This window comes from Arthrobacter sp. zg-Y1143 (assembly GCF_030125565.1).
In the GTDB taxonomy this organism is placed as follows: Bacteria; Actinomycetota; Actinomycetes; order Actinomycetales; family Micrococcaceae; genus Arthrobacter_B.
The window spans coordinates 53,429-108,935 of the sequence record NZ_JASKLW010000001.1 but is presented as its reverse complement, the minus strand read 5'-3'; the positions used below and the strand labels follow the sequence as shown (position 1 = coordinate 108,935).

58 protein-coding genes and 1 tRNA gene (2 of these 59 cut by a window edge) are annotated in these 55,507 nt (G+C 66.7%); 41 read left to right on the top strand and 18 right to left on the bottom strand.

Annotation, left to right across the window (positions count from 1 at the left end):
• The 19 genes from ftsH to dhaM all read left to right on the top strand — a co-directional run.
• Positions 1–1,215 carry the 3' portion of an ATP-dependent zinc metalloprotease FtsH gene (gene ftsH / locus QNN98_RS00615; protein ID WP_227912539.1) on the top strand. 876 nt of this gene lie to the left of the window's left edge, so only the last 1,215 of its 2,091 coding nucleotides appear in the window; its start codon lies off the left edge, out of view; it ends in the stop codon at positions 1,213–1,215.
• 97 nt (positions 1,216–1,312) lie between these two features.
• A complete protein-coding gene (gene folE / locus QNN98_RS00610; RefSeq protein ID WP_227912538.1) occupies positions 1,313–1,921 on the top strand; it encodes a GTP cyclohydrolase I FolE in 609 nt (202 codons plus the stop codon).
• 7 nt (positions 1,922–1,928) lie between these two features.
• Positions 1,929–2,834 carry a dihydropteroate synthase gene (folP, locus tag QNN98_RS00605; RefSeq protein WP_283995952.1) on the top strand — a complete coding sequence of 302 codons (906 nt, stop codon included), beginning with the start codon at positions 1,929–1,931 and terminating at the stop codon, positions 2,832–2,834.
• Between the two features lie 3 nt (positions 2,835–2,837).
• Positions 2,838–3,257, top strand: coding sequence for a dihydroneopterin aldolase (gene folB / locus QNN98_RS00600; RefSeq protein ID WP_227912536.1), 420 nt, complete (start codon positions 2,838–2,840; stop codon positions 3,255–3,257).
• Positions 3,254–3,745 (top strand): 2-amino-4-hydroxy-6-hydroxymethyldihydropteridine diphosphokinase, encoded by a 492-nt coding sequence (gene folK, locus QNN98_RS00595; RefSeq protein WP_227912535.1) that lies wholly within the window; start codon positions 3,254–3,256, stop codon positions 3,743–3,745. The genes folB and folK overlap by 4 nt, the downstream gene beginning before the upstream one ends.
• A 4-nt stretch (positions 3,746–3,749) precedes the next feature.
• Positions 3,750–4,262 carry a DUF3180 domain-containing protein gene (locus QNN98_RS00590; protein WP_283995951.1) on the top strand — a complete coding sequence of 171 codons (513 nt, stop codon included), beginning with the start codon at positions 3,750–3,752 and terminating at the stop codon, positions 4,260–4,262.
• Complete coding sequence (locus QNN98_RS00585; protein WP_227912533.1) at positions 4,255–4,767, top strand: PH domain-containing protein; 513 nt, start codon at positions 4,255–4,257, stop codon at positions 4,765–4,767. The genes QNN98_RS00590 and QNN98_RS00585 overlap by 8 nt, the downstream gene beginning before the upstream one ends.
• Entirely contained in the window at positions 4,764–6,287 is a 1,524-nt protein-coding gene (locus tag QNN98_RS00580; RefSeq protein WP_283995950.1) for a PH domain-containing protein, read from the top strand. The genes QNN98_RS00585 and QNN98_RS00580 overlap by 4 nt, the downstream gene beginning before the upstream one ends.
• Positions 6,274–7,203, top strand: coding sequence for a Rossmann-like and DUF2520 domain-containing protein (locus tag QNN98_RS00575; RefSeq protein WP_227912531.1), 930 nt, complete (start codon positions 6,274–6,276; stop codon positions 7,201–7,203). Before QNN98_RS00580 ends, QNN98_RS00575 begins: the two co-directional genes overlap by 14 nt.
• A 60-nt stretch (positions 7,204–7,263) precedes the next feature.
• The gene (panC, locus tag QNN98_RS00570) at positions 7,264–8,157 is read left to right on the top strand and encodes a pantoate--beta-alanine ligase (protein ID WP_283995949.1); all 894 of its coding nucleotides are present in this window, start codon (positions 7,264–7,266) and stop codon (positions 8,155–8,157) included.
• Positions 8,158–8,331: 174 nt separating this feature from the next.
• A complete protein-coding gene (gene lysS, locus QNN98_RS00565) occupies positions 8,332–9,786 on the top strand; it encodes a lysine--tRNA ligase (protein WP_283996240.1) in 1,455 nt (484 codons plus the stop codon).
• Between the two features lie 2 nt (positions 9,787–9,788).
• A complete protein-coding gene (locus QNN98_RS00560) occupies positions 9,789–9,968 on the top strand; it encodes a hypothetical protein (RefSeq protein WP_227912529.1) in 180 nt (59 codons plus the stop codon).
• 94 nt (positions 9,969–10,062) lie between these two features.
• Complete coding sequence (locus QNN98_RS00555; RefSeq protein ID WP_227912528.1) at positions 10,063–10,389, top strand: histone-like nucleoid-structuring protein Lsr2; 327 nt, start codon at positions 10,063–10,065, stop codon at positions 10,387–10,389.
• 109 nt (positions 10,390–10,498) lie between these two features.
• Positions 10,499–13,006: an ATP-dependent Clp protease ATP-binding subunit gene (locus QNN98_RS00550; protein ID WP_227912527.1), complete on the top strand. Its 2,508-nt coding sequence runs from the start codon at positions 10,499–10,501 to the stop codon at positions 13,004–13,006.
• Between the two features lie 172 nt (positions 13,007–13,178).
• Complete coding sequence (locus QNN98_RS00545; protein WP_227912526.1) at positions 13,179–13,694, top strand: amino-acid N-acetyltransferase; 516 nt, start codon at positions 13,179–13,181, stop codon at positions 13,692–13,694.
• Positions 13,695–13,855: 161 nt separating this feature from the next.
• Complete coding sequence (locus tag QNN98_RS00540; RefSeq protein WP_227912525.1) at positions 13,856–14,032, top strand: CsbD family protein; 177 nt, start codon at positions 13,856–13,858, stop codon at positions 14,030–14,032.
• A 212-nt stretch (positions 14,033–14,244) separates the two neighbouring features.
• On the top strand, positions 14,245–15,246 hold the full coding sequence (gene dhaK, locus QNN98_RS00535; RefSeq protein ID WP_227925980.1) for a dihydroxyacetone kinase subunit DhaK: 1,002 nt from the start codon (positions 14,245–14,247) through the stop codon (positions 15,244–15,246).
• A 3-nt stretch (positions 15,247–15,249) separates the two neighbouring features.
• The gene (dhaL, locus tag QNN98_RS00530; protein WP_227912523.1) at positions 15,250–15,891 is read left to right on the top strand and encodes a dihydroxyacetone kinase subunit DhaL; all 642 of its coding nucleotides are present in this window, start codon (positions 15,250–15,252) and stop codon (positions 15,889–15,891) included.
• Positions 15,888–16,613, top strand: a complete 726-nt coding sequence (gene dhaM, locus QNN98_RS00525) for a dihydroxyacetone kinase phosphoryl donor subunit DhaM (protein WP_227925981.1) — start codon at positions 15,888–15,890, stop codon at positions 16,611–16,613. Before dhaL ends, dhaM begins: the two co-directional genes overlap by 4 nt.
• Positions 16,614–16,639: 26 nt before the next feature.
• Here the strand turns inward: dhaM and QNN98_RS00520 are convergent, their stop codons facing one another.
• Positions 16,640–17,584, bottom strand: coding sequence for an iron-sulfur binding domain-containing protein (locus tag QNN98_RS00520; RefSeq protein WP_283995948.1), 945 nt, complete (start codon positions 17,582–17,584; stop codon positions 16,640–16,642).
• An 87-nt stretch (positions 17,585–17,671) separates the two neighbouring features.
• Between QNN98_RS00520 and QNN98_RS00515 the strand changes: the two genes are divergently transcribed.
• Entirely contained in the window at positions 17,672–18,358 is a 687-nt protein-coding gene (locus tag QNN98_RS00515; RefSeq protein WP_283995947.1) for a hypothetical protein, read from the top strand.
• A gap of 12 nt (positions 18,359–18,370) precedes the next feature.
• Here the strand turns inward: QNN98_RS00515 and disA are convergent, their stop codons facing one another.
• The 3 genes from disA to QNN98_RS00500 all read right to left on the bottom strand — a co-directional run bounded on the left by disA (position 18,371) and on the right by QNN98_RS00500 (position 22,172).
• A complete protein-coding gene (gene disA, locus QNN98_RS00510) occupies positions 18,371–19,447 on the bottom strand; it encodes a DNA integrity scanning diadenylate cyclase DisA (RefSeq protein ID WP_227912519.1) in 1,077 nt (358 codons plus the stop codon).
• A 152-nt stretch (positions 19,448–19,599) separates the two neighbouring features.
• Positions 19,600–20,967 carry a DNA repair protein RadA gene (radA, locus tag QNN98_RS00505; protein ID WP_227912518.1) on the bottom strand — a complete coding sequence of 456 codons (1,368 nt, stop codon included), beginning with the start codon at positions 20,965–20,967 and terminating at the stop codon, positions 19,600–19,602.
• A gap of 74 nt (positions 20,968–21,041) precedes the next feature.
• Complete coding sequence (locus QNN98_RS00500) at positions 21,042–22,172, bottom strand: FUSC family protein (RefSeq protein ID WP_227912517.1); 1,131 nt, start codon at positions 22,170–22,172, stop codon at positions 21,042–21,044.
• A 210-nt stretch (positions 22,173–22,382) separates the two neighbouring features.
• Here QNN98_RS00500 and pstS point away from each other — a divergent pair, with 210 nt between their 5' ends.
• The 4 genes from pstS (at position 22,383) to pstB (ending at position 26,471) form a co-directional block, all read left to right on the top strand.
• Positions 22,383–23,507, top strand: coding sequence for a phosphate ABC transporter substrate-binding protein PstS (gene pstS, locus QNN98_RS00495; protein ID WP_283995946.1), 1,125 nt, complete (start codon positions 22,383–22,385; stop codon positions 23,505–23,507).
• A gap of 120 nt (positions 23,508–23,627) precedes the next feature.
• Entirely contained in the window at positions 23,628–24,557 is a 930-nt protein-coding gene (gene pstC / locus QNN98_RS00490; protein WP_227912515.1) for a phosphate ABC transporter permease subunit PstC, read from the top strand.
• Entirely contained in the window at positions 24,557–25,666 is a 1,110-nt protein-coding gene (gene pstA / locus QNN98_RS00485; protein ID WP_227912514.1) for a phosphate ABC transporter permease PstA, read from the top strand. Before pstC ends, pstA begins: the two co-directional genes overlap by 1 nt.
• Before the next feature lie 25 nt (positions 25,667–25,691).
• Entirely contained in the window at positions 25,692–26,471 is a 780-nt protein-coding gene (gene pstB, locus QNN98_RS00480) for a phosphate ABC transporter ATP-binding protein PstB (RefSeq protein WP_227912513.1), read from the top strand.
• Between the two features lie 38 nt (positions 26,472–26,509).
• Here pstB and QNN98_RS00475 read toward each other — a convergent pair whose 3' ends face one another.
• The 3 genes from QNN98_RS00475 to QNN98_RS00465 form a co-directional block, all read right to left on the bottom strand.
• Positions 26,510–27,520: an inorganic phosphate transporter gene (locus QNN98_RS00475; RefSeq protein WP_283995945.1), complete on the bottom strand. Its 1,011-nt coding sequence runs from the start codon at positions 27,518–27,520 to the stop codon at positions 26,510–26,512.
• A complete protein-coding gene (locus tag QNN98_RS00470; RefSeq protein ID WP_227912511.1) occupies positions 27,521–28,138 on the bottom strand; it encodes a DUF47 domain-containing protein in 618 nt (205 codons plus the stop codon).
• A 295-nt stretch (positions 28,139–28,433) separates the two neighbouring features.
• Positions 28,434–29,075 (bottom strand): hypothetical protein, encoded by a 642-nt coding sequence (locus tag QNN98_RS00465; RefSeq protein ID WP_283995944.1) that lies wholly within the window; start codon positions 29,073–29,075, stop codon positions 28,434–28,436.
• 193 nt (positions 29,076–29,268) lie between these two features.
• Between QNN98_RS00465 and QNN98_RS00460 the strand changes: the two genes are divergently transcribed.
• Positions 29,269–29,341 (top strand) — tRNA-Lys (locus QNN98_RS00460).
• Positions 29,342–29,444: 103 nt separating this feature from the next.
• Here QNN98_RS00460 and QNN98_RS00455 read toward each other — a convergent pair.
• Positions 29,445–29,747, bottom strand: a complete 303-nt coding sequence (locus tag QNN98_RS00455) for a CDGSH iron-sulfur domain-containing protein (RefSeq protein ID WP_502864525.1) — start codon at positions 29,745–29,747, stop codon at positions 29,445–29,447.
• On the bottom strand, positions 29,744–30,841 hold the full coding sequence (locus tag QNN98_RS00450) for an iron-containing redox enzyme family protein (protein WP_229958664.1): 1,098 nt from the start codon (positions 30,839–30,841) through the stop codon (positions 29,744–29,746). Before QNN98_RS00450 ends, QNN98_RS00455 begins: the two co-directional genes overlap by 4 nt.
• Before the next feature lie 194 nt (positions 30,842–31,035).
• Between QNN98_RS00450 and QNN98_RS00445 the strand changes: the two genes are divergently transcribed.
• The 4 genes from QNN98_RS00445 (at position 31,036) to QNN98_RS00430 (ending at position 33,562) form a co-directional block, all read left to right on the top strand.
• A complete protein-coding gene (locus tag QNN98_RS00445; protein ID WP_227912508.1) occupies positions 31,036–31,608 on the top strand; it encodes a hypothetical protein in 573 nt (190 codons plus the stop codon).
• 58 nt (positions 31,609–31,666) lie between these two features.
• On the top strand, positions 31,667–31,966 hold the full coding sequence (locus QNN98_RS00440) for a GNAT family N-acetyltransferase (RefSeq protein ID WP_227925990.1): 300 nt from the start codon (positions 31,667–31,669) through the stop codon (positions 31,964–31,966).
• Positions 31,967–32,096: 130 nt separating this feature from the next.
• Positions 32,097–32,828: a hypothetical protein gene (locus QNN98_RS00435; protein WP_283995943.1), complete on the top strand. Its 732-nt coding sequence runs from the start codon at positions 32,097–32,099 to the stop codon at positions 32,826–32,828.
• Positions 32,825–33,562, top strand: a complete 738-nt coding sequence (locus QNN98_RS00430; protein ID WP_283995942.1) for a hypothetical protein — start codon at positions 32,825–32,827, stop codon at positions 33,560–33,562. Before QNN98_RS00435 ends, QNN98_RS00430 begins: the two co-directional genes overlap by 4 nt.
• A gap of 162 nt (positions 33,563–33,724) precedes the next feature.
• Here the strand turns inward: QNN98_RS00430 and QNN98_RS00425 are convergent, their stop codons facing one another.
• From QNN98_RS00425 to QNN98_RS00410, 4 genes are read right to left on the bottom strand one after another with little or no spacing between them, the layout of a single operon-like run.
• Positions 33,725–34,003 (bottom strand): HPr family phosphocarrier protein, encoded by a 279-nt coding sequence (locus tag QNN98_RS00425; protein ID WP_227912504.1) that lies wholly within the window; start codon positions 34,001–34,003, stop codon positions 33,725–33,727.
• A gap of 40 nt (positions 34,004–34,043) precedes the next feature.
• On the bottom strand, positions 34,044–35,768 hold the full coding sequence (gene ptsP, locus QNN98_RS00420; protein ID WP_283996239.1) for a phosphoenolpyruvate--protein phosphotransferase: 1,725 nt from the start codon (positions 35,766–35,768) through the stop codon (positions 34,044–34,046).
• 30 nt (positions 35,769–35,798) lie between these two features.
• On the bottom strand, positions 35,799–37,985 hold the full coding sequence (locus QNN98_RS00415) for a PTS fructose transporter subunit IIABC (protein ID WP_283995941.1): 2,187 nt from the start codon (positions 37,983–37,985) through the stop codon (positions 35,799–35,801).
• Entirely contained in the window at positions 37,985–39,016 is a 1,032-nt protein-coding gene (locus QNN98_RS00410; RefSeq protein WP_283995940.1) for a 1-phosphofructokinase family hexose kinase, read from the bottom strand. Before QNN98_RS00410 ends, QNN98_RS00415 begins: the two co-directional genes overlap by 1 nt.
• Positions 39,017–39,268: 252 nt before the next feature.
• Between QNN98_RS00410 and QNN98_RS00405 the strand changes: the two genes are divergently transcribed.
• The 3 genes from QNN98_RS00405 (at position 39,269) to QNN98_RS00395 (ending at position 41,295) form a co-directional block, all read left to right on the top strand.
• Complete coding sequence (locus QNN98_RS00405; protein ID WP_283995939.1) at positions 39,269–39,916, top strand: alpha/beta hydrolase; 648 nt, start codon at positions 39,269–39,271, stop codon at positions 39,914–39,916.
• Between the two features lie 173 nt (positions 39,917–40,089).
• A complete protein-coding gene (locus QNN98_RS00400) occupies positions 40,090–40,359 on the top strand; it encodes a GlsB/YeaQ/YmgE family stress response membrane protein (protein WP_227912499.1) in 270 nt (89 codons plus the stop codon).
• 174 nt (positions 40,360–40,533) lie between these two features.
• Positions 40,534–41,295, top strand: coding sequence for a hypothetical protein (locus tag QNN98_RS00395; protein WP_227912498.1), 762 nt, complete (start codon positions 40,534–40,536; stop codon positions 41,293–41,295).
• On the opposite strand, the gene QNN98_RS00390 is transcribed toward QNN98_RS00395, so the two are convergent.
• The gene (locus tag QNN98_RS00390; protein ID WP_442860154.1) at positions 41,292–42,551 is read right to left on the bottom strand and encodes a DUF445 domain-containing protein; all 1,260 of its coding nucleotides are present in this window, start codon (positions 42,549–42,551) and stop codon (positions 41,292–41,294) included. The genes QNN98_RS00395 and QNN98_RS00390 overlap by 4 nt on opposite strands.
• Positions 42,552–42,722: 171 nt before the next feature.
• Here QNN98_RS00390 and QNN98_RS00385 point away from each other — a divergent pair, with 171 nt between their 5' ends.
• Genes QNN98_RS00385 through QNN98_RS00375 form a run of 3 tightly spaced genes read left to right on the top strand, consistent with a single transcriptional unit; the run spans position 42,723 to position 45,520 of the window.
• On the top strand, positions 42,723–44,612 hold the full coding sequence (locus QNN98_RS00385) for a glycoside hydrolase family 15 protein (protein ID WP_283995938.1): 1,890 nt from the start codon (positions 42,723–42,725) through the stop codon (positions 44,610–44,612).
• Positions 44,609–45,004, top strand: coding sequence for a DoxX family protein (locus QNN98_RS00380; protein WP_227912496.1), 396 nt, complete (start codon positions 44,609–44,611; stop codon positions 45,002–45,004). Before QNN98_RS00385 ends, QNN98_RS00380 begins: the two co-directional genes overlap by 4 nt.
• A gap of 3 nt (positions 45,005–45,007) precedes the next feature.
• Positions 45,008–45,520, top strand: a complete 513-nt coding sequence (locus QNN98_RS00375) for a metallophosphoesterase family protein (protein WP_283995937.1) — start codon at positions 45,008–45,010, stop codon at positions 45,518–45,520.
• 84 nt (positions 45,521–45,604) lie between these two features.
• On the opposite strand, the gene QNN98_RS00370 is transcribed toward QNN98_RS00375, so the two are convergent.
• From QNN98_RS00370 to pta, 4 genes are all read right to left on the bottom strand, one after another.
• Positions 45,605–46,792 (bottom strand): zinc-dependent alcohol dehydrogenase, encoded by a 1,188-nt coding sequence (locus QNN98_RS00370; RefSeq protein ID WP_227912494.1) that lies wholly within the window; start codon positions 46,790–46,792, stop codon positions 45,605–45,607.
• A 137-nt stretch (positions 46,793–46,929) separates the two neighbouring features.
• Positions 46,930–47,349: a hypothetical protein gene (locus tag QNN98_RS00365; RefSeq protein ID WP_227912493.1), complete on the bottom strand. Its 420-nt coding sequence runs from the start codon at positions 47,347–47,349 to the stop codon at positions 46,930–46,932.
• Positions 47,350–47,498: 149 nt separating this feature from the next.
• Entirely contained in the window at positions 47,499–48,644 is a 1,146-nt protein-coding gene (locus QNN98_RS00360) for an acetate/propionate family kinase (protein WP_283995936.1), read from the bottom strand.
• On the bottom strand, positions 48,645–50,717 hold the full coding sequence (pta, locus tag QNN98_RS00355) for a phosphate acetyltransferase (protein ID WP_283995935.1): 2,073 nt from the start codon (positions 50,715–50,717) through the stop codon (positions 48,645–48,647). It lies immediately after the preceding gene.
• Positions 50,718–50,948: 231 nt separating this feature from the next.
• Here pta and QNN98_RS00350 point away from each other — a divergent pair, with 231 nt between their 5' ends.
• From QNN98_RS00350 to QNN98_RS00325, 6 genes are all read left to right on the top strand, one after another.
• Positions 50,949–52,466 (top strand): amino acid permease, encoded by a 1,518-nt coding sequence (locus QNN98_RS00350; RefSeq protein ID WP_227912490.1) that lies wholly within the window; start codon positions 50,949–50,951, stop codon positions 52,464–52,466.
• A gap of 46 nt (positions 52,467–52,512) precedes the next feature.
• Positions 52,513–52,860: a thiamine-binding protein gene (locus QNN98_RS00345; RefSeq protein ID WP_227912489.1), complete on the top strand. Its 348-nt coding sequence runs from the start codon at positions 52,513–52,515 to the stop codon at positions 52,858–52,860.
• 31 nt (positions 52,861–52,891) lie between these two features.
• A complete protein-coding gene (locus QNN98_RS00340; protein WP_283995934.1) occupies positions 52,892–53,536 on the top strand; it encodes an O-methyltransferase in 645 nt (214 codons plus the stop codon).
• Between the two features lie 29 nt (positions 53,537–53,565).
• Positions 53,566–54,078, top strand: a complete 513-nt coding sequence (locus tag QNN98_RS00335; protein WP_227912487.1) for a GNAT family N-acetyltransferase — start codon at positions 53,566–53,568, stop codon at positions 54,076–54,078.
• Positions 54,078–55,001 (top strand): spermidine synthase, encoded by a 924-nt coding sequence (locus tag QNN98_RS00330; RefSeq protein WP_229958689.1) that lies wholly within the window; start codon positions 54,078–54,080, stop codon positions 54,999–55,001. The genes QNN98_RS00335 and QNN98_RS00330 overlap by 1 nt, the downstream gene beginning before the upstream one ends.
• 81 nt (positions 55,002–55,082) lie before the next feature.
• On the top strand, positions 55,083–55,507 hold the start of the coding sequence (locus QNN98_RS00325; protein WP_283995933.1) for a catalase. The gene runs 1,789 nt beyond the window's last position; 425 of the gene's 2,214 nt are visible here — the first part of the coding sequence; the start codon lies at positions 55,083–55,085; its stop codon lies beyond the right edge, outside the window.

Below are 55,507 nucleotides of genomic sequence, written 5' to 3'. Positions count from 1 at the left end.
GAAATGGACGGTTTTGACGGCAACACCAACGTCATCCTGATTGCCGCCACCAACCGGCCCGACGTCCTGGACCCGGCCCTGCTGCGCCCGGGCCGTTTCGACCGGCAGATCGGCGTCGAGGCGCCGGACATGCAGGGGCGCCTGCGCATCCTGCAGGTCCATGCCAAGGGCAAGCCCATGGCCGACGGCGTGGATCTGGAGACCGTGGCCCGCAAGACCCCGGGCTTCACCGGCGCGGACCTGGCCAACGTACTCAACGAAGCCGCGCTGCTGACCGCCCGCTCCAACGCGGACCTCATTGACGACCGCGCCCTGGACGAAGCGATCGACCGCGTGGTTGCCGGGCCGCAGAAGCGCAGCCGCGTGATGAAGGAACTGGAACGCAAGATCACCGCGTACCACGAGGGTGGACACGCCCTGGTGGCGGCGGCGCTGCGGAACACGGACCCGGTCACCAAGGTGACCATCCTGCCGCGCGGCCGGGCCCTGGGTTACACCATGGTGCTGCCGCAGGACGACAAGTACTCGGTCACGCGCAACGAACTGCTGGACCAGCTGGCCTACGCCATGGGTGGCCGGGTAGCCGAGGAGATCGTTTTCCACGATCCTTCCACCGGTGCCTCCAACGACATCGAAAAGGCCACCTCCACGGCCCGCAAGATGGTCACCCAGTACGGCATGAGCGAGCGGATCGGCTCCGTCAAGCTGGGCTCTGGCGGCGGCGAACCGTTCCTGGGCCGCGACATGAGCCAGGAACGGAACTACTCAGACCAGGTGGCCTACGTGGTGGATGAAGAAGTCCGGCGCCTGCTGGACAACGCCCATGACGAGGCGTACCAGATCCTCACGGAGAACCGCGACGTGCTGGACCGGCTGGCCCTGGAACTGCTGGAACGCGAGACGCTGAACCAGCAGGAAATCGCCGAGGTCTTCTCCGACGTGCGCAAGCGCGACGTCCGCGAGGTCTGGCTGTCCAAGCCCACCCGCCCGGTGCACAGCATGCCGCCCGTGGTGTCCCCGAAGGAACGGCGCGAAGCCAAGGAGCTCGGCGCTCCGGACCCTGCATCGGTTGCTCCGCAGGACCAGATTGCCGACGCCGACCTGCCGCAGGACTTCGATGTCTCCGGCAACGGCCTGCCGCAGCCCGAAAGCAGCGGCCAGGGCAGCCATTCCGGCCGCGGCGGAAGCTCCGGCAGCTCGGCACCGGAAGCGTAGGCACCGGGAAATACCACAGTGCGGGCGGTCCTTCGGGGCCGCCCGCTTTCGTCTGCCGTCCGCCGGGACGCATGCCCGGGCGCGATAGGATCGACCAGTGACGGATTTCGACGACGAACTACTGCCCGCGGCAGAAGACTCCCCGGTGGACCAGCCCCGAATCGAACGGGCGGTCCGGGAGATACTCATCGCCATCGGGGAGGACCCGGACCGGGACGGACTGAAGGACACCCCCAGCCGGGTGGCGAAGTCCTACACGGAAATCTTCGCCGGGCTGCACGAGAGTCCCTCGGACCTGCTGGCCACCACCTTTGACCTGGACCATGAGGAAATGGTCCTGGTGAAGGACATTGCCTTCTACTCCACGTGCGAGCACCATCTGGTGCCTTTCCACGGCACGGCGCATATTGGCTACATCCCCTCCCACGAGGGCAAGGTGACGGGCCTGTCCAAGCTGGCCCGCCTGGTGGAGGTCTACGCCCGCCGTCCGCAGGTGCAGGAGCGGCTGACTACCCAGATCGTGGACGCGCTGATGACTAATCTTTCCCCCCGCGGTGCCATAGTGGTTATTGAATGCGAGCACCTGTGCATGTCGATGCGCGGGGTCCGCAAGCCGGGCGCCAAAACCGTGACTTCGGCGGTGCGCGGCCAGCTGCGCGAGACCGCGACCCGCGCCGAAGCAATGAGCCTGATACTCGGACGATAGGACCACCATGGATTCACTCGCTGCCGCGCCCGGCACCGGACCGGCCACGTCGCCGCTGCCCGTACTGCGCCCCGCCCGTTCGCCGCGGAAGCTGGCGGACCTGCCGACGGACCGCACCCTGGTGATGGGCATCCTGAACGTCACGCCCGATTCCTTCAGCGACGGCGGACAGTTCGCCGATACTGACGCGGCCATCCGCGCCGGACTCAAAATGCACTACGAGGGTGCGGACATCATCGACGTCGGCGGCGAATCCACCAGGCCGGACGCCGTCCGGGTTCCGCCCGAAGAAGAGCAGGCACGCGTGCTGCCCGTGGTTCAGGCCCTGGTCCGGGCCGGCGCCCTGGTCAGCGTTGACACCATGAACGCCTCCACTGCCCAGCAGGCCATCGATGCCGGCGCGGCGATAGTCAATGACGTGTCCGGCACTGAAATCGATTCTGACATGCCCGCACTGGTGGCCCGCACAGGCGTGTCCTATGTGCTGATGCACAGCCGCGGCAGTGTACGCAGCGATGATCCCAATGCCAGCTACGACGACGTCGTCGAGGAAGTGGTCGCTGAACTGGCGAAGGTGCGTGACCGGTTCTATGCCGCAGGGGTAGCCCCCGAGCAGATCATTGTTGACCCCGGGCTGGGCTTCTCCAAGAATGCTGAGCATGACTGGCAGCTGCTGCGCGGCCTCGACCGGCTGGGGTCCCTCGGCCACCGTGTCCTGGTGGGTGCCTCCCGCAAGCGTTTCCTGGGTTCGCTGCTCACATCTTTCGGCAAGGCTGCCCCGCCGCTGGAACGCGACAACGCAACGGCCGCTGTATCCGCCCTGGCCGCCCGCTCCGGCGCCTGGGCGGTGCGCGTGCACAACGTGCCCGCCAATCTGGACGCGGTCAAAGTCACCGCTGCCTGGAAAGGCTAAGGGATGACCGGCACGGCTCCGGGGCGGCCCGCACTGCGGCAAACACCGGAAACCACGGGTTTGGACCGGATCTCACTGCGCGGGATCACGGCCACCGGCTACCACGGCGTCTTCCCTGAGGAACGGCGTGACGGCCAGCCGTTTGTGGTGGACCTGGTGCTGTTCACCGACCTTGCCCCGGCAGCCCAAAGCGATGACCTGACCAAGACCGCGCATTACGGCGAGGTGGCCGAACTGGTGGTCCAGGTCATTACGGGCGAACCCCTGAACCTCATCGAGGCCCTGGCCGGCCGCATCGCCGGTGCCGTTCTCACGTCCTTCAGTGTCCTCGCAGCCGTGGAAGTCACCGTACACAAACCGAAGGCGCCCATCGCCGTGGAGTTCGGCGACGTCGCTGTCACCATCTACCGGGAGCGCCCATGAGCACCGTGCACGCCATCCTGGCCATGGGCAGCAATTTGGGCGAAAGCCGGGACACCCTTTCCAGCGCCGTCGCCGAGCTGGCCGACCATCCGCAGGTAGTACTGACCGCCGTTTCACCGGTGGTCCGCACCCGCCCGGTGGGCGGGCCCGAACAGCCGGACTACCTGAACCTGGTGGTGGCGGTGGAAACCGGCCTGGAACCGCACGCCCTGCTGGCACACTGCCAAGCGGTTGAGGCACGCCATCACCGCGAACGGATAGTCCGGTGGGGCCCGCGCACGCTCGACGTCGACATCATTGCCTACGGCGACCTGCGCCTTGAGGATGAAGATCTCACCATTCCGCACCCGCGCGCGGCCTCACGCGCTTTTGTCCTGCAGCCCTGGGCCTGGATGGAGCCGGACGCCGTGCTGAACGGGGTGCCGGTGGCCGAACTGGCCGCCAAAGCCGAGGATCTCCCCGGACTGGAAATCTTCGAAGGAGAATGAGCCCGTGATCACCATCCGCTACCGGTGGCTGGCCGTGATTGCCCTTGCCGCCGGGATTGTGGGCTGGGCCGTGAACACCTTCCTCGCGGACAACGGTTACCCCTCGCCCGTCCTCAACCCGGTGGCGCTGGTGGCCATCATCCTGGTGACGGCTGCCACGCTTGTCCTGGGACTGCGGGTGCGGCGGTGGCGCAACGGCCGGCGGGACCGTGAACTGGACCCCCTGGCCGCTGCCCGGACAGTGGTCCTGGCGCAGGCCGTGGCCTACGCCGGTGCCCTGCTGCTGGGCTGGCACGCGGGCGTTTTCCTGGACCTGCTGCCGCTGTGGCAGCTGCGGCCGGGCCATGCCGCCACCTTGGCTTCCCTGGCCGTCACCGCGGGCGGGATCCTGATGGTGGCGACCGGGCTGACCGTGGAGCGGTTCTGCAAATTGCCGCCCGATGACCGGAACGGCACCGGACCGGCGTCCGGGAGCGGGGAAGACGGCGGCTCAGAAGGCGGAGGACAACTTGCCTAGCGAAGCCATTGACCCGCCGGCACTTCAATGGCAGCGGGTCTCGCCCCGGTACCTGCGGCTGCGGCTGCTGGGCTGGGGCCTGGAAACCGTTATCACCCTCTTGGTGACCGGCGTGCCGCTGGTGCTGTTGCTGACCGGGATCTGGCCTGGATACCCGGCCTGGCTGGCCTGGGCCCTGCCGGTCTTTTTCGCCGTGACCCTGCTGTGGCGCGGACTGCTGCTGCCGCGCCAGGTCCGGGCCATCGGCTATGCCGAACGCAACGAGGACCTGCTGCTGCGCCGCGGCATCTTTTTCCAGCGCACCCTGGTGGTCCCGTACGGCCGCATGCAGTACGTGGATGTGGCGGTGGGTCCGCTGGAGCGGGCGTTCGGCCTGTGTACCCTCAAACTGCACACCGCCTCACCGGGCACCAACGCCTCCATCGCCGGACTGCCCGCCGCCGAGGGCGCCCGCCTGCGTGAGCACCTGTCCGCGCGCGGCGAAGCGCAGCTGGCCGGACTGTGACCGGGGGAGAAGCAGCTCCCGTCCCGGACGGGCCGCCGGACGTCCCTGAACCGGCGGGTGCCGCCGCGGAACCGGCCTGGAACCGGGTGCATCCGGTATCCCCGCTGGTCCACGGCTGGATAGCACTGGCCGCCGTGGCCTACTTCGTGGGCCGCGACCAGGCCGAAGGCTGGTTCTCGGGCGGCGGCATGCGGCTCCCTCATGGCGAAGCACTGTTCTGGACCCTGCTGATCCTGGGCGCGGTGCTGGTCCTGATTGCCGGTGCTTTTTTCCTGTCCTGGTGGTTCACGCGCTACCAGCTCGCTTCCGAACACATCCGGGTACATTCGGGCGTGCTTTTCCGCCAGCAGCGCCAGGCCCGGCTGGACCGCGTCCAGGCCATAGACATTGTCCAGCCGCTGTTGGCGCGCATCTTCGGCCTGGCCGAACTGCGTTTCGAGGTGGCCGACGCCGGCGAATCCGCAGTGCGCCTGGCTTACCTCCGGCTTCCGGATGCGCAGGCACTGCGGGAACGGATCCTCCGGGGGGCGTCCGGCGCCGGTGAAGATCCGGAGGAGGCCGCCGCCGGCGGCAGTGCGCCCACAGTGCCCGGTGAGCAGGAGGTGCTGTCCCTTTCCGCCGGGCGGGTCATCGGCTCGGCCGTGCTCTCCAGCACCACGGTGCTGCTGCTGCTGGCCGTGGCCGCCGTGGTTATCCTGACCAAAGTCACCGGCGAGCTCGGCTCAGTGGCCGCGATGGTCCCGATCATCTTCGGTTTTGGCAGTGCCTACTGGGGCATGTTCAGTTCTTCCTTCAACTTCCGGGCCTCCGTGTCCCGTGACGGGCTCCGGATCCGCTCGGGCCTGCTGGACACGCGGGCCCAAACGGTTCCCCCGGGCCGCATCCAGGCTGTGGCCGTGCGGCAGTCACCGCTGTGGCGGCTCGCCGGCTGGTACTCGGTGTCAGTGAACGTGGCCGGTTACGGTGCAGGTTCCTCCACCGGGGACAGCGCCGCCCGTACCCGGCTCCTGCCGGTGGGCACCGCCGAGGAGGTGTTCCGCATGCTCGCCCTGGTGCTTCCCGATCCCGGGACCAAGGACCCCGTGGAAGTTTTCACGGCCGGAATGAACGGCAGCGGGGAACGTGCCGGATATACCGTCTCTCCGCGGCGGGCACGCTGGCTGTCCCCTTTGTCCCGCCGCCGGAACGGTTTCCTGGTGACCGGTTCCGCGCTGCTGGCGCGCCGCGGCTATTTCTGGCGCTCCCTGGACGTGGTGCCGCACAGCCGCACCCAGTCCCTGGCGCTGGAACAGGGTCCGGTGCAGCGCCGGCTGCGGCTGGCCAGCCTGGTGCTGCATTCCACGCCCGGCCCGGTGTCCCCCAAAGTGGTGGAGCTCGACGCCGGCACCGCCCTGGCGCTGCTGGACGAACAGGCGGCCCGGGCCCGTGCGGCCCGGCACCGCGACCTGCCCGAACAGTGGCTGCGGCACAACCCCAACTACCCGCTATCCCTCTCCAAGGAGGAGCATGAACACCCCTGAGTCCCACAGCGCAGAAGAACGACGGCGCCGCGGCCGGCTGGGTATCGGGGTGATCGGCGCGGGCCGCGTCGGTGCCGTGCTCGGTGCCGCCCTGCGCGCTGCCGAACACGCCGTCGTCGGCGTCTCCGCCGTGTCCGAAGCCAGCCGGGAGCGGGCCGAGAACCTGCTGCCCGGGGTGCCGATCCTGGACATTCCCGACATTGTGGAACGGTCCGAGCTCGTGCTCCTGGCCGTCCCGGACGACGCCCTGGGCCCGCTTGTTTCCGGGCTGGCCAAAACCGGTGCATGGCAGCCCGGCCAGCTGGTGGCCCACACGTCCGGCCGGTTCGGCACCGAGATCCTGGCGCCTGCCCGGGCGGCCGGGGCCATCCCGCTGGCCCTGCACCCCGCCATGACCTTCACCGGCATGAGCCTGGACCTGACCCGGCTGGCGGACTGCTCCTTCGGCATCAGCGCCCCGGCGGCCGTCCTGCCCATTGCCCAGGCGCTGGTGGTGGAAATGGGTGCCGAGCCGGTGGTCATCGACGACGAAGACCGGGTGCTCTACCACGCGGCCCTGGCCCATGCTTCAAACCACCTGGTCACGCTCGCCGCCCAGTCCACCCAGCTGCTGGCGTCCCTCGGCGTCGAACACCCGGACCGCCTGCTGGGACCGCTGATGCGCGCGTCGCTGGAAAATGCCCTCGCCTCCGGTGAAGGTGCACTGACCGGGCCGGTGGCCCGCGGCGATGTCGGCACCGTTGAGGCGCACACCCGTGCCCTTGCCGATGCCGGCACCGAAGACTTCCGCGCCGCATACGGCGCGCTTTCAGCGGCCACCGCCTCCCGGGCTGCGGACCGAGGCCTGCTCAGTACCGAACAGCGTGATGCGATCCTCAAGGCATTGCAGCCGGAACTGCCGGGCCCGGAAGAATAAGTCCGGAAGAATAAGTTCCAGAAGACCAAACCCACAAGAACCAAACCCAGAAGGACAGCGTTGAACACCCCCCGCCTCGTCACCACTGCTGCAGAACTGCGCTCCGCCACTGCGGAGCTGCTCACCCGGGCGGCGGCCGCGAATCCCGCCCGTCTGCCCAGCCTCGCCCTGGTGCCCACCATGGGTGCCCTGCACGAAGGCCACGCCTCTCTGATGTCCGCCGCCCGGGCGGACAACGACGTCGTCACCGCCTCGGTCTTCGTCAACCCGCTCCAGTTCGACGACCCCGCCGACCTTGAGCGCTACCCCCGCACCCTCGACGCGGACCTGGAACTGCTGGGCCGGGCCGGGGTGGACCTGGTGTTCGCCCCTTCCGTGGAGGAGGTGTATCCCGACGGGGTGCCGCAGGTGCGGCTCAGCGCCGGCACCATGGGCACCCGCTGGGAGGGAGCATCCCGGCCCGGACACTTCGACGGAGTGCTCACCGTGGTGGCCAAGCTCTTCCACTACGCCGCCCCGCCGGTGCCCGCCCGCTTCCGGGCCTACTTTGGGCAGAAGGACGCCCAGCAGGTTGCCCTGATCCGCCGGATGGTCGCCGACCTGGACTTCCCGGTCGAAATCACCGCGGTGCCCATTGTCCGGGCCGCGGACGGCCTGGCCGAGTCCAGCCGCAACCGGTTCCTGGACGCCGGCCAGCGGCAGGCAGCCCTGGTGCTGTCCAAGGCCCTGACCATGCTGAAGGACCGGGCTGCCGCCGGCGAAGCGCTGGACCTGGCAGCCGCCGCCGACCTGGTCCGCTCCCAGCCCGGCGTGGACCTGGACTATTTCGAAGTAGTGGATCCGCGCACGCTGGAACCGCTCGCCGCGGACGATCCCCTGGCCGGGCCGGCCCTGGCCCTGCTGGCCGCACGGGTGGGCCCGGTCCGGCTGATCGACAATGCCGTCCTGGCCTGAGCAGGGCCCGCGGGCCGTGGTCCTGGAGGAATACCCGGGCATTTCTCCCGTGCTCCGCACGCATCCCGACGGGGTGCCCGGAGTGCGGGAGAGGCAGCGGCGCTTTGCTCTGTAAACTTAATAACCGTGACCACATCTAACTCCGTTCCCGAAGCCGCTGATACCTCCGAGCAGATGCGCATCCGCGCCGAAAAGCGTTCGCGGCTCATTGACCGCGGAGACGAGGCATACCCGGTAGGGGTGGAACGCACGTCCTCACTCAAAGAGGTCCGGGAAAAGTTCGGACACCTGCAGGCCGATGAAGCCAGCGGGGAGACGGTGGGAGTCACCGGCCGCGTTGTGTTTATCCGCAACACCGGCAAGCTCTGCTTTGCAACGCTCCAGGAGGGCAACGGCACCCGGCTGCAGGCCATGCTCAGCCTCGCGGTGGTGGGCGAGGAGTCCCTGGCGGACTGGAAGTCCCTGGTGGATCTGGGCGACATTGTTTTCATCCGCGGCGAAGTTATTTCCTCCCGCCGAGGTGAACTCTCCGTGATGGCCCAGTCCTGGTCCATGGCCTCCAAGGCCTTGCGGCCGCTGCCCGTGCTGCATGCCGGATTGAATGAGGAAACCCGCGTCCGGCAGCGCTACGTGGACCTGATGGTCCGCGATGAGGCGCGGGACATGGTCTACAACCGCGCCGCCATCATCCGCGGGGTCCGCGACACCCTGCACGGCCACGGCTACGTGGAAGTGGAAACCCCCATGCTGCAGCTGGTGCACGGCGGTGCCGCTGCCAGGCCGTTCGAGACGCACCTGAATGCCTTTGACCAGAAAATGACCCTGCGCATCGCCACCGAGCTGTACCTCAAGCGTGCAGTGGTGGGCGGTATCGAGCGCGTCTTCGAAATCGGGCGCATATTCCGCAACGAGGGCGTTGACTCCACCCATTCCCCGGAATTCACAACGCTTGAATGCTACGAGGCCTATGCCGACCAGTACGTGATGGCCGACCGGATGAAGGAAATCATCCTGCACTGCGCCGACCTGATGGGCAGCAGGCAGATCGAGACCGCTGCGGGAACCATCGACCTCGACGGCGAATGGCGCTGGCTGAGCGTCTACCCCGGCCTGTCCGAAGCCGTAGGCACCGAAATCACCCCTGACACCGACGCTGCGCAGCTGCGGGAGATTGCCGATAAGCACGGCGTGAAGGTGGATCCCAAGTGGGATGCGGAAAAGCTTGTCATTGAGCTGTTCGGCGAAATTGTTGAACCGACGCTGCTCCAGCCCACCTTCGTTTATGACTACCCGCCCTCAGCCCAGCCGCTGGCCCGTCCCAACCGGGACGATCCCCGACTGATTGAAGCTTGGGACCTGATCATCGGGGGCATGGAACGGGGTACGGCGTTCTCGGAGCTGATTGACCCGGTAATCCAGCGGGAGCGCCTCACCGAGCAGTCACGTCTTGCCGCCAACGGCGATGACGAGGCCATGGCATTGGACGAGGACTTCCTGCGGGCACTGGAATACGGCGCTCCTCCCATGGGTGGCATTGGCCTGGGAATTGACCGCCTTGTGATGCTTTTCACGAATACCGGAATCAGGGAAACAATTCTGTTTCCCCTCCTTAAGCCGGAAATGGGTTAGACATGGAATATGTAGAAGTACTCTTGCCGTCAGTTTGTGTTGCAGCTCTCTTTTATTTCGTGATGAAGGCTCTCCTGAACTCGGACCGCGCCGAACGGAAGGCGCTGGCGGAGGCGGAACGTGAAGTTGACCAGAGTGTAGACCAGCAACCTTTGAAGAAAACAGGTGAAGAAGAGAATTAATACCCGAGTGCTTTGACGGGGCTTTGCTAATTGCGCCATACTCTAAGTGGTCTCATATTAAGTCTTCCCGTTTTTAGCTGCTTAGGAGCCTGTCATGGCACAAAAGGTAAAAATCATTCTCGTGGACGACCTCGACGGTGGAAGTGCGGATGAGACCGTTCGGTTCGCCCTCGACGGGTCACAGTACGAGATTGATCTGTCGAAGGACAATGCGAAAAGTCTCCGCGATGCGCTGAAGACCTATGTAGATGCAGGCCGCAAGGTGGGTGGCCGCACCGGCCGTCCGCGCAGCGCCGGCTCCGCCCGCAGCAACGAAGCGGCGCAGATCCGCGAATGGGCCCGCAAGAACGGATACAACGTTTCCGAGCGCGGCCGCGTCAACAGCGAGATCATCGACGCCTACCGCGCCGCCCAGGGCTAGGCCTGCACAGGCGGGTTTCCGCGCAGGTCTCACGCCGACGGCGAACAAGCCCCTATTGCACCCCTCAGGCACGTAGCATCGAATTACGCGTTAGCTAGGAGTGTGCCTCATGTTTGAAAGATTTACCGACCGTGCCCGTCGCGTTGTCGTGCTTGCCCAAGAAGAGGCCCGCATGCTCAACCACAACTACATCGGCACCGAGCATATTTTGCTTGGCCTCATTCATGAGGGCGAAGGTGTTGCAGCTAAGGCCCTTGAATCCCTGGGCATCTCGCTTGGTGCTGTCCGTGAGCAGGTGCAGGAGATCATCGGTCAGGGCCAGCAGGCCCCGACCGGCCACATCCCCTTCACCCCGCGGGCCAAGAAGGTGCTGGAGCTCTCGCTCCGTGAAGCCCTGCAGCTCGGCCACAACTACATCGGTACCGAACACATCCTGCTCGGCCTGATCCGCGAAGGTGAAGGTGTTGCCGCGCAGGTCCTGGTCAAGCTCGGTGCCGACCTGAACCGTGTGCGCCAGCAGGTTATCCAGCTGCTGTCCGGCTACCAGGGCAAGGAGCCCGTCTCCACCGGCGGCCAGCAGCAGGAAGGCCAGCCCGCCGGATCCGTGGTGCTGGACCAGTTCGGCCGCAACCTCACACAGGCGGCGCGCGAAGCCAAGCTCGACCCGGTTATCGGGCGCGAGCACGAAATGGAACGCGTGATGCAGGTGCTCTCGCGCCGGACCAAGAACAACCCTGTCCTGATCGGTGAGCCCGGCGTCGGCAAGACCGCCGTCGTTGAAGGGCTCGCCCAGGCGATCGTGCGCGGCGACGTGCCCGAGACCCTGAAGGACAAGCAGCTTTACACCCTGGACCTGGGTTCCCTCGTTGCCGGCTCGCGTTACCGCGGCGACTTCGAGGAACGCCTGAAGAAGGTCCTCAAGGAAATCCGCACCCGCGGCGACATCATCCTGTTCATCGACGAAATCCACACCCTTGTAGGTGCCGGTGCCGCCGAGGGCGCAATCGATGCCGCTTCCATCCTGAAGCCAATGCTGGCCCGCGGCGAGCTGCAGACCATCGGTGCGACCACGCTGGACGAATACCGCAAGCACATCGAAAAGGATGCAGCCCTCGAGCGCCGCTTCCAGCCGATCCAGGTTGCCGAGCCCTCGGTGGCACACGCCATCGAGATCCTCAAGGGCCTGCGTGACCGCTACGAAGCGCACCACCGGGTATCCATCACCGACGCTGCGCTGGCCTCGGCCGCAACCCTGGCGGAACGGTACATCAGTGACCGCTTCCTCCCGGACAAGGCGATCGACCTGATCGATGAAGCCGGTGCCCGCCTGCGCATCCGCCGGATGACTGCGCCGCCGGAGCTGAAGGAAATCGATGAGCGGATCTCCGCCCTGAAGATGGAGAAGGAGTCGGCAATCGACTCCCAGGACTTCGAAGGTGCCGCCTCGCTGCGCGACAAGGAGCAGAAGCTCCAGGACCAGCGCGCCGAGAAGGAACGCCAGTGGAAGTCCGGCGGCCTGGATGACATTGCCGAGGTGGATGAAGAACTCATTGCCGAGGTGCTTGCCAACTCCACCGGCATCCCCGTCGTCAAGCTGAACGAGGAAGAGTCCACCCGCCTGCTGCGGATGGAAGACGAACTGCACAAGCGCGTCATCGGCCAGGACCAGGCCATCAAGTCCATCTCGCAGGCCATGCGCCGCACGCGGGCCGGGCTGAAGGACCCCAAGCGTCCGGGCGGCTCGTTCATCTTCGCCGGCCCCACCGGCGTCGGCAAGACCGAGCTGGCCAAGGCACTCGCGGAGTTCCTGTTCGGAGACGAAGACGCCCTGATCACCCTGGATATGTCCGAGTACGCGGAGAAGCACACTGTTTCCCGCCTGTTCGGTGCCCCTCCGGGATATGTGGGCTACGAAGAGGGTGGCCAGCTGACCGAAAAGGTCCGCCGCAAGCCCTTCTCCGTGGTGCTGTTCGACGAAGTTGAAAAGGCCCACTCGGACCTGTTCAACTCGCTGCTGCAGATCCTCGAAGACGGCCGCCTGACGGATGCACAGGGCCGGATGGTGGACTTCAAGAACACCATCATCATCATGACGACCAACCTTGGCACCAAGGACATTTCCAAGGGCGTCATGACCGGCTTCCAGTCCGGCACGGACACCAAGACCGGTTACGACCGGATGCGGGCCCGGGTCACGGAAGAGCTGCGCCAGCACTTCCGCCCCGAGTTCCTCAACCGTGTGGATGACACCGTGGTGTTCCCGCAGCTGACCCAGGACGAGATTGTCCAGATTGTGGACCTCTTCCTGGACCGCCTGGGCAAGCGCCTGGCCGAGAAGGGCATGAGCATCGAGCTCACCCCGGCGGCCAAGGTGCTGTTGGCCACCCGCGGCTACGATCCCGCCATGGGTGCCCGTCCGTTGCGCCGGACCATCCAGCGCGAAATCGAGGACCAGCTGTCCGAGAAGATCCTCTTCGGGGAGATCAAGCCCGGCGAGCTGATTTCGGTGGACGTCGAGGGTGAAGGTGACGAAGCACAGTTCACCTTTGTTGGCCACGGCGTGCCGAAGGCCATCGAGGAAGCTAATCCTGCCATCGAGGCCGGCGTCGGGGAGTAACCCCTAAGCCCGCCCTGCAGGCGCAAGGTTCCACCAAAGGGAGCCCCGGAGCAATCCGGGGCTCCCTTTGTGTTCCCGGCAGGCTCCCGACCCGGAACCCGGTCCACCGCCGCGAGTCCGCCTGTTACGGCCGCGCGGCGGCAGGCTCGGTTGGAAGTCCTAGACTGGTCCGATGATGTCCGCTTCGCAGATCACCGTCCGCCGTGCCCGAACCGCAGATGTCCATGACATCCGACGGCTCGTGGCGCCGCTGGCCCGCGAGCGGGTCCTGATTGCGAAGGAAGCGGTTGCCTACTACGAAGGGCTGCAGGAATTCCGGATCGCGGAGGACGGCGACGGCAACGTCATCGGCTGCGGAGCGTTGCACGTGATGTGGGAAGACCTTGCCGAGGTGCGCACACTGGCGACCGATCCCGCGGCCCGCGGACAAGGGGTGGGGCATGCCCTGCTGGAGACCTTGCTGGGGGATGCCCTGGATATTGGAGTGGCGCGCGTCTTCTGCCTGACCTTCGAGGTGGAGTTCTTCGAGCGGCACGGTTTCAAGGTCATGGAGAACCAGAATGCGGTGGATCCAGTGGTGTACTCCGAGCTGCTGCGCTCCCATGACGAGGGTGTTGCGGAGTTCCTGGATTTGGCCCGGGTGAAGCCCAACACCCTTGGAAATACGCGGATGATCCGCTGGCTCTAGTGTCCGCTGCCGTAAGTCCCGGCCGGCCTCCGGTGGCGATTGGGCGGCTTACGCGATAGTGTAAGGGTACTTAGCATCATCCGATGCCGACGGAAAGCCAGCCGCACTATGGACCTTCGCGGCAGGTAATTCCGGAAGCCGATCAGAAAGCGAGTTCAGTAATGGGCGCAGATGACAAGATGCAGAATAAGGCTGAGAACCTTGGCGGCAAGGTGAAGGAAGGCGTTGGCAAGGCCACCGGCAACGAGCGCATGGAGGCCGAGGGCCACGGCGACCAGGCCAAGTCCAAGCTCAAGGATGCCGGCGAAAACGTGAAGGACGCCTTCAAGGGCAAGTAGCGTAGCCGGCCCGCTGAAGCGGGCGCCAAGGCATGGAAAGCGGGAGGGGTAACCCCTCCCGCTTTTTGTTGTCCGGATGTTTTTGCTGTCCGGACGCCCGGGCGGGCTGTCCGCGCTGCCCCTGTTGCACCGCGCCCGGCGCGGGTAGGGTCGAGACCGGACGTGGGGGTCGTTCTGTGCCGGAGGAAGTTCTACGAAGGAGTTCCAGCGCCATGAAGAAACTGATCAACAACCCCCGATCCGTGGTTGCGGAATCGCTGGAGGGGTTCGGGCAGGCCCACCGGGACCTGGTGGAAGTCCACCTGGATCCCGACTATGTGGTGCGGCGGGACGCGCCGGTGCAGGGCAAGGTGGCCCTGGTCTCGGGCGGCGGCAGCGGCCACGAACCGCTGCACAGCGGATACGTTGGGGCGGGCATGCTCACAGCGGCGGTTCCCGGCGCTGTGTTTACCTCACCCACACCGGATCAGATCCTTCCCGCCATCGTGAAGAGTGACTCGGGTTCGGGTGTGCTGCTCGTGGTCAAGAATTACACCGGGGACATCCTGAACTTCGAAACCGCCGCCGAACTGGCCGGCGTGGAAGGCATAGACGTACGTACCGTGGTGGTGAACGACGACGTCGCAGTGGAGGACTCCACCTACACCGCCGGACGGCGCGGGGTGGCCGGCACCGTGCTGCTGGAGCGGATAGCCGGCGGGTCGGCGGACCGCGGGGATGATTTGGCGAAGGTGGCGGAGGTTGCCGAACGGGTCAACGCGAATGTCCGGTCCATGGGTGTGGCCCTTGCCCCGTGCACGGTGCCCCATGCCGGTGAGCCGAGTTTCACCCTCGCCGAGGACGAGATCGAGATGGGGGTGGGCATTCACGGGGAACCGGGCCGGCACCGGGTGCCCATGACCAATGCGGATTCGATTACCGACCAGCTGATGGAACCCGTGCTGAGCGACCTGGGCATCACCGGTTCGGACAAGGTGCTGCTCTTTGTGAACGGGATGGGCGGAACACCCCTGAGCGAGCTCTACATCGTGTACCGCCGCGCCGCCCAGATCCTGGCAGAACGCGGGGTGGACATTCAACGGTCCCTGGTGGGCAACTACATCACCGCCCTGGAAATGGAGGGGGCCTCAGTCACTGTCCTGCGTTTGGATGATGAGCTGACGGAGCTGTGGGACTCGCCGGTCAACACGCCGGCCATGCGGTGGGGAGTGTAGGGGATGGAACTGGACGCAGCATGGGCAGACCGCTGGATGCGTTTGAGCGCGCAGGCCATGACCGAAAACCGTCAGCGCCTGACCACCCTGGACCGGGAAATCGGAGACGCGGACCACGGGGAGAACATGGAACGCGGCTTCACCGCCATTGTGGAGAAGATGGATACCGACGGCACGCCGGACACTCCGGGGGAGGTGTTCAAGACCGCTGCCATGACGCTGATGTCGAAGGTGGGCGGGGCGGCGGGGCCGCTGTACGGAACTGCCTTCCTGCGAGCCTCCACGGCCGCGGGAAGCTCTGCCGCCCTGGGGCCGCAGGAGCTGGTGGCCGTCCTGACTGCCGCCCGCGATGGCATTGTGGCACGCGGGAAGGCGGAAACCGGCGATAAAACGATGATCGATGCCTGGACGCCCGCGGTGGATGCCGCGGCCACGGCGCAAGCGGCCGATGCCACGCCCGTTGGGATCCTGATTGCCGCCGCCAATGCCGCGGAGGCCGGCCTGGCCGGAACCGAGCCGCTGGTTGCCCGCAAGGGCAGGGCCAGCTATCTGGGTGAGCGGAGCGCCGGGCACCTGGATCCGGGGGCGGCATCCACGGCCCTGATCCTGCAGGCGGCCGTGCAAGCGGCGGAGGCCGCGGCATGAGCGTGGGGCTGGTGGTTGTTTCGCACAGCCGGAAATTGGCCGAAGGAGTGTGCGAATTGGCAGCGCAAATGGCGGCGGACGTGCATCTTGCGGCCGCCGGCGGTACCGACGACGACGGCATCGGCACCAGCCTGGAGAAAATCCAGGCCGGCATCGCCTCGGCCGACACCGGCGACGGGGTGCTCCTGCTGACGGACCTCGGTTCGGCAGTGATGACCGCGGAGATGGCATTGGAGTTCCTCGACCCGGATCAGCAGCAGCGGGTGCGGATGGCCGACGCCGCGTTGGTGGAAGGTACCGTGGCCGCCGCCGTCGCCGCGCAGACCGGAAAGCGATTGCCCGAGGTGCTGGCTGCCGCCGAAGCAGCTGTGCAGCCTGCGGCGCCCGGCACTGACGCCGGGCAGGCAGCCGGGACTGACTCCGGGACCGAGGCGGCCGGGACTGACGCCGGAACCGCTGCGGCGGATGAAGCCAGCGGTTCGTGGACGCTGGTGAACCCGATGGGCCTGCATGCGCGCCCGGCCGCTGCGGTGGCGCAGCTGCTGGCGGATCTCGATGCGGAAATTACCATCAACGGCGTGGATGGAAAATCCGTCATGATGCTGATGACCCTCGGGCTGAAACCGGGTGAAACGCTCAGTGCCACCGCAACGGGACCGGACGCTGACCGGGCCATTGAGCTGCTCGGTGCAGAGGTCCGCAACGGTTTCGGAGAAATGTAGCGCGGGGCCGGCCGCCGCAGCCGGCATTACAGCGGAAGCGACACTCCGTGGTCATCTTCGGCGGCGAGCCGGTCCTTGATCAACCCTGCCAATGCACGTTCCAGCTGCTCCTGGGGTGCCTGCAGCCGGTGCAGGGCCTGAAGCGGAGACAGTTCCGCTGCCGCCCGCGGCTCCGTTGCCAGGTCAACGGGAGCGTGCAGCAGTAGTTCCCGGCGTACCGGTTCCGTCGCGTGCCGCAGCACGGCCAGCATGGCGCCGCGTACCTGCCGGTCCGTTCCCGCCCAGGCCTGGCCTTTGGCCGTATAGTGCGGCTCGGGACGGCCGGCGGCCACCCATGCGCAGCGGTCCAGGACCGGACATTCGGCGCACCGCGGGCTGCGGGCGGTGCAGATCAGCGCGCCCAGTTCCATCACCGCCGCGTTCCAGGCTACTGATTCGACGCGGTCGGCGGGCAGGAGGGAACGGGCCAGCCGCATTTCCGCAGCAGTGAGGGAAGGCGAGGGCAGGGCGTCGCCGGTCACGGCACGGGCATGCACCCGTCGGATATTGGTGTCCACCACGCACTCGCGCCTGCCGAAGGCGAAAGCCGCCACCGCCGCCGCGGTGTAGTCCCCGACGCCGGGGAGGGCCAGCAGTGCGGCGTGCGTGGAGGGAACCTCGCCGGCGGAATCCGCGGTAATGGCGGTGGCCGCGGCATGCAGGCGCAGCGCGCGGCGCGGATAGCCGAGCCGGCCCCAGGCCCGCACGGCCTCACCGCTGGGCTCGGCGGCCAGAGCTGCGGGGGTGGGCCAGCGCCGCATCCATTCCTCCCAGACGGGCAGGACACGGACCACAGGTGTCTGCTGGAGCATGATTTCGCTGACCAATACGCCCCAAGGGCTGCATTCGGGATCCCGCCACGGCAGCGTGCGGGCATTGGCCGCGAACCACTCAGTAATACTGCGGTGCAGCGTTTCTGCCTGCGGATCCATCCGGCGCTCCCTTGTTATGACCAGCAATACTCTACTGATCGGCGTGGTGTGCCCAGTAATCGCACCCCTAATACCTAGCCTTGAAGCATGGACGGGAAAGGAACTGAGCAGCTGCAGCGCCCGGGTGCGCCCAGGCGGCCAAGCCCGGCGGTCTACCGCCGGCGCAGGCTGGTGGCCGGCGTTCTTGCCGTGCTGGTCCTGGTCGGACTGATCCTCGCCGTGACCTCGGTGGTCAGGGCCCTGTCCCCGGATGAACAGTCCGTCCCTGCAACCGTTCCCGGACCAACCCAGAGTCCGGCAGGCAGCGTACCCGCCGGAACACCCGTTGCCGCGGAGCCCGCCCCGGCAACGCCCTCTGCCACCCCGACGGCCGCGAAGCCGGCGGGGTCCGCCTGCCCGGCCGACAAGGTGAAGGTGAGCGCCTCCACCGACGCGGTGGTCTATCCGGCCGGCTCCAGCCCGTTGCTGACCATGACCGTGACCAACACCAGTGACACGGCGTGCGAGATCAACGTCGGCACCACGCAGATGGAGTTCATCGTTGCCAGCGGATCCGACCGGATCTTCTCGTCAATGGACTGCCAGGACGGGGCCCAGGACTACGCCAAGAAGGTGGAGCCGGGCGCTTCGGAGACGGCCAACTTCCCGTGGGAGCGCAACCGGTCCGCACCGGGCTGTGCCGCCGTGGCCTCCAACCCCAACCCGGGGTACTACATCTTCACCGCCCGGCTGGGGCAGACCAGCAGCGAAAACGCCGTTTTCCAGCTGGAGTAGCCCGGCGGCCGGCTACATGAACCGGTCCAGCAGGCTGGTCTCGGCGATCCGGGACAGTCCCTCGCGTACGGTGCGCGCCCGCTGCTCACCGATGCCGTCGACGGTCATCAGGTCATCAATGTTGGCCGCCATCAGGTTCTGGAGACCGCCGAAGTGGTCCACAAGGCGGTTGGACACTGCCGGCGGCACGGATTTGATGTTGCTCAGCAGGCGGTAACCGCGCGGCTGAACCACTGCTTCCAGGGAGTCCTGGCCGGGATGGAAACCAACCACCGAGGCGATCTTGCCCAGATCAACCATTTCCGAGGAACTCATGTTCTGCAGAGTGGCGATCTGCTCCTCGATGTTCCGCTGGCCGTTGTTGAGGTCGGCATAGTCCCGCAGGATCATTTCGCTGCCGGGGCCGAGCCCGGTGGTCAGTTCCTCGAGCTGGAGGGAGAGCAACCGGCCATCCAGGCCGAGTTCCAGGACGTACTGGGAAATTTCCTCGGAGATCCGGCGGACCATTTCCTGGCGCTGGAGCGTAACCGCGACGTCGCGGACGGTGACCATGGCTTCGATTTCCAGTGCGGAGAGGGAATTGGTGACCTGGTCCAGCCTTGCCCGGTAGCGTTCCAGGGTGGCCAGCGCCTGGTTGGCACGAGCCAGGACCGGTTCCGAACCCTCCAGGACGTGCCGGAGCCCGCCCACATATAGCTGGATGATCTGCATTGACTGGCTGACCGAAATCACGGGGAATCCGGTCTGGATGGCCACCCGTTCGGCGGTCCGGTGCCTGGTGCCGGACTCATGCGTTTCGATGGTGTGGTCCGGGACCAGCTGCACTGCCGCCCGGAGGATGTTCTTGGCATCGCGGTCGCATACAATCGCGCCGTCCATCTTGGCGAGCTCACGAAGCCGGGTGGGGGAGAAGTCAATGCCGATGTCGAAGCCGCCGGAGCAGATGGAATCCACGGTCCGGTCAAAGCCGAGCACAATCAGGGCGCCGGTGCGACCGCGCAGGATGCGTTCCAGCCCGTCGCGCAGTTCGGTTCCGGGTGCAACCCGCGCCAGTGTTGCTTTCAGCGCGTCTTCCGGGCTGCGGGCCATGGTCACTTCCTTCCGGCCCGGGGGCCCTGGACGATCCTGGGCAAGGCTTGCCCGTCCCTATACTAGTGCGAGTTGGCAAGGGTCAGCCGCACCGGCACCGCCACCGGCAGGTCCGGTCACGTCCGGTCGCTTCAGTCAGGTCCGGCCAGGGGCTAGAACAGCAACTCCAGTGCCTCGGCGAGGGTGGAGACCTCGCGGACCTTGAACCCGGCGGGCACGTTTCCCGGTCCGTTGGGGGAAGCGGGAACCACGGCGTGCGTAAACCCAAGGCGCTCGGCCTCGTTGATGCGGCGTCCGATGCCCGGGACGGGGCGGACCTCTCCGGCCAGGCCGACCTCGCCGAAGGCTATGAGCTGCGCCGGCAGCGGTTTGTTCATTTTTGCCGAGGCAACGGCCAGGGCCACCGCGAGGTCCGTGGCGGGCTCGCCCAGTTTCACGCCGCCCACGGTGGACACGTAACTGTCATCCTTGGCCAAGCTCATGGAAGCCCGCTGCTGCAGGACGGCCAGGAGCATGGCCACCCGGGAGGCGTCCACGCCGCTGGTGGCACGCCGGGCCTGGGCGTTCCCGGTTTCAGCCACGAGGGACTGCACCTCGGCGACCAGAGGCCGCTTGCCCTCGAGGGTAACGGTGATGCAGGTGCCGGACACGGGGTCCTTGGTGCGCGATACGAACAGGCCGCTGGGATCGGCCAGCCCCTCGATGCCGTCTTCGGTCAGGTCGAAGCAGCCGACCTCGTCGGTGGGTCCGTACCGGTTCTTGACCGCCCGCAGCAGGCGGAGCCGGGAGTGCCGGTCACCGTCGAACTGGCATACAACGTCCACGAGGTGTTCCAGCAGCCGCGGGCCGGCAATGGAACCATCCTTGGTGACGTGCCCAACCAGCAGGGTTGTCATGTTGCGGGTCTTGGCGGCATTGATAAGTGACGCGGCAACTTCACGGACCTGGCTGACGCCGCCGGCGCTGCCGTCCACCGCGGTGCTGCTCAGGGTCTGGACCGAGTCCACGATCAGCAGCCCCGGAGCCACCTGCTCCACCTGCCCCAGCGCCTGGCCCAGGTCTGTTTCGGCACTGAGGTAGAGGTTGTCCGATACCGCACCGATGCGCTCGGCGCGCAGCTTCACCTGCGCCGTGGATTCCTCGCCCGTCACGTACAGGACGTCGCGGCCGGCGCCTGCCACGCGCGAGGCCACATCCAGGAGCAGTGTGGACTTGCCCACCCCCGGCTCGCCGGCCAGGAGGATGACGGCGCCGGGCACCAGACCGCCGCCCAGCACCCGGTCCAGTTCGCCCACACCGGTGGCCTGGTAGGCAGCGGTGGTGGCATCCACCTCGCCGATCCGCTGCGCCGGACGGGCCACCACGGTGGCGGCTGTGGTGCGGGCCAGGACCTCGCCGGATTCCTCCACCGTTCCCCACGCCTGGCACTCGCCGCAGCGTCCCACCCATTTGGCCGTGGTCCAGCCGCATTCCGAGCAGCGGAAATTGGCGGTCTTCGGCCGTGCAGTCTTTGTTGCCATAACCTCAGGCTATCCCGGGGCACTGACAGTCCTGCCTGCGGGCAGAAGCGGGCATGGCCGGCCACCAGCGCGGGTCAGACCTCGGAAAGGTAGCCGACGGCTTCTTCGTGGGTGAGGCCGGTGGACTCGAGCAGGTCCACCACCAACGGCCGGAACAGCATGATCAGCGCATCGCCCTGCAGGTCAGTAATACCCAGGGCCGCGGGATGCAGCCGCGATCCGACGACGGCCAGTTCGTTGCGTGCCTGCCGCAGGTGCCGCAGCCGTGCGTCTCCGCTTTCCCCGCCGCCCAGTGCCCGGGCAAGGATGTCGACGGCGTCGGCCGTGTCGGTCAGTATCTCCGCCACGTTCTCGATCGCGTCGTCGTTGAGCGAGGCATGGTTGATGGCCGACGTCGTGCGGCGGGCGAAGACCCGGCTGTTGCGAACCGCCAGGTCCAGGTAGCCGATGGATCCGCGCAGATCTCCCAGTTCCGCCAAGTACCGCCGGTAAGCCGGCGAAATCCGTGCCACTTCGCGGGCGTCCCGGACGCTGCGGGCCAAGGTGTCCAGCTGCGGCTGGGTGTTGCGGGCCCGGACCAGCGCATGCCAGGCAATGGTGGAATCGCTCTTGGCGATCGCTTCGGAACACTGGCGCAGCACGGCGGAGAGCTCGTTCAGCAGTTCGCGGATATTGGATTTGGGTTCGCGGCGCGGATCCCGCGGCGCCAGCATGGTTACCAGCAGGGCAAACACCCCGCCCACAATGGCATCAACACTGCGGGTGAAAACGCCGCCGTCCGGTGCAGGCAGCAGAACCACCAGCAGGGACTGCAGGCCAAGCTGCGTGGTGAAGATGACGCCCCGGTCCAGGAAACGCGCCAGCATCACGGATACAAACAGGACCACTGCGGCCTGAATCAGCCCGTTGCCCAGCAGCGTCAGCAGGATTTCCCCCACCGTGATGCCCAAGGTGCAGCCCACCCCGACTTCCAGGACGCGGCGGGTGCGCGGTTCCCGGGAAAAGCCGAGCGAGATCAGGGCGGCTGTGGCCGCGAAGAGCGGGCCCTGGTGGCCCAGGACGTATTCCGCGAAGGCATACGCACCCACGGCGCAGACCGTCATCTGCAGGGCCGGAACCACGGAGTTTCGGCTGCGCTGCAGACCTACCCGGGCCCGGTTCCGCAGGAAACCCCGGCTTTTGGCGAAGGAGCTGCGTTGGGGCATGGATCCAGTCTAGGGGGAGGGACAGGCAAGCTGTATCCGGCGTCACCTCCGACAGGCAATGGGATGTTCCCTGGATGCCCTGACGGCGTTAACTTTCCGTTCACCTTGCTTCGCCACGCTGGGACAGGAACGTGTTCGTGGTTCCAGCAAGTCCATGCGAACAGCTTCCGGCACATCGGTGCCGGACAACCCCTTGAAAGGGACACGATGGTGAAGGTTTCACATCCACGCCGCTATGCCTCCGTACTGAGTATTTCCCTTGCGGCCGTGCTGGGCCTGGCCGCCTGCGGCACGGATACCGCGGCGCCGGCCGCCACACCCTCCGGTGGCACCGAAAGCACCGTTGCCGGCACGCTCTCGGGTGCCGGCGCCACCTCCCAGGATTCAGCCATGCAGGCATGGATTGCCGGTTTCAGTGCCGCCAACCCGCAGGCATCAGTGCAGTACTCCCCGGACGGCTCCGGTGCCGGCCGGGAAGCGCTGCTGGCCGGCGGTGTGCAGTTCGCCGGCACCGACGCGTATCTCGACGATGAAGAAGCCGCCGCCGCTGCGGAGGTCTGCGGCCCGGAGGGCGCCATCCACGTGCCCGTCTACATTTCTCCCATCGCGGTGGCCTTCCGGCTGGACGGCGTCAAGGAGTTGAACCTGGACGCGGCCACCATCGCGGGAATCTTCCGCGGCGAAATCACGGTTTGGAACGATCCGGCCATCACGGCCCAGAACCCGGGCGTCGACCTGCCCGCCACCCCCATCACGGCCGTGCACCGGGGCGATGAATCCGGCACCACCAAGAACTTCACCGACTACCTGGCCAAGGCGGCACCGGATGCCTGGCCGGACAAGGCCTCGGGCGAATGGCCCGCAGAGGTGCCGGCAGGTGAAAATGCGTCGGGGACCGGCGGCGTCATTTCCACCGTCACCGCAACCGAAGGCGCCGTGACCTACGCCGATGCCTCCGCCGTCGGGGACCTGGGACTGGTGCACGTCCAAGTGGGCGGGGACTACGTTCCCGTCAGCGCCGAGGCGGCTGCGCTCGCCGTCGAATCCTCCACCGACGTCACCGGGCCGGGGCGGCCGGAAGCGGACATGGCCATGGACCTGGAGCGGGACACCGCGCAGTCCGGTGCCTACCCGGTGGTGCTGGTGAGCTACCACGTCTTCTGCACGGCCTACCCGGACCAGGGCACGGTGGACCTGGTGAAGGCCTTCGGAAACTATGTCATCAGTACCGAAGGCCAGGACGCGGCGGCTGACGCTGCCGGCAGCGCACCCCTGTCCGAGGACCTGCGCGGCCGGGCTCGAGCAGCGCTGGAGACCATCAAGGTCGGTCCCTAGCAACGCAGGCACGCCTGCCTTCCTCCTATGCGGGCGGGGAGGGCAGGCACCCTCCGCTTCCGCGGTGCAGTACTTAAACTGATAGAAGAAGCCCCGCCATCACGTCGAAGGGTTTGAGCAGTGTCGAGCAAGTCAATAACAGGTGAAAGCGGCACCGGCCGTGCAGGAGACAAGGTTTTCTCCGGCGTAACCGTTGCCGCCGGCTGCCTGATCCTTTTTGTGCTCTTCTGCGTGGCCGTGTTCCTGCTGTGGCAGGCCCTGCCGACTTTCGCCGCCGACCCCGCCGAGATCTCCGGCGGCGGGTTCGGCAAATACATCCTGCCGCTGGTCATCGGAACAGTGATTGCCGCCGCCATCGCCCTGCTGATCGCCACCCCCGTGGGGATCGGCGTCGCCCTGTTCATCTCCCACTACGCTCCGCGCCGGCTCGCGCAGGGGCTTGGCTACCTGGTGGACCTGCTCGCCGCGATCCCGTCCGTGGTTTACGGTGCCTGGGGCATGACGGTGCTGGCTCCGGCGCTGGTAGGGCCGTACAACTGGCTGGCGGAGAACGCCGGCTGGATCCCGATATTTGCCGGGCCCGCCAGCCAGACGGGCAAGACCATGCTCACCGCCGGCATAGTGCTATCCGTGATGGTGCTGCCGATCATCACCTCGCTGACCCGCGAGATCTTCCTGCAGACCCCCAAGCTCCACGAAGAGGCAGCGCTGGCCATGGGCGCCACCCGCTGGGAAATGATCCGCATGGCGGTCTTCCCGTTCGCGCGTCCCGGCGTGATCAGTGCGGTGATGCTCGGCCTGGGGCGGGCGCTGGGCGAGACCATGGCAGTGGCCCTGGTGCTCTCCTCCGGCAGCCTGATCGCCAGCCTGATACGGCCCGGCAACCAGACCATCGCCGCCGAAATTGCCCTGAACTTCCCCGAAGCCTACGGGCTCCGGCTTTCGGAGCTGATTGCCGCAGGACTCGTGCTGTTCCTGATCACGCTGGCAGTGAATATGGTTGCCCGCTGGATCATCAGCCGCCACAAAGAATTTTCGGGAGCCAACTGATGATTGATACACCGCCCGTCCTCAACCGTCCCGGATCCATGCTGACCAAAAACCGGCTGCCCCGGTACACGCCCTGGCTGGTCCTCGCTGCGGCGCTGGTGCTGGGAGCGGCACTGTCGGCCCTGATTGGGTTCTCCGTTGCCTCCTTCGCGGTCTTTTCCGCCGTGCTGTTTGCCCTGGGCGGCACCGCCGTCACGTGGCTGGTGGAGGGCCGCCGGCACGCCGTGGACAGGCTCGCGACGAACCTGGTCTGCGGCGCGTTCCTGCTGGCCCTGGTGCCGCTGGTCTCGGTGATCTTCACCGTCCTGGTCCGCGGACTGCCCGGCCTCAGCCCGGATTTCCTGCTGACCTCCATGGGCGGGATGACCGGCGCCGTGGACAATGCCTCGGCGGAGAACGGCACAGCGGTGCTCGGCGGCGTCTACCACGGCATTGTGGGCACCTTGCTGATCACTTTCTGGGCCACTGTGATCTCGGTGCCGGTAGGCCTGCTGGCCGCCGTTTACTTGGTGGAATACAGCCGCGGCGGCGCCCTTTCACGGGCCATCACCTTCTTTGTGGACGTGATGACGGGCATTCCCTCAATTGTGGCCGGCCTGTTTGCCGCGGCCTTCTTCGGCCTGGTGTTCGGGCCGGGTACCCGGACCGGCTTTGTAGCCGCCGTCGCCCTGTCCGTGCTGATGATCCCGGTGGTGGTGCGGTCCACCGAGGAAATGCTGAAGATTGTGCCCAATGAACTGCGGGAAGCCTCCTACGCCTTGGGGGTACGCAAGTGGCGGACCATCCTGAAGGTGGTTGTCCCCACCGCCATCTCCGGCATTGCCTCCGGCGTTACCCTGGCCATTGCCCGCGTCATCGGCGAAACAGCGCCGCTGCTGGTGACGGCAGGATTTGTGAACACGATCAACTTCAACGCGTTTGCGGGCTGGATGAGCACACTGCCCACCTACATCTACCGGCAGCTGATGAGCCCCACCTCGCCGACAAATACGGATCCCAGTACCCAGCGGGCCTGGGCGGCGGCCCTGATCCTGATCGTTATGGTCATGCTGCTGAACCTTGCTGCACGCCTTATCGCACGCATCTTCGCCCCCCGCACCTCCCGCTAGACGCGAAACAACCCTGAAGGAACCCATGTCCAAGCGCATCGACGTCAAAGACCTGAATGTCTATTACGGCAATTTCCTTGCCGTCCAGGACGTCAACATCAACATTGAACCCCGCTCGGTTACTGCCTTCATCGGCCCCTCAGGCTGCGGCAAGTCAACCTTCCTGCGCACCCTGAACCGGATGCACGAAGTCCTGCCCGGCGCCCGCGTGGAGGGCGAAGTGCTGCTGGACGGGGAGAACCTTTACGCCCCGGGCGTTGATCCGGTGACGGTGCGCAGCCATGTGGGCATGGTCTTCCAGCGGCCCAACCCGTTCCCCACCATGTCCATCCGGGACAACGTGCTGGCCGGCGTGAAGCTGAACAACAAACGGATTTCCAAGTCCGACGCCGATGACCTGGTGGAACGCTCCCTCACCGGAGCCAACCTGTGGAAGGAAGTACGGGACCGCTTGGACAAGCCCGGCTCCGGACTGTCCGGCGGCCAGCAGCAGCGCCTGTGTATTGCCCGGGCCATTGCCGTATCCCCGGAGGTGATCCTCATGGACGAGCCCTGCTCGGCCCTGGACCCCATCTCCACGCTGGCGATTGAGGACCTGATTGAGGAACTCAAGAGCGACTACACCGTGGTGATCGTGACCCACAACATGCAGCAGGCGGCACGGGTGTCGGATAAAACGGCTTTCTTCAACATTGCCGGCACCGGCCAGCCGGGACGGCTCATCGAGTATGCGGACACGCCCGTCATCTTCAGCAACCCGGCCGAGAAAGCCACGGAAGACTACGTCTCCGGGCGCTTCGGGTAAGCGGACGGGCCCAGAGCAGCGTGCCTAGAGCAGCGGGCCTAGAGCAGCGGGCTCAGTGCCAGCAGCAGGATGCCGCCCAGCAGGGCCGTCACCGGGGCGGTGGTCAGCCAGGTCACCAGGATTTCGCGCAGCGGAATGAACCGCACCGTGGAAAAACGCTGGTTGGCGCCGGCCCCGACGATGGCCGACGTCATGGTCTGCGTACTGGACAGCGGGATGTGCAGCCACAGTGCGCCGAGGAAGAGCATGGCCGAACTGACGGCCTGGGCGCTCATGCCCCGCAGCGGGTCCATCCGTACCAGCCGGTAGCCAAGCGTGTGGGTGATCCGCCAGCCGCCGAACAGGGTGCCGGCAGCCAGGGCCAGCGCCGCGAACAGCTGCACCCACAACGGTATGCCGGTGTCCGTTGTTTGGCCGGCAGCAAGCAGTGCCAGCACCAGCACGGCCATGGTCCGCTGCCCGTCCTGGATGCCGTGCCCCAAGGAGAAAGCGGACGTGAAGACCGACTGGGCAATCCGGTTTCCGGCGTCCCCGCGGCGCGGAGAGCTGTACCGCATCAGCCAGGTCGCCGGAAACACCAGCAGGTAGGCCAGCACAAAGGCGATGACGGGGGAGAGCAGCAGGGGCAGGGCAATCTGCTCCCAGATCAGGCGGTAGGACTCGGCAATGTTCTGCCCGCCCACCAGGGTTGAGGCGGCACCGGAACCCACCAGCCCGCCAACCAGGGCGTGGGTGGACGACGACGGCATCCGCCGCCACCAGGTCCAGACGCCCCACGCGCAGGCCGCTCCGAGGCTGGCAATCAGGATGCCCAGCCCCTCGGGGCCGGGCGGCAGGTCCACAAAGCGGACCGTCAGGGCTACGGCCAGTGCCGTGCTGACCAGTGCGCCGAGCATATTGAAGGCAGCAGCCAGCAGGACCGCCACGGTGGGAGTGAGCGCCCTGGTCCGGACCGACGTCGCCACGGAGTTGGAGGCATCGTGGAAGCCGTTGAGGAAGGCGTAGGCGCCGGCCAGCAGGACAACGCCCGCCAGGAGGACGGCGGCCACCTAGGATTCCCGCACGAGGACGCCGCCCACAAATGTGGCGGCGCGCCGCAGCTGCGCCGTCGTGCCGGAAAGCTGGTCAGCCAGGTCCCGGTGCCTGGCATAGGCCATCGGCTTGTGCTCGCGCATCAGCTCCGCCACCCAGATCCGGCGGGTGCGCTCGGCACGCCGGGCCAGGCGGAGCATTTCGATCCAGTACTCCTCAAGATCGTCCAGGGATGCCAGCCGGCGCATGGCCGAGGCCGTCAGCTCAGCCTGCCGGCCGATGACTTCAAGTTGTTCGGATGCCCGGCGGGACACGCCCGCCAGCTTGTACAGCGAGATGGTTTCAGCGGAAGCATCCAGGCAGTCCATGGCGGACATCAGGATCAGGGACAGCTCGTACAGGTCCTCACGCGGGAGCGGATTGACGAAGCTGGTCCGCATCTGCGTCATCAAGGCGAAGTGCAGATCAGTGGTATCGGCATCGATCTGGTGCAGTTGTTCGGTGAGGCGGTCGAATTCCTCAGGGTCCGCGCCCAGGATTTCGGCCAGCACGCCGGTTCCGCGCAGCAACTGCGCGGCCATCCGGGCGAGCAGCTCAAGTCCGGCGTTTTCCTGCGGGAAGAGTCTAAGTTTCACGCCGGCTGCCGCACATTGGCGGGGGGCGGGACAGAAATTCTCACAGGCCCAAGAGTATCCGATTGGCCCGTGCGGGCTACGGAAGGCTGCGGGGGAAAAGTAACGGTGCCGGACCGGGAGCGCCTCTCGGCGGAAGGCCGCTCGAAGCGGCTCAGAGTTGAAGCCCGGGGGTTCCGCAGTCCGACACCAATTTCAGTTTTCTACGCTCAGCCGGGGATGTCAACACGGCCGCCCGCGCAGCGGCGGGACCGTGATGGCCGCCACACCGGCACGGTGCTGCGCGGCCGTTTTCCCCTCAGTCGAGTTCACCCCGCCGCCACGCCGCCGCGGAATGTTCCAGGTCCTCTGCAGTGCGGACAAGCTGGCGGGCGTTGCGGGTCAGCATGGTGGCACGGTTGGCGTCGGAAGCCTCCGAGGAATCGGCGTGGTTCGTCTGGCCGAGGGCGACCACCCGGCAGAACGCGGCGAAGCGTTCCAGCGCGACGTCGAAATCCCCCTCAAAGGCGCCGGAGAGGATGGTGTCAGCCATGGTTCGTACTTCGTCTGCGCCCAGCGGTTCCGCCACTCCGGCGACAACCTTGGAGACCTGGGCAACGTCCTTGCCTGCGGCGTAGAAGGAGGCCATCCGCTCCGGGTTCTGCTGGATGGAGGTGCGCAGGGCATAGAGCCGCCACAGCGCGCCGGGCAGCGACCGGGCAGGGCTTTCGGCCCACATCTCGGCCACGGCTTCCAACCCCTGCTGGTCCGCCAGTTCCACCAGGCGGCGGGTTACCTCGGGATCGGTGCTCTCCCGGCCGTGGTGGACCAGGGCCTGCGCGGCCAGGTGGGCCGCTTCCGAGACGCGGGCCGGATCGGCGCCGCCGGGGAAATTGGCGAAGTCCACAGGTGCAAGAGGCTTTGGCTTGTGATGGCGCGGCGTTGAATTGGACTCACTCATAATCCGAGAATACTCCCGCCCTTGGGCAGAATCGAGGCGGCTTCCGGGACGGTGGACAGCCCTCGGCAAGGCCGCTCCGCGGAACCGATTTCCCCTGCCCGGGGGTACTTCCGGACGGCCGGCGGCACGGGTTTTCCGCGATTGTGCGGTGTGCGATAAAGTGGGACAGTCGGTCTGCACAGCAGCCCGGCGTGCGCCTATAGCTCAGTTGGTAGAGCAACGTCCTTTTAAGTCGTGGGTCGCAGGTTCGAGCCCTGCTGGGCGCACCCAAAACAAATGGCCTGCCTTCTTCGGAAGGCAGGCCATTTCTGTTGGTTGGCAGCGGTTGGTTGGCAGCGGTTGGTGCAGCGGGTAAAACGGGAAGCCGTCCTATTCCGCTGCCGCGTCCTGCCCCGCCTTGCGTGCAGGTCCGGGGACCGGACGACGCCGGGCGGTATCGAACTTGATCAGTTTGTGCGTGCCGTCGCAATAAGGCTTTATGGCGGAGGCCCCGCACCGGCACAGCGCCACGGTTTCCCGGTCCCTGGGCACGGGGACACCGTCCGGAGTGACTATCTCGAAGTTGCCGCGGACCAGGAGCGGGCCGTTGGGGCAGGCAACGATCGACGCCGGAGCGCCCGGAGCCGGGGTGCCGTCGCCGTCGGGAACGGGAGCGCCGGATTCGGTGCTCACGGGGTTACACCGCCGGCGATGGCCGCCGCAGCCAAGGCGGATCCTGCAGGGCCGGCCTCTTCCGGGCCGCCGTCGGGCAGGGGCGCAAGCAGCGCCGGGCTGCCGGCCTGCCAGGCCAGCAGCTGGTCTTCGCCCAGCATGGCATCAATGGCCAGGACGGTTGCTGCCCCGAAAATGATGTCTTCAAGCAGGTCAGGCTCGGCTTCGGCCAGGCCGCCGGCCAGGTCCCTGGCGGCGATCTGTTCGTGCACGGCGTCGGCTTCCACATGCTCGTCGAAGTAATAGGTGACTTCGTCGCTGAATCCGTGCCGCCGGAAACCCCGGGCGTAGAACGAATTGGGAATTGAGGACGTCATCTCAAAGGCGGCAAGGTGCCCGGCGATCGCGCCCCGGAGCCGGCGGTTGAGGCCAAAGAGGGACATGGCGTTGGATGACGCCAGGGTCAGGGCCGGCACCAGGTCGATATAGTGCCCGTAGCCGGCATCCAGTCCCAGGCCCTCCATGGTGTTGGCGAACAGCTTGGAGTGCATACGCTCCTGGCGGCCGCCGCCGTACTCGTCCGCCTGGATCTCCACCAGGGCGGCCTTGGCGCGGCCCACCGGCAGCCGCGGAATGGCCCAGCTGTGCGGGTCGGCTTCCTTGAGCTGGTAAACCGAGCGCAGGACAAGGAATTCGCGCAGCTGCTCGACGCTTGCCTTGCTGGCGATAAAACGGGACACACTGGGTCCGTCGTCCTTGGCGGCCAGGGCAAAGAGGGTTTCGGCAACGTCTTCGCTGCGCGGTGCGGGCAGCTCGGGAAGGGATACGGTGCGGCGGAGCACCTCTTCGAACGCGGCCTCCAGCCGGGCACGGATACGGATCAGGTCCGGCTCCCATTCGGCGTCGTCCGCTACGCCGTCCAGGCCGCTGTAGTGCAGCTCGTACAGGCAGAACAGGGCCAGCTGCAGGTCTTCATCGCGCAGCAGGTCGCCGCCGGCCGACAGGGCCTCGGTTACTGCGGAGTCCAGGGCAGCGTAACCGGCAGTGCTGCGGCCGGCGTGGAGCAGGTCGATCAGGGTGGCGCTGACGCGCCCTCTCGGGGCGGGAATCTTCATTGCTTTCCTTACGTCTGAAGGCGCGTTTGACGGCAGTAGTCATCGGGACGGCTGGGACAAATCCACAGGTCAGCATACTTGGTATGGGCTCAAGGCACCCTGTCCGCAACGGCAGTTGCGGCATTGACCTTTGCCGCCCCGTTGGATGCAATGGAGGAAAGAGCCGGCCCCGGGCCAGCGGGAAGGAGCATTTGATGTCCGGTACGGTGTGGTCCGTCATCCCTCCGCTGCTCCTGCTCGCACTGGTCCTGGTGACCGGTGCCGCCGGCGTTGACCGTGCGCTTCGTGCCCGCGACGGGGAGCGGTTGTTCTGGGTGGGATTCACGGCGTTTCTGGGGGTGCTCATGACCGCGGCCTGGGCGGTGGCCGCTTCCCCGGATTACACCCCTGTGGCGGGATGGGCGGTCGCGGCGGGCAGTACGGCGGCGGCGGCGTGGGTGGTGTGGCGGAACCGCCGCCGCGCGGTGGAGCAGGAACGGAACCGCACCGCGGTTCAGGTGCACGGCACCACGCTGCGGCACCGGGATGTTCTTTCCCGCTGGAGTGCTTATGAGCTGGACCCGTGGCTCGCCGCAGAGTATCCCCGTCTGCAGGATGTACGCAGCCCGGAGACCAGGGACTTCATCCGGGCCCTGAAAACAGCGGACCAGTTGCGTGCAGGGGTGCGGACACCGGAGGACGCAGCAGCATACAGCCAAGCGGTGGATCGGCTGGCCGGGTGCCTGGAAGCGGCGGAAAGGGCTGCCGGGGGAGGCCGGGCAGCGTAGCTGCGGCCGCGCCGGGAACGGGGTGGACCGCGGGGGATTGACGTGGCAGTCTCGGCCTATGACAACCAAAGACATCAGTGTCTCGCGCAATGACGGGCAGGACCGGTACGAACTGCGGCTGGACGGAGAACTGGTGGGTATTGCCGACTACCGGATTGAACCTGATGCGGTGGCGCTGACCCACACGGTGGTGGAGCCGGCCTTCCGGCATCAGGGCTACTCGTCCCGGCTGGCGAAATATGCCGTGGATGACATCATCGGCGACGGCCGGCGGATCAAGCCCTACTGCTCCTATATGGCCGCTTACCTCGGCAAACACCCGGAGTACAGCCATCACGTGTCCTGGCCGCAGGGCTGAGGACCATCCGCAAAGTGTGCGTTAATTGGAGCTGGCTTCCCGCTCTGCATATGGGGGGAACGCAGAAGGGGAAGCCAGTTCCAACAGTATACTTCCAGTTGTCGGAGTAAATCCAATTGAGGGGGACGGGATGGCGCTGCCTGCCAGGTCTTTCCAGAGTTGGCGGGCTGCAGTTGCTCCGGGTGAGTCCAATGCCGCCCTCTGCCGCCGGACCGGCATCAAGCGCTCCACGCTTGCCCAGCAGATTGTCCGCGGCAAGGTCTCCGAAATCACCGTGGTCCGCGTGGCCCGCGCCTACGGTAAGAACCCGGTGGAAGCCCTCTCTGACTTTGAGGAATACGCCGATCTGCTCAGCGGACCGTGGCGTCCCACCACCGCCGAACTGATCAGCCAGGTGTCCTACGTCTGCATCCTGAAGATGATTTTGGCCCGGGCTACCCAGGAAGGACCGGCTGGGTCGGAGGGGCCCGATCTCGCCGGGTTCGGACACGGGAACGCCATCCGCTCCTGGTTCGAGGCGGTGGATCCGGGAGACCTGCGCCAACGCCTCAGCGCCAAGTCCGGGGTTGCGCCGCAGAATATTTCGGCGCAGCTCTCTGCAGGCCGCCTCGCACCCGAGCTCGCCGTCGAAGCGGCGCGGATCGCCGGCGTGTCCCTGCCCGGCGGATTGGTTGCCATTGGCCTGATCACCCCGGACGAGGCCGGATGGCCCCAGGGCGGACAAGAGCAGGCGCTGGCCTCCCTCAGCGATTCCGAACTGGTCCTGTTGGCCCGGGACCGGCTGGATTACTTGGGGAAGATGATGAAAAAGCTTGAACACGATAATGAAAATGAACTGACGTTGTTGGAGAACCTGGGATGAGCATTGCCACCGCGTTTCAGGTTGGTGCGCTCGCCGTATCCGGCCTTTTCGCATTGACCCGCCTGCCCTCGGCGGTGAGGGGGCGGAACCCGCTGCTCTTTTGGGCACTCCTGATGCTTTGTATTGCCATTGCCTTGGGGATCTCGCCGGTCTATTTGGCGGTCGACAACGCTTTGGGCGGCGTCAACATTGCAAATGTGATGATCCGTTTCGCGATGTACGGCTTCTTCCTGATCCTTGGTGTGAAGGCTGCTGTTGCCTTCCGTGCCCCCGGAGCAGGCCGCCTGATCGCCGGCCCGGCCGGTGTCGCCGTCGTAATCGCGGTGGGGATTGCCACCGTGGTGCTGTTTATCCTGGCGGACCTGCCGGTATCCTCGCCGGGCCTGCGGAGCTACGGCGGGCAGCTGCCGGTGATGCTCTACGGGATTCTTGGGCGGGTCTATCCGGGATATGTAGCTGCCTGTCTCGTTGGCCCTGCCCTGCGCATAGCCGCGCACCGCCGGCGTCCGTCCCTGATGCGGGCCGGAGCCGGACTGCTGGGTGTCGGTCTGATCGGCGTCGTGCTTTATGCGATCCAGGACGTTACGCCCCTGGACGTGAATCCCTGGGACCACTTGGTGCCGTATTCCTCGATCATTCTCACGACCGTGGGCCTGGCCTTGCTGGGCAGCCAACGGATCGCCTCAAAGAAGCGAATTAAGCAAACGCCCCTGATGCAAACATACGTAAAGTGACGATTAGATAAACTTGTTCACATTTTCATGCGCATGTGTCAGAATAATGAATATGTAACATCCGCTGCCTGTGGGGGGTCAGCGTGAGGTTGCAACGAAGCCAGCGGCAGCGCCGCTGGCTTCGTCACTTTAAGGCGGAAGGCCGGGTCGCCAGCCCCGGGATCATTGTGCGTCCAGGTCCGTTTCCAGCACCCGGGCCAGATCCTCCAAGGCATTTTCAGCGCCGGGGCCGTCCGAGCGGAGCACCACCACGTCTCCGTGCGAGGCACCCAGGCTCATCAGCGAAAGCATGCTGGAGGCGTCCATAGCCTCCTCAGCCGGAGTCCCTTCCATCGCTATGGTCACGTCCACCGGCGAGGCTGCGGCAGCTTCGGCGAATATTGATGCCGGACGGGCATGGAGCCCCACCCGGCTGGCCACTGTGGCTTTGCGTTCTGCCATTGTTTTTCCTTCCGTGGTTGTGCCGGATGTCCGGCCGCGCTTACAAGCCCAGCTGTTCAAGGACGGGCAGCCTGCTGCGCACAATGGTGCGGGCCTCGGCTGCGGAATGCGCCGCCAGTGCGCGGGCGGAGAGCTCCTGCGCCTGCTCCAGGGTCACCGAGCCCAGGACCGCCCCAACGCTGGACAAGGCCCGCGGCGTCATGGAGAGCGTGTTTACCCCCATGCCGGCCAGGACGACAGCGAGGGCCGGGTCTGCGGCTGCCTCGCCGCACACTCCAACGGTTTTGGCTCCGGCAGCGGCCGTCGCGGTGCCCGGTTCCGCCGGCAGAGCCGCCGTCGCGCGGGCGGCACCGGCAACGGTGGCGGAGATCAGCTGCAGGACCGCCGGTTGCCAGGGGTCATTGAGGGTCGCCAGGGAGCCCAGCTGGCGGTCAGCGGCCATGGTGTACTGCGTCAGGTCATTGGTGCCCAGGGACGCGAACCGGACCCGGGACAGGATGGCTTCGGCCATCACGGCCGCGGCAGGAACTTCCACCATCACGCCGGGCATGCCCAGCCCGGCTGCCGTGCAGAGTACGGCGAAGTCCGCCGCTTCTTCGGCGGTTGAAATCATGGGGGCCATGACCCAGACGTCGGCCTCGTGCGCCCCGGACGCTACGGCAATGGCTTCCAGCTGGCGGGCCAGCACGCCGGGAGAGGTCCGGTCGGTACGGAAACCGCGCACCCCGAGGGCCGGGTTGGGTTCCGATGCGTCCGTGAGGAAAGGCAGGGGCTTGTCCGCGCCGGCGTCGAGGGTTCGGATCACTACCTTCCGGCCCGGGAAGGCCGCGAACACGGCCCCGTAGGCATCCACCTGCTCCTCTACGCTGGGCTCGGAATCTCGGCCCAGGAAGCAGAATTCCGTACGGAGCAGGCCAACGCCTTCGGCGCCCGCCTCTGCGGCGGCGCGGGCGTCCTTGCCGGAGCCCACATTGGCCAGCAGCGGTACCCGGTGCCCGTCCGCGGTGGTTCCGGTGCCGTTGAAGGCCGGAAGTGCGGACCGGGAGGCGTATTTCTGCGCGGCCTCACGCTCGGCCGCACCGGGGTCCTCCACCACCGTGCCGGAGGCGCCGTCCAGGTAGATTTCCGCCCCGTCCGCAATACCGTCCGCACCCGGAGCGCCGACGACGGCGGGCAGTCCCAGCGAGCGGGCCAGGATGGCGGTGTGGGACTGCGGTCCGCCCTCGCTGGTCACCAGGCCCACCACTTTGGCCGGGTCCAGCGTGGCGGTATCCGCCGGCGCCAGTTCCACAGCGGTCAGGATGAAGGGCGCGTCGGAGCCGGGGATTCCCGGGGCCGGCAGCCCGTTGAGTTCAGCCACAATCCGGCCGCGCACATCCAGCACGTCCTGGGTCCGTTCGGCCATGTACCCGCCCAGGCTTTGGAGCATCGCGGCCACTTCCATGCCCGCCTCCCAGACGGCCCGGTCGGGAGCCATGCCGGCGTTGATGTGTTTGCCGGCGGCTTTGAGCAGCATGGGATCCGTGGCCATCATGGCGGTGGCATCCAGCACCGCCTTAGCGTCTCCGGACGCGGTTTCGGCGCGGTGCTTCAGATCCTCCCGGACGGTTTCCGCAGCGTCCTTCAGCCGGGCCTTCTCACCGTCCACCGTTGCCTCCGGACCGAACTTCGCGTCTGCGTCGGGCTCGGGCACCGGAGGGGGCATCCGGCGCGAAGGACCCAGGACCCGCCCGGCGCTGACTCCGATTCCCTTGATGGTCCGCATCATCCATGCCTTCCTGTTTGAGTCGGTGCCTTACGCAGCAACGGGTTCCTCCACTTTCCTGCGGGGAGCGACAAACCGTTTCAGGCCCACGTATACGAAGCCTGTGACCGCCGCCCCGGCCAGGATCGCCACCACGAACATCAGGAGGTTGCCGATAGCGAAGAAGACAAATATCCCACCGTGGGGTGCCTGTGAGGTTACGCCGGTTGCCATGCAGATGGCACCGGCCACGGCGCCTCCGAGCATCGTGGAGGGAATAACGCGGAAGAAATCGGCCGCCGCGAACGGGATGGCGCCCTCCGAAATGAAGGCCGCACCCAACAGCCAGGCGGCCTTCCCGTTTTCCCGCAGGGCCATGCTGAACCGGTTCTTGGCCAGCACCGTTGAAGCAAAGGCCATGCCCAGCGGGGGAACCATGCCCGCCGCCATCACTGCGGCCATGATCTCCCACGGCACCTGGTTCTCGAAGCTGCCTTCACCCAGGCCGGCCACAGCGAAGGCGTAGGCCACCTTATTGATGGGCCCGCCCAGATCCGAGCCCATCATCAGCCCCAGGATGACACCCAGCCCAATGGCCGCCACACCGGTGAGGCTGGTGAGCCAGTTGTTCAGCCCAAGGGTCAGCGCGGCAATGGGGCCGCCAAGGACCAGGATTATCAGGCCGGAGGCGATGAGAGAGGCCAGAAGGGGGATGATGACCACCGGCATCAGGCCCCGCATCCAGGAAGGTACGTTCCAGTTGCCGATCCACCGGGCCATGTACCCGGCAAGCAGGCCGCCGATGATGCCGCCAATGAACCCGGCATCCATGAACAGGGCCACGGAACCGGCGGTGAAGCCCGGGGCAATGCCGGGGCGGTCCGCCAGTGCGTAGGCAATGTAGCCGGCCAGTGCGGGCACCAGGAATGCCAGGGACAGGTTGCCGATCTTCCAGAACACCGCACCCAGGTACGGGATCAGCCCCTCGGGCGGCAAGCTGAAGAGCGACGTCCCGTCCAGCATCACGTCGCCGTTGGCGACACCGTCCCCGCCGTCCGAGGCCAGGGCCAGTTCATAACCACCCAGCAGGTACCCGAGGGCAATCAGCAGTCCGCCGCCGGCGACGAACGGGATCATGTAACTGACGCCGGTCAGCAGGGCGCGCTTGAGCTGGCCGCCGAAGCTCTCCCCTCCGGAGGCGGCCCCTTCGCGTTCCTCGCCGCCGCCTCCGCCGCCGGACACCCGCCGCGCGTTGGGGTTGTTGATCGATTCAAGGGCTTCATCGATCATCACCCCCGGCTCGTCGATGCCGCGCTTCACCGGCCCGCTGATCACGGGTTTGCCCGCGAAGCGGCCCTTGTCCCGGACGTCCACGTCGGTGGCAAAAATCACCGCGTCGGCGTTGCGGATCACGGTGGGGTCCAACGGCGTGGACTTGGCCGAGCCCTGGGTTTCCACCTGCAGGTCGATGCCGCGTTCGGCGGCCGCTGCGGCCAGGGAATCCGCCGCCATGTAGGTATGGGCAATACCGGTGGGGCAGGCGGTCACCGCAACAATGTGCGGGGACTTGGAGGTGTCCGACGTCGTGGCCCCCGTACCGCCCTCGGATGCCGGGGCATCTGCTCCGTGACCACCTCCACGGTCTCCGCCGGATCCCCCCGTACCGGCGGCCTGCCCGCCGCCGCGGGAGCCGGCGTCGGTGCCCGCAGCCGTGGCCCCGGTGGCCGTGCCGGCCGCTGCCGCCCCGCCCGCACCGGCAGCGGACCCCGCCTCCGCCGGGGCAGGGCCAAGGCCCAGCGCGCCGTCCACCAGCTCCACAATCTGCTGCGGGGAGCCTGCGGAACGGAGCGCACCGGTGAAGTCCTTGCGGATCAGGGAGCGCGCGAGCTTGGCCAGCAGCTGGAGGTGCTCCTGATCCGCACCTTCGGGAGCGGCAATGAAAAAGACGATGTCCGCCGGACCGTCCTTCGCGCCCCAGTCCACTGCGGGACGAAGCCGGGCCATTGCCAGGGTGGCCTTGGTGACGGCAGCTGACCGGCAGTGCGGGATGGCAATGCCGCCGGGTACGCCGGTGGCTGTTTTGCCTTCCCTGGCCATGGCGTCGGCGTACAGCTCGTCATAGCTGGTTGCACGGCCGGCGGAGACCACGTTGCGGGCCAGATGCTCAATGACCCCGCCTTTGTCCGCGCCCAGATCCGAGTCCAGGGTGACCAGATCCGGGGTGATGAGGTCCGACATTAGCTTTCCTCCTTTTGAGGCGCAGCGGCGGCCCTCCCGGCAATCGGGCCTTGTGGCTCAATGCTGAGTGCGGTAACGGTCACTTCACCGGGATCCGTTTGGGCCAGGGTGGGAACGGCCGTTCCCGGCAGGGCAGCCGCGGCTGCTCCGTGGGCCACGGCTTGGCGCAGGCACTCCGCCGGGGGGACGCCGGCCACTTCGGCGAGCAGGTACCCGGCAAGGGCCGAATCGCCGGCACCGACCGTGGAACGTGCCTGCACCGGCGGGCGGGTTGCCAACCAGCTCCCGTCGGCAGTCACCAGCAGTGCGCCCTTGGCGCCGAGCGTGACGAGGGCGGCACCGACGCCGCGTTCGCGCAGGACGCCGGCGGCCCGGGCGGCGAGAAGCGGGTCCGCCTCGAGTGCCGCCTCGTTGGAGAAACCGGCCGCCTCGGCCAGTTCTTCGGCATTGGGCTTCAGCAGGTCCGGTGCTGCACCGTGCATCAATGCACCCGTCAGCGGCGGGCCGGAGGAGTCCATCGCGATGAGCGGGGCTTCAGTGCCCAGCCGCTCCCGCACCGCCTGCGCCACCAGGGCATAGAAGTCCGGCGGCACTCCGGGCGGAAGCGATCCGGCCAGCACCAACCAGGACACCGGTCCGCTGCCCTCTTTCGGCGTGCAGGCCCCCACCACCAATGCGATCAGGGCTTCCTGCTCCACCGGGCTGAGCGAGGGGCCCGGGGCATTGACCTTGGTGGTGGTGCCGTCCGGTTCCGTCAGCGTGATGTTGCTCCGCAACGGAGCGGTGATGGGCATATTCAGGTAGGGAATTCCGGCCTGCCGCAGGCCGGCGGTCACCGGATCCTCGTCAGCCCCCGGCAGGACTGCAAGCGAGGCGACCCCGGACGCCGTCAGTGCCCGGCACACGTTGACGCCCTTGCCTCCGGATTCTTCTGTGGTTCCCGCCGCACGCTGGACGGCGCCCCGCACCAGCGCGCCCGGGAGCTCGACAGTGCGGTCCAGGCTGGGATTGGCGGTAAGGGTAACGATCATAAATGAGATCCATCCAGGCCGTGGTTCCCGTGGAAACGGCCGGTATTCGGGCGGAACTCGGGATGCTTCCCGGTCCTGGGGCGGCCGCTGTACGGATACCTGCACAGATACCTGCACACCTGCGATCCGTGGCGACTGCCACTGCTTCTTCGCTGATGCGACTTTACTTTTGGTCCGCTGCCCGTGGCAATGGGACACGGACCGCCCGGCCCCCGCCGCCCGGAAACGGTGTGCCCCGGCTAGGCTGGGCCGATGAAAACCGTGCCGGCGGAAAACGTCATCTGGTCACTGCCCGCGGACCGGCGCCATGGACGCTCCCTGGTGGTCCTCCTGCACGGGTACGGATCCGGGGAACAGGCAATGGAGCGGCTTTTTGCCGCGCTGCCGGACACCGCTGTGGGGGCGGCGGTGCGCGGACCGCTGCCGGTCGGCGAGGGCAGCGGCTGGTTCCTGCTCGATCCGCTGTTGAACTCTGACACCTCGGAGGTGCTGGAGACGGCGCTGTCCGTGCTGGCCTGGATTGACCGGGTCCGGACCGAATACGGCTTCACTGCGGTCTCGCTCATCGGTTTTTCCCAGGGCATGGCCATGGCCGCGACACTGCTGCGCCTGCGTCCCCGGGACTTCCGCGCCGTCGTCGGGCTGTCCGGCTTTGTAGCCCCGAACGAGCTCTTGGCCGTCGCCGAACCGCTGCCTGTGCGCGTGCCGTTCTTCTGGGGACGGGACCGGCAGGACTGGGTAATCAATGACGATGCGCTCCAGTACACCGGCGAGTGGCTCGAGGAGAATACGGCCCTCACCGCCCGTACCTACGAGGGAATGGGCCACGCGCTTTCCGCCGCGGAGATTTCCGACGTGTCCGTATTTCTGTCCGCGTATCTGCGCTCCGACACGCCGTAGCCATGCCGTATCGCAGCCGCAGGCCACACGCCCGCGGTAACTAACACACATTCACCCAGATGAAAATTCTCGGAAAAACTACGCCTAAGCATGCTTATCAAGTAGGCTGGAGGAAAGCGCTGCCCACAAAGCAGTGCTGAAATCACTGTCACTCACACAGCAAGGAGAATCAAATGGGTTTCATTGCGTTCCTTATTCTGGGTCTCATCGCAGGTGCAATTGCAAAGATGATCCTCCCGGGTCGTCAGGGCGGCGGCTGGATCGCCACCCTGGTCCTGGGTGTCATTGGCGCCCTTCTGGGCGGCTGGATCGGTAGCGCCGTCTTCGGCGTCGGTCTCGAAGAGTTCTGGTCCATCCAGACCTGGCTCGTAGCCATCGTTGGCGCGATCATCGTTCTGGTGATCTACGGCTTCGTAACCCGCAAGAGCAGCAACCGCGCTTAAGTAGTGCGTGAGCGCCGCTAACCCGGCGTGTTGATTAGTAAGGGCGGGGCCCGCGCGGAATTTTCCGCCGGACCCCGCCCTTTGCTTTAAGCAACCAGGTGCAGGGGGACCCCCGGCTCCGGGCGCGCCCCGTAGAGTTGAAGCCTGCACCGGATTTCCCCAAGGAGAGTTCTTGTGAAGCGACGTAAGTTCAACCCCGCAGCCAAGTTGGCCGGGAAGGCCACCTTCGGACCCGACGGGCAACCCAAGCCGCACGTAGTGAAGGCAATCGAGCGGGCCGTGGAGGTCCAGCGCCCACTGGTCCTGGCGAACATCCGCCGGATGCAGCGCAAGCACCCCAAAGCGTCCGCCGCAGAGCTGATTGCCATCCTCGACCGCCACTACCTGAACGCGGTGATGGGCGGCGGCGCGGCCGTGGGTGCCACGGCGGTGGTTCCCGCCGTCGGAACCGTGGCCGCCCTCGGACTCTCCGCCGCAGCGACGGTCGGTTTCCTGGAAGCCACGGCCCTGTACGCGCAGTCAGTGGCTGAACTGCATGGTGTACGGCTCGCCGATCCGGAGAAGTCCCGGACCATGGTGATGGCCATCATGCTGGGTGAAGAAGGAACCTCCATGATGCAGTCCCTTGCCGGCCGCGGCAGCGCGCAGTCCTGGGGCAGCACCATCGGCGCCATGCCCTCGGGCCTGATGGGGTCGGTCGGCTCAAGCATCCGCAAGCAGTTCCTGAAGCGGGTCATGGCGCGCCAGGGCACCGCCATGCTGGGACGTGCCCTGCCGCTCGGTGTGGGCGCCGTCGTTGGCGGAGTCGGCAACCGGGCAATGGGCAAGGGCGTCATCAAGGCCACCCGTGCAGCCTTCGGTGAACCGCCGGCCACTATTCCGGGCGAGCTGGCCGGTGAGTTGGAGCGGCTGGAGAACCAGCCCAAGACCGCCTAGCCGAAGACCGCCGTGGCGACCGTAAAGATCGCCAGACCGGCGAGGGATCCCACCACGGTGCCGTTAATCCGGATGAACTGCAGGTCCTTGCCGACCTGCAGTTCAATCTTTTCCGAGGTCTCCTTGGCGTCCCAGCGTTCCACCGTTTCAGTGATGACACCGGCGATGTCGCTGCGGTAGGTCCGGACCAGGTACCCGGCGGCGTCGGCAACGTAACCGTTGATCTTGGCAGCAAGCTCCGGTTCTTCCACCAGGCGCGTACCGAAGTCCTGCAGTGCTGACTTGAAGTTGCGGGTCAGTTCACTGTCCGGGTCCTCGGCCGCGGTCATCAGGGCGTTCTTGATGGTGGTCCAGGTCTGCGTCATCAGCTCGCGCACGCGCGGATCGTCCAGCACCTGCTCCTTCACGGCGTCGGCCTTGGCCATGGTTGCCGGATCCTCCTGGAGGTCCTTGGCCACCCCGGTGAGGTAGTTATCCAGCGCCACGCGCAGCTGGTGGTTGGGGTTTTCCTGCACGTCGATCAGGAACCGCTCGGCCTGGATCTGCACCCGTTCACCCACCAGGTCATCCACGAACGCGGGAACCCACGACGGCGAACGTTCGGCTACCAGGCGTCCGATCACCTCGGGGTTGGCCAGCACCCAGTCGGCCAGGCTGTCCACGATCAGGTTCACCAGCTGGTGGTGGTGGCCCTCCTCGAAGATGCGCTGGGCCATTCGTCCGGCCGGCGGTCCCCACTGCGGGTCCACCACGTGCCGGCGGAACATGGATTCGAGGACGTCGCGGACGGCGTCGTCGTCCAGTACCCGCAGTGCGCCCCGGATGGCCGCGGCGCCTTCGGTGGCCACCCGCTCCGCCCCCTCGGGGCGGGACAGCCAGATGCCGGCCTTGCGAGCGACCTGCATAGAGTCCAGCTTCGTCCGGATGATCTCCTCGGAGAGGAAATTCTGTTCCACGAACTGGCCCAGCGATGCGCCGATCTGGTCCTTTTTCTCCGGGATGATCGCGGTGTGGGGGATTTTGATCCCCATGGGGTGCTTGAACAGGGCGGTGACGGCAAACCAGTCCGCCAGAGCGCCCACCATCCCGCCTTCCGCCGCGGCGCGGACGTACTCGAGCCAGGGATAGCGGTCCTGCAGGGCGAAGGAAAAGAGAAAGATGACCGCGAGCAGGATCAGCAGGCCCGTGGCCAGCATTTTCATCCGCCGCAGGGCGTAGGCGCGTTCTTCATCGGTGGGGACCACTTGGGTGCTCACGCGTGCACCTCCCCGGCCTGCATGGACATGGCTGACGCGTCTTTCAATACCGCTCCCTCATCTTCCAGTGCGGGTCCGGCAAGGCAACTTCGGCGAGCCGGACCACCTCTTCCCAATCTAATCAGTGATTTGGGCACCCGCGCTACGAGGGCGGTGTGGTTGAGTAGTGCCATGGCATCCCCCGTGGACTTCCCTGCCGAGCCGGCGCCCACACCGCCGCAGCTTCCCTGTCCCATCGAGGACTATGCGCTGATCTCCGATCTGCACACCGGAGCGCTGATTTCCCGCACCGGGAGCATGGACTGGCTGTGCCTGCCGCGGTTCGATTCGCCGTCGGTGTTCGGCGCCCTGCTCGGCGACAGTGACCACGGCCGGTGGCGCCTGGCGCCGGACGATCCGGCTGCCGTGGTCACCCACCGGGCCTACCTGGAATCCACCTTTGTGCTGCGCACCCACTGGCAGACCCCAACGGGGACGGTACGGGTCACGGACTACATGCCCACCGGAGACCGCCGCGCCTCCCTGGTGCGCCGGATCGAGGGCATCAGCGGCACCGTCCCCATGCAGCAGGAACTGAAGATCCGGTTCGGTTACGGTTTGGTGCTGCCGTGGGTCTTCCGCGGCACCGACAGTGCCGGGGAGCACCTCTCCGCGATCGCCGGCCCCGGAGCGCTGGTGCTGCGCGGCACCAACCTGCCCGTGGCCAGCAACCACAGCCACATTGGCCGGTTCGACGTCGCGGCGGGGGAGTGTTTCGACCTTGAACTGACCTGGTACCCCTCTCACCGCCCTGTCCCTGCGCCTCAGGACCTGGATGCGGCCCTGGCCCGCACCACCGCGTACTGGCAGAACTGGGGGAACCGCTGCCTGGAGTCAAGCGGCTACGAGCATGCGGTGCGGCGCTCGCTGCTGGTGCTGCGGGCCCTGACGCACGAAGACACGGGGGGTATTGTGGCTGCTCCCACCACTTCCCTGCCGGAGGTGGCCGGCGGGGAACGGAATTGGGACTACCGCTACTGCTGGCTGCGGGATGCCGCCCTGACCCTGGTGGCCATGATGACCCACGGCTACCAGGACGAAGCGCTGCAATGGCGCAGTTGGCTGCTCCGGGCCGTGGCCGGGGACCCGGAGGACCTGCAGATCCTTTACGCCGTGGACGGCGGGCGGGACCTGCCCGAACAGATCCTGCCGCAGTTTCCGGGCTACGGCGGCGCGGCACCGGTTCGGCTGGGCAACGGGGCCGTGGGGCAGTACCAGGCGGACGTGGTGGGACACGTGATGGTGGCGCTGGCCCGGCTGCGGGACCGCGGCGTGCCGGAGGACCACTTTTCCTGGCCGCTGCAGCGTGCACTGCTGAACTTCCTCGAAAAGCACCTGGAGGAGCCGGACCACGGAATTTGGGAGATGCGCGGGGAGCCGCAGCACTTCACGCACTCGCGGGTGATGATGTGGGCTGCGTTTGACCGGGCCGCGGATGCCGCCCGGAAATACGGGTTGGAAGGCCCGGTGGAGGTCTGGGAGGGGCTCCGGGACGGACTGCGCCGGGAGGTGATGGAACGGGGCTTTGATCCGGAGCTGAACTCTTTCACCCAGTACTACGGCAGCACCACGGTGGACGCGGCGCTGCTGCAGCTGCCGCAGGTGGGGTTCATCGACTACGACGACGAACGGATGCTGGGCACCGTGGCCCGGTTGGAGAAGGAACTGCTGGACCCCTCCGGACTGCTGCTGCGCTACGCCACCGAAACCGGTGCGGACGGGCTCCCGGCGGGTGAGAACCCGTTCCTGGCGTGCAGCTTCTGGCTGGTGGAACAGTATGCGTTCACCGGCAGGCTGCCGGAGGCGCGCAGGCTCATGGACCAGCTGGTGGGCTATTCGAATGAGCTGGGCCTGCTCAGCGAAGAATATGATGCAGCCAGTGGACACATGGCCGGGAACTTCCCGCAGGCCTTCTCGCATCTGGCATTGGTCCGGGCTGCGGACGCCCTCGCGGGTGCCGAATCCCGGCCGCCGTCCCCTGCCCGCTCCCGGACAGCAGCCCCAACCGAAGGAACCCGATGAACCGCAAGACGCTCTCCGCCGCGGCCATGGCAGCGCTGCTGACCACCAGCGCCGTCAACCACTTCCGCAACCCGCGTTTCTACAACGCGGTGGTGCCGCGCAGCATCAGCACCGATACGGAGGGCAGGTACGGCGTGATGACCCGCCGGCAGTGGACCCATGCCAGCGGTGTGCTGGAGTTCGCTGCGGCACTGGGCCTGCTCCTGCCCGCAACGAGGCGGCTGGCGGCCACCGGCACCGCCGCCATGTACGTGGCCTTTATCGCCGGCCACATCAGCGCCCTCCAGCGCGCCTTCGGTCCGCGCGGCGGGGACAAGGAAAAGCTGGTCCACAGCCTGCGGCTGCCGCTCCAGGTCCCGTTGATCCTCTGGGCGTGGAACCTGCGGAAATAGCACGTGGCCACTCAGCTGCTGGTCCTTTCGGACACCCATCTGCCCACCCGTGCCAAGGTACTTCCCGAGGTGCTCTGGCAGGACATTGAAGCCGCAGACCTCGTGGTGCATGCCGGGGACTGGGTGAACGTTGAACTGCTGGAGGAGATCCAGGCCCGTTCCCGCAGCCTCCTGGCCTGCTACGGAAACAACGACGGCGCCGGGCTGCGGTCCCGCCTGCCGCTGGTGGCGACGGCGGTGGTCGAGGAGGTGCGGCTCGCCGTCGTGCATGAAACCGGTCCGGCACGGCTGCGGGAGGAACGCATGGACGCGCAGTTCCCGGATACCGACCTGCTGATTTTCGGGCACAGCCACATCCCCTGGGATTCCACCGCCCCGTCAGGGATGCGCCTGCTGAACCCGGGCTCGCCCACCGACCGGCGTCGGCAGCCCTTCTGCACCTATCTGCGCCTGGGCCTCGACGGGAAGAGCATCACACCCGACCTCCGGCGGCTTCCGCCGCGGAGGGCCGCTTAACGCGGGTAGCGCTTAAACGGCAAAGGCCGGGGTGCCTTGCGGCTGCCCCGGCCTTTGCCGGTGGTGCTTGGTACTGCTGGTGCCCTAGTTGCTGGCGCCCGGCTGGAAGACAACCTTGATGCAGCCGTCTTCCTTCTTCTGGAACTTCTCGTACAGCTCCGGTGCATCCTCAAGGGAGGCCTGGTGGGTAACCAGGTTGGTGACGCCCAGCGGATCGGCGGGATCCTCGACCAGCGGCATCAGGTCCTCGGTCCAGCGCTTGACGTTGCACTGGCCCATTCGCAGGTTCAGCTGCTTGTCGAACATGGCCATCAGGTTCATCGGGTCGGCCGTGCCGCCGTAAACGCCGCTCAGGGACACCGTGCCGCCGCGGCGGACCGCGTCAATGGCACCGTGCAGGGCGGACAGGCGGTCCGTTCCGGCGGTTTCCATTGCCTTCTGCGCCAGCTTGTCCGGCAGCAGTCCGACGATGGTCTGGGCTGCCTTGCCCACGGGGGAGCCATGGGCCTCCATGCCGACGGCGTCCACCACGGAGTCCGGTCCGCGGCCGTCCGTCATTTCACGCAGTTCGTCGGCGACGTCCTTGTGCAGATCCAGGGTTTCCACGCCGTACTGGCCGGCGAGCTTCCGGCGTTCCTCCACCGGCTCGACGCCGATGACACGGTAGCCCAGGTGTGTGCCGATGCGGGCGGCGAACTGGCCGACCGGGCCCAGGCCGTACACGGCGAGGGTGCCGCCGTCGGGCACATTGGCGTACTGGACGCCCTGCCAGGCAGTGGGAAGGATGTCGGAGAGGAACAGGTAACGGTGGTCCGGGAGTTCGGTGCCGACCTTGATGGGGTTGTAGTCAGCCAGCGGCACCCGGAGGTACTCGGCCTGCCCGCCGGGAACGGAGCCGTACAGCTCAGAGAAGCCGAAGAGGGCAGCGCCGGAGCCCTTTTCGCGGACCTGGGTGACCTCGCACTGGGTCTGCAGGCCCTGGCGGCACATGAAGCAGCTGCCGCAGGCGATCTGGAAGGGAACAACCACGCGGTCGCCCTTCTTCAGGCTGGTGACGGCGGAGCCGACCTCTTCCACAATGCCCATGGCTTCGTGGCCGAGGATGTCGCCTTCCTTCATGTAGGGCAGGAGCACTCCGTAAAGGTGGAGGTCGGAGCCGCATACAGCGGTGGAGGTGACCCGGATGATGGCGTCGGTGGGTTCCTGGATGGTGGGATCAGGTACTTGCTCCACGCTTACGGAGTTTTTTCCCTGCCATGTAACTGCTTTCACGTGCGATCCTCCTGCTGGTTGCATTCTGAGTGCGTTGAAAGAACTTATCCCCATTGTGCCAATTCATAAGCGTACTGACAAAACAGGCCGCAGTCAGGGGTTTGCGGAAAGTCTGCAGGTGAGCGGGCGCGTGGAGGCTAGGAGTTTCGGCCGGTCCGGCTCGGGCGCGGTCCGGGGAGTACCCGGGGGTCCCGCGCCAGGATCATGTCCAGCGCGGTTGCATTATCCAGCGTTTGCCGCGCGGACAAGGGTGGCGGCTGCAATACGGCCCGCGCGGCGTCTGCTGGGGGCAGCTGTACGCCCACATGAAGCGCCGGGACGGTGGGAGCTGCGCGTTCGACCTCGCGGGCGGCATCTGCCAGGACCTCCAGTGCCGCGTCCTCGATGCCGGCAGTACGCGTGAGGTTAATAAGGATGTTGGCACCGAGCGTTGCTGTATGGCGCAGGATATTCAGCAGGGTGCCGCAGTTGGAGCCGGTCAGGGCACCCCGAACTTCAATGGAGGCGGCTGCGTTCTTCGTATCTACGCTGACCAGGACCCGCAGTGGATCTTCCATGTCATCTCCACGCCGACAGTGCTCCCGGCCACTGCTCAACCGGGTATCCCACCGTACAACGGCCGTTGCCCTGCTGTCTGCCGTTTACCCCGTCTTTGGCCCTGCCGGCGGCAAGGCCGGCAGGGCAACCGCCGGGCAGCAGGGGCGGATCAGAATGAAGCGGCGGGTTTCCGGCTCCCGGCGACGACGGCGGCCGTGGCTTCTGCGATCGCTTCCTCTTCATCCGTGGGCACTACCAGGGCCGGAATTGCCGAGTCCGGCGTGCTGATCCGCCGGGCCTGCTTCCCCCGGGCAAGGTTGGCCTCCGGATCCAGCCGGATACCCAGCGGACCGAGCTGGTCCACCACCAACTCCCGGAACTTCCCGGAGTTTTCTCCGATTCCCGCGGTAAAGACCACCGCCTGCGCACCGCCCACGGCCACATGGTAGGCGCCGATGTACTTCGCCAGCCGGTAGGCGGCAACGGCCAGGGCCAGCCGCGAGCGTTCATCGCCGGCGTCCGCGGCCTCCTCGATGCTGCGCATGTCTGACTCGCCGGCCAGGGCCTTTAACCCGGATTCGCGGTTGAGCATATTGTCCAGGGTGTCGGCGTCATAACCCTGGCGGGCCAGGAACACCAGGATGGACGGATCAACGTCTCCGCTGCGGGTACCCATCACCAGGCCCTCCAGCGGCGTGAATCCCATGGAGGTGTCGATGCTCTTGCCGTCCTGAATGGCCGCAACGGAGGCGCCGTTGCCCAGATGGGCGATGACGGCGCGGAACCGTTCGGGCTCTATGCCCAGGAAACGCGCGGCGGCCGGAGCCACGAAGCCGTAACTGGTGCCGTGGAAGCCGTAGCGCCGGATGCCGTGCCGGCGGTACAGGCTGTCCGGCAGCGCGTAGCGCCAGGCCCGTTCCGGCAGGGTGCGGTGGAAGGCGGTGTCGAAAACGGCAACCTGGGGAATTGACGGCCACTTGTCGTGTACTGCCCGGATACCCATGGCGCTGGCCGGATTGTGCAGCGGTGCCAGCGGGCTCAGCCGCTCAATGGAACGGACAATCTCGTTGTTCACCAGGACCGGCTCACTAAAGCGCTCGCCGCCGTGCACCACCCGGTGGCCCACGGCGTCGATGCTCCGCCCGTCCAGTTCCCGCCGCAGCCGGGTACTGAGTTCCTCGAGCGCCGCGGTGTGGTCCGGGATTACGTCACCGATCCGGTCGATGAGGCCCTTTGTGAGCAGCTCCTGGCTGTCTGTGTCCCGCACCTGGTATTTCAGTGACGACGAGCCTGAGTTGATGACCAGCACCAGCATTTAGTCCTCCTGTGCCTGGACGGCGGTAATGGCCACGGTGTTGACGATGTCATCCACGGTGCAGCCGCGGCTGAGGTCGTTGACCGGTTTGCGCAGCCCCTGCAGGATCGGTCCCACCGCCACCGCCCCGGCGGACTGCTGGACGGCCTTGTAGGTGTTGTTGCCGGTGTTCAGGTCCGGGAAAATGAAGACCGTTGCCTGCCCCGCCACGGAGGATCCCGGCGCCTTGGAGGCCGCCACCGAGGCGTCTACGGCGGCGTCGTACTGGATGGGGCCTTCCACCGGAAGATCCGGCCGGGCGCGGCGGACCAGCTCGGTGGCCTTGCGGACCTTCTCCACGGAACCACCGGTGCCGGAGGAACCGGTGGAGTAGGAGAGCATGGCCACCCGGGGCGTGACGCCGAACTGTTCGGCGGTGGCGGCCGAGGCCAGTGCGATGTCCGCCAGCTGCTCCATGTCCGGTTCCGGATTCACGGCGCAGTCGCCGTAGACCAGGACCCGGTCTGCCAGCAGCATAAGGAACACCGAGGACACAATCTTTACGCCCTCCTTGGTGCGGATGAACTCCAGGGCGGGCCGGATGGTGTTGGCGGTGGTGTGGGCGGCGCCGGAGACCATGCCGTCCATCCGGCCCAGCTGGACCATCATGGTGCCGAAGTATGCCCCATGGAGCATACGCTCCTGCGCGTCCTCCAGGGTGACGCCCTTTTTCTGGCGCAGTGCCGCGTATTCGCGGGCAAATTCGTCCCGCAGGGCACTGGTGGCGGGGTTGATGATGTTGACGTTGGCGAGGTCAATGCCTTCACTTGCCGCCAGTTCGCGGATCTGCCCCTCCGGTCCCAGGACCGTCAGCGCACATACGTCGCGCCGGCTGAGGATCTCCGCTGCCTGCAGGATCCGCACGTCCAGTCCCTCCGGCAGGACAATGCGCTGCCGGCTGGCGCGGGCGCGCACAATGAGCTCGTTGAGGAACCGCAGCGGGGTGGTGGTGGCCGGCCGGGGAAGCGCCAGCCGTTCCAGCAGTTCCACTTCGTCCACGTGCCGGGACCAGGTACCCAGGGCGGCCGCCACCTTGCGCCGGTGGCCGCTGGAGATCTCGCCGCGGACGCGGCTGACCCGGCGCGCCGTCGTATAGGTATCCGTGCTGACATCGAACACCGGGAACGGCGCGGAGGCCAGCAACTCAAGGATGGCCGGCTCCACCTCCATGCCGCCGGTGAGGATCATGCCGCTCGCCACCGGGAAGTCGGAGGAGAAGGAGGAAGCAAGGGTAGCCACCATCACGTCGGCACGGTCCGCCGGCACAATCACCAGCGTGCCGTCAGTGAGCTGCGGGATGAAGTTGCCAACCGTCATGGCCGCCACCTTCACTGCTGAAACATCCCGCTCCAGGGTGGCGCTGCCGGCCACCTGGCGCGCCTGCAGCGCTTTCTGCACCTCGGCGATGGACGGCTGGGAGATTTCGCTCTGTTCCGGAATGACATAAACCGGGCGTCCGCTGTTGCCCGGGCGCATGGCCGCAGCGATGGGTTCGACTTCCGACGGCGCGGCGCGGTTGACCATCATGGCCAGCAGATCGCATTTGGCATCGGCCAGCTGGCGGCGGGCCACGTCCACGGCATCCGCTGTTTCTGCGGCGCTCATTTCCTGGGCGTTGACGACGGCGAGCACCACGGTGCCCAGGTCATTGGCCAGACGGGCGTTGAGATCGAACTCGAGGGCGACGTCGTGCCCGGAAAGGTCCGTGCCCTCCACGATCACGACGTCGCAGTTGGCGGCGATCTCGCTGTAGACGGCCAGGCAGCGGGCATCCACCTCGCCGCGCTCACCGGCGACCAGCAGTGCACGCAACTGGGCCCGGGTCAGCCCCCCGCGGCAGGTGGAGGGGCCAAGGTCGAAGCGGCTCTGCATCAGTTCCACCATGGGGTCCTGCGCCGGATCATCGCCTTCGACGATGGGGCGGAAGAAACCCACCCGGTCCGCGTGGCGGCCCAGCATGTCGGCCAAGCCGAGGCTGATCAGGGACTTGCCGGATCCGGGCGTCATGGCGCTTACATAGATTCCGCGGGCCATAGCTGTGATCCGTTCGTAGCGGGGTTCTTCCCATCCCGGGGGCGGGGTGGATCAGGTCACATCCATACTCGCAAAAGCGTGCGGCAGTTGCCAGCGGGGCACGCTTCACCCCAGGCGCGGTACAAGGCTTCGTGGACTCTTCTGTCTCAGGATGTGAGACTAAAATAAGTGCCGCCGGACGCCCAGCCTACGATTGACCGGTTATATTCCTCAAGACAAGGCGAGGACCACGTGAGTCTCTTCCGTACCAAACCCATCGAAGCTTCCCTGGCGGACGCCGACGAACCTGGCCGCCGGCTGAAGCGGTCACTCACCGCGTGGGACCTGATGATCATGGGCGTCGCCGTCGCTGTGGGTGCCGGCATCTTCTCGGTGGGTGCCAAAGCTGCGGCGGAGTTCTCCGGCCCCGCCGTCACCATCTCTTTCGTGCTGGCGGCCGTCACCTGTGCGCTGGCCATCATGTGTTACGCCGAGTTCGCCACCGCCATTCCCGTTGCGGGTTCGGCGTACGTCTTCAGCTACGCCACCATGGGCGAGTTCGTCGCCTGGATCATCGGCTGGAACCTCATCCTCGAACTGTTCACCGCCGCTGCGGTGATCGCCAAGTACTGGGGCATCTACCTCAGCGAGGTGTTTGCCCTGATCGGGGTGGATATCCCGGCAACCCTTCACCTTGGACCCATTGACCTCACCTGGGGTCCGTTCCTGATTGTCACCGCGTTCACCATCCTGCTGGTGATGGGCACCAAGCTCTCCGCACAGGTGGGCAACGTCTTTACGCTGATCAAGGTGGGCGTGGTCCTCTTTGTGATCGTTGCTGGTTTCTTCTACGTCAAGGCGGAGAACTACTCCCCGTTCATCCCGGATTCGGTGTCCACTGCCAGTGAAGGCAGCTCGGGCGTTATGCAGCAGTCCCTGTTCTCCTTCCTGACCGGCGCAGCGCCGGCCCAGTACGGAATGCTCGGCGTTTTCGCCGGCGCCGCCGTGGTGTTCTTTGCCTTCATCGGCTTCGACGTGGTGGCAACCTCCGCCGAAGAGGTCAAGGATCCAGGCCGGACCCTGCCGCGCGGCATTTTCGCCGGGCTGGCCGTAGTGACACTGCTTTACATCGGTGTATCCCTGGCCCTGACGGGCATGGTCTCTTACACGGATCTGGCGACGGCGGAAAACCCGAACCTGGCCACCGCCTTCACCATGGTGGGCAACACGGCCGCCGCGAAGGTCATCGCCGTTGGATCACTCATCGGACTCACCACGGTGATCATGGTGCTGCTGATGGGCCTGGCCCGGGTGGTGCTGGCCATGAGCCGCGACGGTCTGCTGCCCCGTGGACTGTCCCGCACCAGCGACAAGCACTCCACCCCGGCGCGGCTGCAGATCCTCTGCGGCGCACTGGTGGCCTTCGTGGCCGGGTTCACGCAGGTGGACGTGCTGGAGGAAATGATCAACATCGGCACGCTGTCCGCCTTTGTGGTGGTCAGCCTGGGCATCCTGGTCCTGCGGAAGAAGCGCCCCGACCTGCGGCCGGCCTTCCGGGTTCCGTTCGGGCCCGTCATTCCGGTCCTTTCCGCCGTGCTGTGCCTGTACCTGATGACCAACCTGGCCGTGGAAACCTGGCTCTACTTTGCCGGCTGGCTGCTGATCGGTTTCCTGCTCTACTTCGCCTACGGCCAGCGGCACTCCCGCCTGAACGAGAAGTTCTCAGACGTGGCCCGTGCCGGCGCAGGCAGGGACGCCGCGGAAGCGTAGCGCATTTCCCCGTGCGCGGTTCCGGGCGGGGTGGCACACTGGGCGGATGCTAGTTGCCTTCTCAGTTGCCCCGTCCGGAACCGGACCGCAGACCCTTCCCGCCGGAACAGGTGATGCCTCGGTGCACGACGCCGTAGCCGCCGCCGTGAGGATTGTCCGCGAGTCCGGGCTGCCAAACTCCACCGATGCCATGTTCACCACCCTCGAGGGTGAGTGGGATGAAGTCATGGACGTGGTCCGCCGCGCCACGGAAGCGGTGGGCCGGTACGGCAGCCGGGTATCGCTGGTGCTCAAGGCGGACATCCGCCCCGGGCACGCCGGCGAGCTCACCGGCAAGGTGGAACGGCTTGAGAAGGTGCTGGCCGAACAGGACGAATACGGCGGCCACGCCTAGCGGCCGCTTTTCCGAATGAACGGAGCCTGCAATGGAGCAGTGGAAACAGGTAGAGGACTTCCTGGCCGGCGTGATCGTGCAGCCGGACGATGACCTGAGAGCCATCGTCGCAGCGACCGCTGCCGCAGGACTGCCGCCCATCGAGGTCTCCGCTGCGCAGGGGAAGCTCCTGATGCTGCTGGCCCGCCTGTCCGGTGCCCGGCGGATCCTGGAGATCGGCACGCTGGGCGGTTTCAGCACCGCGTGGCTGGCCAGGGCGCTGCCGCCCGGGGGAGAACTGATCACCTGTGAATACGAGCCCCGCCATGCGGAGGTGGCCCGCGCCAACCTGGCCGCCGCCGGACTCGCGGACCGTGTCACGGTGCGGGTGGGTGCGGCACTGGACATCCTGCCGGCACTTGCCGGGCCGTTTGACCTGTTCTTCATCGATGCGGACAAGGCCAACAATCCGGCCTACGTGGACTGGGCAGTGAAGCTGTCCCGGCCCGGCAGCGTCATTGTGGTGGACAACGTGGTGCGCGGCGGCAGTGTCCTGGACGCTTCCGGTGACGACGCCGTGCAGGGCACCCGGGAAGCCCTGTCCGTGCTCGGATCTCATCCGCGGCTGGAGGCTACGGCCCTGCAGACGGTGGGATCCAAGGGCTGGGACGGCTTCGCGCTGGCCGTGGTCGGGTAACCCGCCCGAGGCCGTCCTAAGCTGTAGTTATGAGCTTTAGCATCCGGCGCGCCGCGGCAGGCGACGCCGAGGATTTCGTTTCCGTCCATCTGCAGGCCTGGCGGGAAAGCTACGCCCATGTGCTGGGGGACGAGGTTTTCACCCGCCGGGAAGCGGACCGTGCCGCCGCCGTCGACCACCGGCGTGCCCGGCTGGCCGAGCAGGCACTGGACCCGGAGATCGGAAATTGGGTGGCGCACGCAGGCGACGGCCGGCTCCTCGGTTTTGCCTCTGCCGGTCCTGCCCGTGACACCGGCATTGATGTTCCGCTGGAGCTGTGGTCCATCTACATCCTCGCGGAGGCATATGGAAGCGGCGTAGGCCAGGGTCTGCTGGAGCACGCCGTCGGCGACAAACCGGCATATGTATGGGTGCTGGAAGACAATCCACGCGCCCAGGCCTTTTACCGCCGCAACGGTTTCATCCCGGACGGTGCGTCCAAAAACCTTCCCCAGGTATGGGCCGGAACCGGCATGCTCGAAATCCGCATGGTGCGGCGCTGATGGGGCGCCAACGGCCGGGCAAGGAACCGGCAGCGCCGGCCGGCGGGGGAACCGGCCCCGTGGCCGGCAGCTATCCGATTGACACCGGCACGTGTGAGCTGGTGCCTGATTCGTTTAACCCGGACGGGTGGATCCTGATGGTCAACGGGGTGCACAGCTCCCACATTGACCTGGCCGATCCGCGCCATCTGGACTTCGAATACATGCGGTGGATCGCGGCCCTGGTCGAGTCCCGCTGGAAACCGGATGCCACCCTGCGGGCCCTGCACCTGGGCGGTGCCGCGTGCTCGCTGGCACGCTATTTTGCCGCTGTATATCCGGGGGCCCGGCAAGTGGCCGTGGAACTGGACGGCCGGCTGGCCGAGCTGGTCCGCGGTTGGTTCGACCTTCCGCGGGCGCCGCTGCTGCGGCTGCGGGTGGGGGAGGCCCGCGCCGTCACCGAAACGCTGCACGAGGACAGCCGGGACCTGATCATCCGCGACGTGTTTGCCGGCGCCAAGACCCCGGTTTCACTGACGACGGCGGAGTTCACCGAGCATGTACGGCGCGTACTGGCGCCGGGCGGTGTGTATGTGGTCAATTGCGGCGACACTCCGGATCTGCGCGGAGCGCGGGCCGAGGCAGCAACCATTTGCGCAGCCTTCGAATACACGGCGGCCATCGCCGATCCGGCCATGCTGAAGGGCCGCCGCTACGGCAACATCATACTCGCCGGCAGCGATGCCCCGTTTGCGCAGGACCCGTCGCTGCCGCGCACCCTGCTGGGCGGCGGTGTGCCCGCGCACCTGTGGGACGACGCGAAAATGCGCAGCTTCGCTGCCGGTGCCCGTCCCCTGCATGACGCCCCCGCTCCGGAGGACGGGGAAGCCCCCGAACTGCCTGGGGCAGGGGCACCCGGGGAGAGGTCCCGGCCCGGCAAGTAGTCAGCATACTTATTACCTGGGTAGGGTGGAGGAATGGGCGCCGTTTCTGCGGGGCCTGGACCGACCCATGATGGAGGCTGCATGTTCAGCAAGAACTCATCCGAAACCAATCCGCCCGTCCCCGGCGCTCCGGCATCCCAGGCGCCCGAGTTGGCCGAACCCACCTCGCCGCGCGAACCGCTTCCGCCCAAGCCGGATCAGACCGGGCCTGAAACCGTCTCCGCCACGGGTGTTCCAACCGGCGCCGCGAAGGCTGCACGCGCCCAGAGTGGACCGTTCCTGACCACCGCCCAGGGAGCCCGGCTCCGGGATACAGACCACTCCCTCAAAGCCGGACCCCGCGGCCCAGTGCTGCTGCAGGACCACCATCTGCGGGAGAAAATCACCCACTTTGACCATGAGCGTATTCCGGAGCGGGTGGTGCATGCGCGCGGCGCGGCGGCCCACGGAACATTCGTGGCCAACGGCACCGCCGAAGGAGTCACGCAGGCGGGCTTCCTCGCCAA

Bases quoted from the DNA above. Each gene is read 5' to 3' on its own strand.
- folP (WP_283995952.1), top strand. From the start codon at position 1,929: ATGGATTCACTCGCTGCCGCGCCCGGCACCGGACCGGCCACGTCGCCG.
- folB (WP_227912536.1), top strand. From the start codon at position 2,838: ATGACCGGCACGGCTCCGGGGCGGCCCGCACTGCGGCAAACACCGGAA.
- folK (WP_227912535.1), top strand. From the start codon at position 3,254: ATGAGCACCGTGCACGCCATCCTGGCCATGGGCAGCAATTTGGGCGAA.
- QNN98_RS00575 (WP_227912531.1), top strand. From the start codon at position 6,274: ATGAACACCCCTGAGTCCCACAGCGCAGAAGAACGACGGCGCCGCGGC.
- lysS (WP_283996240.1), top strand. From the start codon at position 8,332: ATGCGCATCCGCGCCGAAAAGCGTTCGCGGCTCATTGACCGCGGAGAC.
- QNN98_RS00560 (WP_227912529.1), top strand. From the start codon at position 9,789: ATGGAATATGTAGAAGTACTCTTGCCGTCAGTTTGTGTTGCAGCTCTC.
- QNN98_RS00555 (WP_227912528.1), top strand. From the start codon at position 10,063: ATGGCACAAAAGGTAAAAATCATTCTCGTGGACGACCTCGACGGTGGA.
- QNN98_RS00550 (WP_227912527.1), top strand. From the start codon at position 10,499: ATGTTTGAAAGATTTACCGACCGTGCCCGTCGCGTTGTCGTGCTTGCC.
- QNN98_RS00545 (WP_227912526.1), top strand. From the start codon at position 13,179: ATGATGTCCGCTTCGCAGATCACCGTCCGCCGTGCCCGAACCGCAGAT.
- QNN98_RS00540 (WP_227912525.1), top strand. From the start codon at position 13,856: ATGGGCGCAGATGACAAGATGCAGAATAAGGCTGAGAACCTTGGCGGC.
- dhaK (WP_227925980.1), top strand. From the start codon at position 14,245: ATGAAGAAACTGATCAACAACCCCCGATCCGTGGTTGCGGAATCGCTG.
- dhaL (WP_227912523.1), top strand. From the start codon at position 15,250: ATGGAACTGGACGCAGCATGGGCAGACCGCTGGATGCGTTTGAGCGCG.
- dhaM (WP_227925981.1), top strand. From the start codon at position 15,888: ATGAGCGTGGGGCTGGTGGTTGTTTCGCACAGCCGGAAATTGGCCGAA.
- QNN98_RS00520 (WP_283995948.1), bottom strand. From the start codon at position 17,584: ATGGATCCGCAGGCAGAAACGCTGCACCGCAGTATTACTGAGTGGTTC.
- QNN98_RS00515 (WP_283995947.1), top strand. From the start codon at position 17,672: ATGGACGGGAAAGGAACTGAGCAGCTGCAGCGCCCGGGTGCGCCCAGG.
- disA (WP_227912519.1), bottom strand. From the start codon at position 19,447: ATGGCCCGCAGCCCGGAAGACGCGCTGAAAGCAACACTGGCGCGGGTT.
- radA (WP_227912518.1), bottom strand. From the start codon at position 20,967: ATGGCAACAAAGACTGCACGGCCGAAGACCGCCAATTTCCGCTGCTCG.
- QNN98_RS00500 (WP_227912517.1), bottom strand. From the start codon at position 22,172: ATGCCCCAACGCAGCTCCTTCGCCAAAAGCCGGGGTTTCCTGCGGAAC.
- pstA (WP_227912514.1), top strand. From the start codon at position 24,557: ATGATTGATACACCGCCCGTCCTCAACCGTCCCGGATCCATGCTGACC.
- pstB (WP_227912513.1), top strand. From the start codon at position 25,692: ATGTCCAAGCGCATCGACGTCAAAGACCTGAATGTCTATTACGGCAAT.
- QNN98_RS00465 (WP_283995944.1), bottom strand. From the start codon at position 29,075: ATGAGTGAGTCCAATTCAACGCCGCGCCATCACAAGCCAAAGCCTCTT.
- QNN98_RS00450 (WP_229958664.1), bottom strand. From the start codon at position 30,841: ATGAAGATTCCCGCCCCGAGAGGGCGCGTCAGCGCCACCCTGATCGAC.
- QNN98_RS00445 (WP_227912508.1), top strand. From the start codon at position 31,036: ATGTCCGGTACGGTGTGGTCCGTCATCCCTCCGCTGCTCCTGCTCGCA.
- QNN98_RS00440 (WP_227925990.1), top strand. From the start codon at position 31,667: ATGACAACCAAAGACATCAGTGTCTCGCGCAATGACGGGCAGGACCGG.
- QNN98_RS00435 (WP_283995943.1), top strand. From the start codon at position 32,097: ATGGCGCTGCCTGCCAGGTCTTTCCAGAGTTGGCGGGCTGCAGTTGCT.
- QNN98_RS00430 (WP_283995942.1), top strand. From the start codon at position 32,825: ATGAGCATTGCCACCGCGTTTCAGGTTGGTGCGCTCGCCGTATCCGGC.
- QNN98_RS00425 (WP_227912504.1), bottom strand. From the start codon at position 34,003: ATGGCAGAACGCAAAGCCACAGTGGCCAGCCGGGTGGGGCTCCATGCC.
- ptsP (WP_283996239.1), bottom strand. From the start codon at position 35,768: ATGCGGACCATCAAGGGAATCGGAGTCAGCGCCGGGCGGGTCCTGGGT.
- QNN98_RS00415 (WP_283995941.1), bottom strand. From the start codon at position 37,985: ATGTCGGACCTCATCACCCCGGATCTGGTCACCCTGGACTCGGATCTG.
- QNN98_RS00410 (WP_283995940.1), bottom strand. From the start codon at position 39,016: ATGATCGTTACCCTTACCGCCAATCCCAGCCTGGACCGCACTGTCGAG.
- QNN98_RS00405 (WP_283995939.1), top strand. From the start codon at position 39,269: ATGAAAACCGTGCCGGCGGAAAACGTCATCTGGTCACTGCCCGCGGAC.
- QNN98_RS00400 (WP_227912499.1), top strand. From the start codon at position 40,090: ATGGGTTTCATTGCGTTCCTTATTCTGGGTCTCATCGCAGGTGCAATT.
- QNN98_RS00385 (WP_283995938.1), top strand. From the start codon at position 42,723: ATGGCATCCCCCGTGGACTTCCCTGCCGAGCCGGCGCCCACACCGCCG.
- QNN98_RS00380 (WP_227912496.1), top strand. From the start codon at position 44,609: ATGAACCGCAAGACGCTCTCCGCCGCGGCCATGGCAGCGCTGCTGACC.
- QNN98_RS00365 (WP_227912493.1), bottom strand. From the start codon at position 47,349: ATGGAAGATCCACTGCGGGTCCTGGTCAGCGTAGATACGAAGAACGCA.
- QNN98_RS00360 (WP_283995936.1), bottom strand. From the start codon at position 48,644: ATGCTGGTGCTGGTCATCAACTCAGGCTCGTCGTCACTGAAATACCAG.
- pta (WP_283995935.1), bottom strand. From the start codon at position 50,717: ATGGCCCGCGGAATCTATGTAAGCGCCATGACGCCCGGATCCGGCAAG.
- QNN98_RS00345 (WP_227912489.1), top strand. From the start codon at position 52,513: ATGCTAGTTGCCTTCTCAGTTGCCCCGTCCGGAACCGGACCGCAGACC.
- QNN98_RS00340 (WP_283995934.1), top strand. From the start codon at position 52,892: ATGGAGCAGTGGAAACAGGTAGAGGACTTCCTGGCCGGCGTGATCGTG.
- QNN98_RS00335 (WP_227912487.1), top strand. From the start codon at position 53,566: ATGAGCTTTAGCATCCGGCGCGCCGCGGCAGGCGACGCCGAGGATTTC.
- QNN98_RS00330 (WP_229958689.1), top strand. From the start codon at position 54,078: ATGGGGCGCCAACGGCCGGGCAAGGAACCGGCAGCGCCGGCCGGCGGG.